60 protein-coding genes and 4 pseudogenes (1 of these 64 only partly in view) are annotated in these 57,671 nt (G+C 43.7%); 53 read left to right on the plus strand and 11 right to left on the minus strand.

All coding sequences use genetic code 11. From position 1 onward, the window contains the following. From H6629_15520 to H6629_15565, 10 genes are all read left to right on the plus strand, one after another. On the plus strand, positions 1-254 hold the final stretch of the coding sequence (locus tag H6629_15520) for a tetratricopeptide repeat protein (protein MCB9069205.1). Its footprint begins 1,960 nt before the window's first position; only the last 254 of its 2,214 coding nucleotides appear in the window; the start codon falls outside the window, past its left edge; its stop codon occupies positions 252-254. 113 nt (positions 255-367) lie between these two features. Continuing rightward, positions 368-691 carry a thioredoxin gene (trxA, locus tag H6629_15525; GenBank protein MCB9069206.1) on the plus strand — a complete coding sequence of 108 codons (324 nt, stop codon included), beginning with the start codon at positions 368-370 and terminating at the stop codon, positions 689-691. 67 nt (positions 692-758) lie between these two features. Next, positions 759-1,352 (plus strand): YihA family ribosome biogenesis GTP-binding protein, encoded by a 594-nt coding sequence (locus H6629_15530; protein ID MCB9069207.1) that lies wholly within the window; start codon positions 759-761, stop codon positions 1,350-1,352. Between the two features lie 172 nt (positions 1,353-1,524). Then, the gene (locus H6629_15535; GenBank protein MCB9069208.1) at positions 1,525-2,247 is read left to right on the plus strand and encodes an SH3-like domain-containing protein; all 723 of its coding nucleotides are present in this window, start codon (positions 1,525-1,527) and stop codon (positions 2,245-2,247) included. A gap of 271 nt (positions 2,248-2,518) precedes the next feature. After that, positions 2,519-3,325 (plus strand): transporter, encoded by an 807-nt coding sequence (locus H6629_15540; protein MCB9069209.1) that lies wholly within the window; start codon positions 2,519-2,521, stop codon positions 3,323-3,325. Between the two features lie 29 nt (positions 3,326-3,354). Next, positions 3,355-4,584, plus strand: coding sequence for a molybdopterin-dependent oxidoreductase (locus H6629_15545; protein MCB9069210.1), 1,230 nt, complete (start codon positions 3,355-3,357; stop codon positions 4,582-4,584). After that, positions 4,584-5,573, plus strand: coding sequence for an NAD(P)-dependent oxidoreductase (locus tag H6629_15550; GenBank protein ID MCB9069211.1), 990 nt, complete (start codon positions 4,584-4,586; stop codon positions 5,571-5,573). The genes H6629_15545 and H6629_15550 overlap by 1 nt, the downstream gene beginning before the upstream one ends. Next, positions 5,570-6,724: a DegT/DnrJ/EryC1/StrS aminotransferase family protein gene (locus tag H6629_15555; protein MCB9069212.1), complete on the plus strand. Its 1,155-nt coding sequence runs from the start codon at positions 5,570-5,572 to the stop codon at positions 6,722-6,724. Before H6629_15550 ends, H6629_15555 begins: the two co-directional genes overlap by 4 nt. Then, the gene (locus H6629_15560) at positions 6,721-7,464 is read left to right on the plus strand and encodes a WbqC family protein (GenBank protein MCB9069213.1); all 744 of its coding nucleotides are present in this window, start codon (positions 6,721-6,723) and stop codon (positions 7,462-7,464) included. The genes H6629_15555 and H6629_15560 overlap by 4 nt, the downstream gene beginning before the upstream one ends. Continuing rightward, a complete protein-coding gene (locus tag H6629_15565) occupies positions 7,442-8,596 on the plus strand; it encodes a glycosyltransferase family 4 protein (protein ID MCB9069214.1) in 1,155 nt (384 codons plus the stop codon). The genes H6629_15560 and H6629_15565 overlap by 23 nt, the downstream gene beginning before the upstream one ends. Here H6629_15565 and H6629_15570 read toward each other — a convergent pair. From H6629_15570 to radA, 6 genes are all read right to left on the minus strand, one after another. Further along, the gene (locus H6629_15570) at positions 8,593-9,735 is read right to left on the minus strand and encodes a glycosyltransferase family 4 protein (protein MCB9069215.1); all 1,143 of its coding nucleotides are present in this window, start codon (positions 9,733-9,735) and stop codon (positions 8,593-8,595) included. The genes H6629_15565 and H6629_15570 overlap by 4 nt on opposite strands. A gap of 21 nt (positions 9,736-9,756) precedes the next feature. Beyond that, complete coding sequence (locus H6629_15575) at positions 9,757-10,530, minus strand: hypothetical protein (protein ID MCB9069216.1); 774 nt, start codon at positions 10,528-10,530, stop codon at positions 9,757-9,759. A 195-nt stretch (positions 10,531-10,725) separates the two neighbouring features. Next, positions 10,726-11,466 (minus strand): polyphosphate kinase 2, encoded by a 741-nt coding sequence (gene ppk2 / locus H6629_15580; GenBank protein MCB9069217.1) that lies wholly within the window; start codon positions 11,464-11,466, stop codon positions 10,726-10,728. A 5-nt stretch (positions 11,467-11,471) separates the two neighbouring features. Next, positions 11,472-14,387, minus strand: a complete 2,916-nt coding sequence (locus H6629_15585; protein MCB9069218.1) for a phosphoenolpyruvate synthase — start codon at positions 14,385-14,387, stop codon at positions 11,472-11,474. 178 nt (positions 14,388-14,565) lie between these two features. Further along, entirely contained in the window at positions 14,566-15,531 is a 966-nt protein-coding gene (locus tag H6629_15590; protein MCB9069219.1) for a S8 family peptidase, read from the minus strand. Positions 15,532-15,795: 264 nt separating this feature from the next. Further along, the gene (radA, locus tag H6629_15595; protein MCB9069220.1) at positions 15,796-17,163 is read right to left on the minus strand and encodes a DNA repair protein RadA; all 1,368 of its coding nucleotides are present in this window, start codon (positions 17,161-17,163) and stop codon (positions 15,796-15,798) included. A gap of 259 nt (positions 17,164-17,422) precedes the next feature. On the opposite strand from radA, the gene H6629_15600 reads away from it, so the two are divergent. From H6629_15600 to H6629_15610, 3 genes are all read left to right on the plus strand, one after another. Continuing rightward, positions 17,423-18,187, plus strand: coding sequence for an SDR family oxidoreductase (locus H6629_15600; GenBank protein ID MCB9069221.1), 765 nt, complete (start codon positions 17,423-17,425; stop codon positions 18,185-18,187). A 124-nt stretch (positions 18,188-18,311) separates the two neighbouring features. After that, a complete protein-coding gene (hxpB, locus tag H6629_15605; GenBank protein MCB9069222.1) occupies positions 18,312-18,980 on the plus strand; it encodes a hexitol phosphatase HxpB in 669 nt (222 codons plus the stop codon). Positions 18,981-19,055: 75 nt separating this feature from the next. Continuing rightward, a complete protein-coding gene (locus tag H6629_15610; protein ID MCB9069223.1) occupies positions 19,056-20,804 on the plus strand; it encodes a M61 family metallopeptidase in 1,749 nt (582 codons plus the stop codon). Between the two features lie 141 nt (positions 20,805-20,945). On the opposite strand, the gene corA is transcribed toward H6629_15610, so the two are convergent. Continuing rightward, positions 20,946-22,022 (minus strand): magnesium/cobalt transporter CorA, encoded by a 1,077-nt coding sequence (corA, locus tag H6629_15615; GenBank protein MCB9069224.1) that lies wholly within the window; start codon positions 22,020-22,022, stop codon positions 20,946-20,948. 103 nt (positions 22,023-22,125) lie between these two features. On the opposite strand from corA, the gene H6629_15620 reads away from it, so the two are divergent. Next, positions 22,126-22,899, plus strand: coding sequence for a hypothetical protein (locus H6629_15620; GenBank protein MCB9069225.1), 774 nt, complete (start codon positions 22,126-22,128; stop codon positions 22,897-22,899). A gap of 42 nt (positions 22,900-22,941) precedes the next feature. Further along, positions 22,942-23,769, plus strand: a complete 828-nt coding sequence (locus tag H6629_15625) for a mechanosensitive ion channel family protein (GenBank protein MCB9069226.1) — start codon at positions 22,942-22,944, stop codon at positions 23,767-23,769. 74 nt (positions 23,770-23,843) lie between these two features. Here H6629_15625 and H6629_15630 read toward each other — a convergent pair whose 3' ends face one another. Continuing rightward, the gene (locus H6629_15630) at positions 23,844-24,131 is read right to left on the minus strand and encodes a hypothetical protein (protein ID MCB9069227.1); all 288 of its coding nucleotides are present in this window, start codon (positions 24,129-24,131) and stop codon (positions 23,844-23,846) included. Positions 24,132-24,171: 40 nt separating this feature from the next. On the opposite strand from H6629_15630, the gene H6629_15635 reads away from it, so the two are divergent. Next, positions 24,172-24,714 carry a YaiI/YqxD family protein gene (locus H6629_15635; protein MCB9069228.1) on the plus strand — a complete coding sequence of 181 codons (543 nt, stop codon included), beginning with the start codon at positions 24,172-24,174 and terminating at the stop codon, positions 24,712-24,714. 10 nt (positions 24,715-24,724) lie between these two features. Here the strand turns inward: H6629_15635 and H6629_15640 are convergent, their stop codons facing one another. Continuing rightward, positions 24,725-25,726 (minus strand): hypothetical protein, encoded by a 1,002-nt coding sequence (locus H6629_15640; protein MCB9069229.1) that lies wholly within the window; start codon positions 25,724-25,726, stop codon positions 24,725-24,727. Positions 25,727-26,308: 582 nt separating this feature from the next. Between H6629_15640 and H6629_15645 the strand changes: the two genes are divergently transcribed. Then, on the plus strand, positions 26,309-27,130 hold the full coding sequence (locus tag H6629_15645) for a response regulator (protein MCB9069230.1): 822 nt from the start codon (positions 26,309-26,311) through the stop codon (positions 27,128-27,130). Positions 27,131-27,200: 70 nt separating this feature from the next. Beyond that, positions 27,201-27,626: a hypothetical protein gene (locus tag H6629_15650; GenBank protein MCB9069231.1), complete on the plus strand. Its 426-nt coding sequence runs from the start codon at positions 27,201-27,203 to the stop codon at positions 27,624-27,626. A gap of 35 nt (positions 27,627-27,661) precedes the next feature. Here the strand turns inward: H6629_15650 and H6629_15655 are convergent. Further along, a pseudogene (locus H6629_15655) lies at positions 27,662-28,047 on the minus strand (hypothetical protein). A gap of 411 nt (positions 28,048-28,458) precedes the next feature. Between H6629_15655 and H6629_15660 the strand changes: the two are divergent. From H6629_15660 to H6629_15735, 16 genes and pseudogenes are all read left to right on the plus strand, one after another. Further along, positions 28,459-29,517, plus strand: coding sequence for a cytochrome-c peroxidase (locus tag H6629_15660; protein MCB9069232.1), 1,059 nt, complete (start codon positions 28,459-28,461; stop codon positions 29,515-29,517). Between the two features lie 2,178 nt (positions 29,518-31,695). Next, a complete protein-coding gene (locus tag H6629_15665) occupies positions 31,696-32,589 on the plus strand; it encodes an aldo/keto reductase (protein MCB9069233.1) in 894 nt (297 codons plus the stop codon). A 938-nt stretch (positions 32,590-33,527) separates the two neighbouring features. Next, complete coding sequence (locus H6629_15670) at positions 33,528-34,043, plus strand: hypothetical protein (protein MCB9069234.1); 516 nt, start codon at positions 33,528-33,530, stop codon at positions 34,041-34,043. Between the two features lie 1,428 nt (positions 34,044-35,471). Then, on the plus strand, positions 35,472-36,512 hold the full coding sequence (locus tag H6629_15675) for a beta-lactamase family protein (GenBank protein MCB9069235.1): 1,041 nt from the start codon (positions 35,472-35,474) through the stop codon (positions 36,510-36,512). Between the two features lie 62 nt (positions 36,513-36,574). After that, positions 36,575-36,942: pseudogene (locus tag H6629_15680) on the plus strand (DUF2200 domain-containing protein). A gap of 745 nt (positions 36,943-37,687) precedes the next feature. Further along, on the plus strand, positions 37,688-37,921 hold the full coding sequence (locus tag H6629_15685) for a hypothetical protein (GenBank protein ID MCB9069236.1): 234 nt from the start codon (positions 37,688-37,690) through the stop codon (positions 37,919-37,921). A 519-nt stretch (positions 37,922-38,440) separates the two neighbouring features. Beyond that, the gene (locus H6629_15690) at positions 38,441-38,611 is read left to right on the plus strand and encodes a hypothetical protein (GenBank protein MCB9069237.1); all 171 of its coding nucleotides are present in this window, start codon (positions 38,441-38,443) and stop codon (positions 38,609-38,611) included. Beyond that, complete coding sequence (locus tag H6629_15695) at positions 38,589-38,963, plus strand: hypothetical protein (GenBank protein ID MCB9069238.1); 375 nt, start codon at positions 38,589-38,591, stop codon at positions 38,961-38,963. Before H6629_15690 ends, H6629_15695 begins: the two co-directional genes overlap by 23 nt. Continuing rightward, the gene (locus tag H6629_15700; protein ID MCB9069239.1) at positions 38,953-39,234 is read left to right on the plus strand and encodes a hypothetical protein; all 282 of its coding nucleotides are present in this window, start codon (positions 38,953-38,955) and stop codon (positions 39,232-39,234) included. The genes H6629_15695 and H6629_15700 overlap by 11 nt, the downstream gene beginning before the upstream one ends. Position 39,235: 1 nt before the next feature. Continuing rightward, entirely contained in the window at positions 39,236-39,598 is a 363-nt protein-coding gene (locus H6629_15705; GenBank protein ID MCB9069240.1) for an FRG domain-containing protein, read from the plus strand. 368 nt (positions 39,599-39,966) lie between these two features. Next, on the plus strand, positions 39,967-40,257 hold the full coding sequence (locus H6629_15710) for a hypothetical protein (GenBank protein MCB9069241.1): 291 nt from the start codon (positions 39,967-39,969) through the stop codon (positions 40,255-40,257). Positions 40,258-42,027: 1,770 nt separating this feature from the next. Then, positions 42,028-42,399, plus strand: a complete 372-nt coding sequence (locus H6629_15715) for a leucine-rich repeat domain-containing protein (protein MCB9069242.1) — start codon at positions 42,028-42,030, stop codon at positions 42,397-42,399. A gap of 11 nt (positions 42,400-42,410) precedes the next feature. Further along, positions 42,411-42,635 (plus strand): annotated as a pseudogene (locus H6629_15720) (hypothetical protein). Further along, positions 42,633-43,571, plus strand: a complete 939-nt coding sequence (locus H6629_15725; protein ID MCB9069243.1) for a GTP-binding protein — start codon at positions 42,633-42,635, stop codon at positions 43,569-43,571. Before H6629_15720 ends, H6629_15725 begins: the two are co-directional and overlap by 3 nt. Positions 43,572-43,578: 7 nt before the next feature. Next, positions 43,579-43,989, plus strand: coding sequence for a hypothetical protein (locus tag H6629_15730; protein ID MCB9069244.1), 411 nt, complete (start codon positions 43,579-43,581; stop codon positions 43,987-43,989). Between the two features lie 218 nt (positions 43,990-44,207). After that, a complete protein-coding gene (locus tag H6629_15735) occupies positions 44,208-44,474 on the plus strand; it encodes a hypothetical protein (protein ID MCB9069245.1) in 267 nt (88 codons plus the stop codon). Between the two features lie 471 nt (positions 44,475-44,945). On the opposite strand, the gene H6629_15740 is transcribed toward H6629_15735, so the two are convergent. Further along, positions 44,946-45,620, minus strand: coding sequence for a hypothetical protein (locus H6629_15740; GenBank protein MCB9069246.1), 675 nt, complete (start codon positions 45,618-45,620; stop codon positions 44,946-44,948). A gap of 385 nt (positions 45,621-46,005) precedes the next feature. On the opposite strand from H6629_15740, the gene H6629_15745 reads away from it, so the two are divergent. From H6629_15745 to H6629_15835, 19 genes and pseudogenes are all read left to right on the plus strand, one after another. Beyond that, the gene (locus H6629_15745) at positions 46,006-46,638 is read left to right on the plus strand and encodes a response regulator transcription factor (protein ID MCB9069247.1); all 633 of its coding nucleotides are present in this window, start codon (positions 46,006-46,008) and stop codon (positions 46,636-46,638) included. Between the two features lie 401 nt (positions 46,639-47,039). Then, positions 47,040-47,240 (plus strand): hypothetical protein, encoded by a 201-nt coding sequence (locus H6629_15750; GenBank protein ID MCB9069248.1) that lies wholly within the window; start codon positions 47,040-47,042, stop codon positions 47,238-47,240. A gap of 126 nt (positions 47,241-47,366) precedes the next feature. Further along, positions 47,367-48,056, plus strand: a complete 690-nt coding sequence (locus H6629_15755) for an OmpA family protein (GenBank protein MCB9069249.1) — start codon at positions 47,367-47,369, stop codon at positions 48,054-48,056. Positions 48,057-48,118: 62 nt separating this feature from the next. After that, positions 48,119-48,304: a hypothetical protein gene (locus tag H6629_15760; protein ID MCB9069250.1), complete on the plus strand. Its 186-nt coding sequence runs from the start codon at positions 48,119-48,121 to the stop codon at positions 48,302-48,304. Between the two features lie 742 nt (positions 48,305-49,046). Continuing rightward, positions 49,047-49,178, plus strand: a pseudogene (locus H6629_15765) (OmpA family protein). A gap of 62 nt (positions 49,179-49,240) precedes the next feature. After that, the gene (locus H6629_15770; GenBank protein MCB9069251.1) at positions 49,241-49,990 is read left to right on the plus strand and encodes an OmpA family protein; all 750 of its coding nucleotides are present in this window, start codon (positions 49,241-49,243) and stop codon (positions 49,988-49,990) included. Between the two features lie 129 nt (positions 49,991-50,119). Beyond that, on the plus strand, positions 50,120-50,317 hold the full coding sequence (locus tag H6629_15775; GenBank protein ID MCB9069252.1) for a hypothetical protein: 198 nt from the start codon (positions 50,120-50,122) through the stop codon (positions 50,315-50,317). A gap of 258 nt (positions 50,318-50,575) precedes the next feature. Further along, positions 50,576-50,836 carry a hypothetical protein gene (locus H6629_15780; GenBank protein MCB9069253.1) on the plus strand — a complete coding sequence of 87 codons (261 nt, stop codon included), beginning with the start codon at positions 50,576-50,578 and terminating at the stop codon, positions 50,834-50,836. Further along, positions 50,833-51,966: a hypothetical protein gene (locus H6629_15785; GenBank protein ID MCB9069254.1), complete on the plus strand. Its 1,134-nt coding sequence runs from the start codon at positions 50,833-50,835 to the stop codon at positions 51,964-51,966. The genes H6629_15780 and H6629_15785 overlap by 4 nt, the downstream gene beginning before the upstream one ends. A 93-nt stretch (positions 51,967-52,059) precedes the next feature. Beyond that, complete coding sequence (locus H6629_15790) at positions 52,060-52,425, plus strand: hypothetical protein (protein ID MCB9069255.1); 366 nt, start codon at positions 52,060-52,062, stop codon at positions 52,423-52,425. A gap of 60 nt (positions 52,426-52,485) precedes the next feature. Continuing rightward, complete coding sequence (locus H6629_15795) at positions 52,486-52,767, plus strand: GlsB/YeaQ/YmgE family stress response membrane protein (GenBank protein MCB9069256.1); 282 nt, start codon at positions 52,486-52,488, stop codon at positions 52,765-52,767. A 56-nt stretch (positions 52,768-52,823) separates the two neighbouring features. Next, entirely contained in the window at positions 52,824-52,973 is a 150-nt protein-coding gene (locus H6629_15800; protein ID MCB9069257.1) for a lmo0937 family membrane protein, read from the plus strand. Between the two features lie 48 nt (positions 52,974-53,021). Further along, entirely contained in the window at positions 53,022-53,243 is a 222-nt protein-coding gene (locus tag H6629_15805; protein MCB9069258.1) for a DUF3185 domain-containing protein, read from the plus strand. A 419-nt stretch (positions 53,244-53,662) separates the two neighbouring features. Beyond that, the gene (locus tag H6629_15810; GenBank protein ID MCB9069259.1) at positions 53,663-54,052 is read left to right on the plus strand and encodes a hypothetical protein; all 390 of its coding nucleotides are present in this window, start codon (positions 53,663-53,665) and stop codon (positions 54,050-54,052) included. Positions 54,053-54,101: 49 nt separating this feature from the next. Further along, positions 54,102-54,362 (plus strand): GlsB/YeaQ/YmgE family stress response membrane protein, encoded by a 261-nt coding sequence (locus H6629_15815; protein ID MCB9069260.1) that lies wholly within the window; start codon positions 54,102-54,104, stop codon positions 54,360-54,362. A 54-nt stretch (positions 54,363-54,416) separates the two neighbouring features. Beyond that, positions 54,417-54,701, plus strand: a complete 285-nt coding sequence (locus H6629_15820) for a hypothetical protein (protein ID MCB9069261.1) — start codon at positions 54,417-54,419, stop codon at positions 54,699-54,701. A gap of 118 nt (positions 54,702-54,819) precedes the next feature. After that, positions 54,820-55,368: an outer membrane beta-barrel protein gene (locus tag H6629_15825; GenBank protein MCB9069262.1), complete on the plus strand. Its 549-nt coding sequence runs from the start codon at positions 54,820-54,822 to the stop codon at positions 55,366-55,368. A gap of 76 nt (positions 55,369-55,444) precedes the next feature. Further along, complete coding sequence (locus H6629_15830; protein MCB9069263.1) at positions 55,445-55,597, plus strand: lmo0937 family membrane protein; 153 nt, start codon at positions 55,445-55,447, stop codon at positions 55,595-55,597. A 148-nt stretch (positions 55,598-55,745) separates the two neighbouring features. Further along, positions 55,746-57,284, plus strand: a complete 1,539-nt coding sequence (locus tag H6629_15835) for an OmpA family protein (protein ID MCB9069264.1) — start codon at positions 55,746-55,748, stop codon at positions 57,282-57,284. The last annotated feature ends 387 nt before the right edge of the window (positions 57,285-57,671 follow it).

Here is a 57,671-nt window from a genome sequence, read left to right on the forward strand (position 1 = left end):
AACGTATTATTCAACGCTTCCCGCAAGCTACTGATTTTGTTCGAGTTGCCCGAAAAAAAATATCCCCGCCGGTGGAAAAAGTTGAATTGACCGATTCCACAGCAATCGCCGGTGAAACCGCTATCGGCGACACCGGGGAAGAAGTTCTCGCTGAAAATACCGGCTCGGAAAATAATGCAGGTGATACAGCTCTGCGCAGTGAAGATATTCTCCGCGAAAAAATTCGCTGGCGAAACCAGCGGGAATCGCGATAATAATTTTTGTGTAACCAATGGCAAAGCTGAATTATCTAAATGATGTAATTAACAAAGCCAAGTTGGCAAAAAATTTTTTAGACGATATTTTCGAAATCGCGCAGGAGGACATAATGAGCGTTCCAGTTGAAATTACGGACAAAAACTTTAAAGAAGAAGTATTGGAATCCGAAACACCAGTACTAGTTGATTTTTGGGCTGCATGGTGTGGACCTTGTAAAATGATTGCACCTGTTGTAGAAGAAATTGCAAATGACTATGATGGAAAAATTAAAGTCGGAAAAGTGGATGTGGATCGCAATCAATATGCCGCAGCACAGTTCGGCATTCGCAGCATTCCCACATTGCTGGTGTTTAAAAATGGCGAAGTTGTGGATCAAATTGTCGGTGCAGTTCCCAAACCGATGATTACCCAAAAATTGGATAAAGTGTTATAAACCACTGAAAAATTTGGAATTAAGCGCCTCTGAGATTGTATGATTTCGGGGGCGCATTTTTTATGTTATGGAAATTATCAAGAATATCAAATTCATCAAAAGCTGCATGGACTGGCGGGATGCGCCAAAGCCCGGATTGCCGGAAGTCGCGTTTGTCGGGCGCTCCAACGTTGGGAAATCTTCATTAATCAACACATTGATTAATATGAAAAACCTGGCGCGCACCAGTAAACAGCCGGGAAAAACCCGTTCACTGAATTTCTTTTCGATGGACGAACGTTTTTTTCTGGTCGATTTGCCCGGTTACGGATTCGCCAAAATTTCCCAATCGGAACAGAAGAAATGGCAACAGGCTATCGAAGGGTATTTGCTGAACAGCGAGCAGCTAAAAATGCTGTTTGTGCTGATTGACAGCAAGGTTGGCGCGAAATCCAACGACGTGCAATTGGTTGAGTGGCTGCGTTTTAACAATGTGCCGTTTCAGGTGATTTGCACAAAAGTTGACCGGGTATCCAATAATGAAAAATCCAAACAGGAAAAATTGATCAAAGCGGCTTTGGGATTTGAAGAATCAGCCAAATTCCTGTTTTTTTCATCAAAAGACCGCACCGGACGCGGCGCGCTGTGGGGTGAAATATCCGGCATTATTTCCCGCGCGTAATTTTTTATTCGCCGTCAAAATTGCGATATTTGGTGTCAGACGATTATCCGTTCCACCCCAAAACAAATATACCTGCCATATTCCAACGAAAATTTCTTCCGCTTTTAATTCTGTTTTCGATTAGCTAACTTATCCTGTTAACTAAATTTAATAATTATTCAGGGGCTAAAAAATGAAGCTTAAACCGTTGTTTATATTGTTGTTTATTGGTGTCTGGTTTTCCGCATGTGAGGAAAAGCCTGAAACGCAGGCGCAGGCGCAAGCGGAAACCAAAACCACGTCGGATATGAAAAAGGCAAATACACTTGAGGTTGTCCAGGGCGGCACGTACACATATTTGCGCGTAGAAGATAACGACCGCGAATACTGGATTGCCACTTCCAAAACCGCTGTGGATGCCGGATCTTCTGTGTATTTCAAGCCGGGATTGGAAATGGTCAATTTCCAAAGCAAAGAGCTGAATAAAACATTCGATGTCATATATTTTGTACAACAGGTTAGCACCACACCGAATATGCCCTCAAGCGGCGGATATCCGGGAATGGGTGAAAATGAAAGAACCACATCGGAAACGGATGCCTCAATTCAGGTTACTCCCGCAGCCGGTGGTGTCACAATCGCAGAATTGTATAATAATCGCCAAAATTATGCGAATAAAACTGTCAAGGTTCGCGGTAAAGTAACCAAATTTAATGCGGAAATTATGGATCGTAATTGGGTTCATATTCAGGATGGCACAAAAAGCGGTAACGCACATGACCTGACTATTACCACAAATGAACGTGTCAACAAAGGTGATGTTGTTACTTTCAGTGGTAAAATTGTATTGGGCAAAGATTTTGGTGCCGGTTATGCATACGAAGTTTTGATGGAAGAAGCATCACAAACCGAATAAATTTCAAACATAATTGTTTTCTTTTGAGGCGACCTGCGGGTCGCCTTTTTTTTTGAATTGATAATTTTTCGATCAAAAATTATCAATTTTCACTGTTATTTGACTTTGTTTTAACCTGCCAAATTCCGCCAATGTTAAATCTTATCTTAACTGTTTGTGAGGACTTTGTGAACAATTCACGATACCTTGCATCATGCCGCTTTTAATTTTTCGAATTAATAATTTCCATAATTCAAAATGGTTGTTTGTTTGATTATCACAAGGCGAATAAATGAAAAAAATGCTGTTTCCTGCGATTCTGTTTGTGATTGTAAGCTGCTGTTTTTGCAACGTTTATGCTGGTGCATGGGCACAACCCAAAGGTAAGTTTTACACAAAAGCGACCTTTATTTTCTCAGATGCAAACGGTGTTTTGGGCACCGCTTCTCCGGCAACGTTCCGGGATTATGCCATTTATTTTTACGGCGAATACGGATTTTTGCCCCGATTAACCGGAATCATCAGCGCGCCATTTTTTAAAAAATCCATGAATGAGGCAAATTTTGTCCGGGGAAAAACCACCGGATATTTTGCCGGAGATATCGAATTGCAGGCAAAATATCAATTTCTCGATAAACCGGTTGTCGCATCAGCGCTGGTTGGCATCAAACAACCCGCATTTTACGATATTGCAGACATTCCGCCGCTCGGCAACAACGAAACCGATTTCGATGTGAAATTATTGCTCGGCGCATCGTTATATCCGGTTCCCGCGTATCTCACCGGCGATGTCGGCTACCGCATCCGCGGCGGTGATTTCGTGGATGAATTCCATTTCAATTTCGAAGCCGGATATACGTTGAAAAATCTGCTGCTATTGCGATTTGTCGGTAGCGTTATTCGCAATAATGGCGAATCCGATTCGGTGAGCAATCTGTTCGGTTTTCCGTTAACCCAACAGCGGACGCGGCTGGGTGGCGGCGTTATTGTGTTGCTCAATCAGCACATCGATGTGGATGTAACTTATCTGAAAACGACAGCCGGGTTGAACATTCCGGATTCGAAGGAAGTGTTTGTCGGAATTGCATTTAAGCGCTGAAAAAAAATCAATATTCGGAGAAAAATTCGATGAAACGTCGTGACTTTATCAAAACCGGACTTGCCGGAATTGCGTTGGTTTTTGTTCCCGGAATCGGGATTGTGAGCTGCACAAAAAACAGCGTTGGCCCACTGATCGATCCGATCGACCTGAATTTTTGTTCTCCGGTGGATATTCCCGAAGAGGAAGGTGGTTTTTACATCCAGTTTATCGAAGGACGCGATTATCGCCCGAGCGATCTCGAACTTGATACGTGGCGGTTGAAATTTACCCAAACGGTAAATGGTTCGGTTATCAAAGAAACATCGCTCAGTTTTGATGAAATTGCCACCCGTTATCCGGCTGCGGAGGAATCGTTTTTTCAGGCGTTCCAGTGTGTGGGAAATGCACCGGGCGGATTTCAGTTGAGCAACGGCTATTTTTCCGGTGTTCCGCTGCGCTTATTTCTGGAAAACGATTTGGGCGTAGATTGGGCGCAGGCAAAGCGGGTTTATTTTCGCTGCTACGATGATTATTTCACCAACCACACGAAAGCGCGGATAATGAACGATGATCCGCGTCCGGCGTATCTGGCTTACAAATTTAACGGCGTGCCGTTTAGCGCGCGGCGCGATGGATCGTATGCTCACGGTTATCCGGTGCGCATGGTTGTGCCGGAAATGTTGGGGATGAAAAGCCCGAAAGCAATCATGGAAATTGAGGTAAGCGACCGCGACGAGCCGGACGGCTATTGGGAAACGCGACCGGTGGAATCGACATCGCCGGATGTGCTGTGGGCGGATGTTCCGCCGATGCGCATCAACTCGCGAATTTACAATCCCGTCAATTATCAAACGGTGCGTAAAGGCAGTATTTACAATGTGAAAGGGGTTGCGGTCAGTGGGGTAAATCCGGTTGAAAAAGTGGAAATCGGGATTACAAAAGTGCGCAATCGAAACCAGATTGACGGCGAAATCAGTTGGCAGGATGCCGTCATCCGCGATCGTCCCGATGCAATGGCGCAGCCCGATTTTGATGATTCCAACGGCGCTGCGTTCGGCGAAGCGCTGTCCCGAATCAACAGCGGGGATTGGCCGGCACCGTATGTCTGGTGCCTCTGGGATGCCAACGTTCAACTGCCGACTACTGCGGGAAAATATGGATTGTTTGTCCGAGCAACCGACAAATCAGGCACAGTTCAGCCTTTCGAAGAACAGACCGCACAACAAAAAGCCGATGGCAATAACGCCTGGCACGGACTCATCATTCAGGTTGACTAATGGAAAAATTGCAAATTTTGGTGACCGGTGCAAACGGGCTGATCGGGCACAAATTATGTGAGAAATTGCTGGCAATCGGGCATGAAATTGTTGCGCTGTCCCGATCGAAACATCCGGATTTGTTGAAATCGATGCTCGGCAACACCAATTTCCGGTTGGTTACCGGCGATATCCGTGATGCTGTTTTCACCAAAAAATTATTCCGAAACAACCGTTTCGAAGCTGTTTTTCACATGGCTGTGGAACGCTATTTCCCCGATCCGGAAACAGCCAAAATACCGGATTTGCGATCACTACCGGCGTATCAAACCAACTTTGAGGGAACGGTAAATCTGTTGCAAAACGCAGCGGAATCGGGCGTTCGCGCATGGATACAAAGTTCGGCGATGATAGTCTTTGATATCGAACATTTATCTGATTTGCCGGTAAGTGAAAAGCACGCGCCCCAACCGGTTGAACCGAATGGATTGAGCGTTTTTCTGGCAGAGGAAGCATGCACCTATTTTGGTCGATCAAAAAATCTAAACTACACAATTTTGCGATATTCGGGTATTTTTGGAATCGGAAAGCCGCGTGGTATCATCACAAATTTACGCGAATATTTCACCACAGAAAGCGGTCAGATGCCGTCTGTTGCAACCAATCGCACCGGCGATTTTTTGTCTGCGGATGACGTTGTAACGGCAAATATTTTAGCGCTGAACCGGTTGCTGGCATCAGCAAATCCCGATCCGAAAAGCGGATGGCAGCGGCTGTTTCACATCGGTAGCGGCAGGGAAATTTCACCGGCAGAAGTTGCCCGAATGATGCGCAAAATCACCGGTTCTGAAAAGCCGGTAATTGAATGTGAATCGCCAAACCCGCGCCGGTTTTGGTTTGATATATCAGCCGCACGTCAGCTCCTCAATTTCGAGCCGACGGAATTAGAAACGAGTTTGAAACTTTTTATAAACCACAGCACAATTTCAGCGACGGAGGAGCGACAGTGAACCGTATTTCCGCCAACAAACCGTATTTCCCGGAACCAATTCGACGAATAATTGCTGATGAAATCGCCGAAATTTTAGCCGGTGGGCGGTTGACGCAGGGTCCGTGGGTATCGCGTTTTGAACAGGCTTTCGCCGAATACACCGGCGCAAAATTTGCCATCGCCACCAACTCCGGCACCAGCGCGTTGGAAATATTGCTGCGTTTTTTTGATGTTCGCGATTGCGAAGTGATTGTCCCAACCAACACATTTTTGGCTTCCGGCAACGCCGTGATTTTCGCGGGGGGAAAACCGGTTTTGGCCGATATTTCCGCCGACACGCTTTGCCTCGATCCTGAAGATTTGAAACGCAAAATATCGCCCAAAACCAAAGGTGTGATTCTGGTGCATATCGCCGGGTTGATTACGCCGCAAGTTTCAGAAATACGTGATTTGTGTCGAACTCGCGGATTGTTTTTGCTGGAAGATGCCGCACATGCGCCGGGTGCTGCAATCGATCAGAAATTCGCGGGAAATCTGGCGGACGGTGCTGCGTTTTCATTTTATCCGACCAAACCGATGACCACCGGCGAAGGCGGGATGATCACCACAAACGATCCGGCTTGTGTCGAATTTGCGCAATCGGTACGCTGTCACGGCATCGCGATCGGTGCGGAAAATACCAGCGAAAATAAAAATTTATTGTTGCGATTGGGGCACAACTGGCGAATGAGCGAACTGCAAGCGGTTGTTGGTTGGCATCAATTGCAAACGCTGGATGATGCCATTGCCAAACGCCAGATGATTGCCAATTGGTATGAGAATGCGCTGGCAAATTCACCGGGATTGCGTCTGTTTGTAATGCCTGAAAATGTGCGCCACAGCTTTTACAAATATCCGGTTTTGCTGGAAAAACCCGCGTCACTCAGCGAGGTCAATCGGCGATTGTTCGAAGAATTTGGTGTACAAAGTGGCAGCATTTATTGGCCGCCCTGCCATTTGCAACCCTTTTATCAGCAAAAATTTGGCTACCGACACGGTGATTTTCCAATCGCGGAGGACATTCTCGAACGCACGATCGCGCTCCCGATTTATCCCGAATTATCGCGGGATTCCGTCAATCGGGTGGCTGCAGCGCTTCATTCAATTTTGACCGAGCCGGTGCCCGCATGATTTTGGGCGCACACCAACCGAACTATCTCCCATGGATTGGATTTTTTCACAAAATCGCCCAATCGGACAAGTTTGTGCTCGCGGAAAACGTCCAGTTTTCAACCCAAAGTTATATCAACAGAACCCGGATCAAATCCGCAGATGGCGCGGCGCACTGGCTGACTGTGCCGGTGCATTCCGGCGACGGAAATTTGCTGATCAAAGACATTCGCATCGACAACAGTAAAAACTGGCGAAAAAAACACTGGAAGACCATTCAGCTAAATTACGGAAAATCCCCCTATTTTGATCGATATGCGCCGTTTTTTGAATCATTATTTTCAAAAGAATGGCAGTTTTTGGCTGATTTGAATATTGAAACAATAACGTATGTTTGCGAAAACTACAGTATTCGCACGCCGCTGGTTTCTGATTCATCGCTGAAAATCGACGCCGAAAACCCCAGTGACCGGATCATTCAAATGACCAAAATTACAGACTGCGATGCGTATCTATCCGGCAGCGGCGCCAGCAAGAATTATCTCGATCGGGAGCAGTTCTCGACTACAGGAATTGCGCTGAAATTCACAGCCTTTGACCACCCGGCGTATGCCCAACGCCACGGCAAATTTTTGCAGGGGTTATCGGTGATTGATTTTTTATTCAACGCCGCAGACACCGCACGGAAATTTTTTGAAATCGCCCAATCCTCCAAAACAAATTCCCGGAGATTTGATGATGTCTATCGAACAAGCCCATGAGAAACGCCCCAAAATTGCGCTGCTCACCGATACCTTTGTTGTCGGTGGCGGCTTGCAGCATATTTCCCAAATTGCCCGTTCGATGCCGGAAATCGTGTTCGGTATTTTCGCAAATGGCGGCAGCGAATTTGGTAAATTGGCTGCGTTGTCGAATGTCTGGATTTTCCCCGACGGCTACCATTTGGAAAATTTGCGCCGGTTTCAACCGGATCTGGTTCATATTCATCACCTCAAACCGCTGCTCACGGTTTTAAACAACCCGTTACGGAAAACTCCATTTCCAGTTTTGTTCACCGTTCACGGGTTGCACATTCATAAATATGAATTTTTAAAAGGGTTTAGTAGCCAAATTAAGTATCAACTGCGTTTTTATTTGGAAAAATATTTGCTGAAAAAAGTAAAAAAAGTGATCACCGTTTCTGAGGAAGATGCTGAATTTGTGCGCCAAAATTATGGGATTGCGAATCCGGTTTGTATCCCAAACGGCATTGATTACGACGAAATTAGTACTGCTGATTATACAAAATCCGAATTACGGCAAAACTTAAATTTACCGGAAAATGCCCGGATTTTTCTCACTGTCGCCCGTTTTCCGTTTCAAAAAGCACACGATATTTTACTCGCAGCAATTGCCAAAAATCAGACAAAATTGCGTCAAAGTAGCGCAATATTTGTGCTCATTGGCGATGGCGAGTTTTTTTCGGAAATGCAACAATTGGCAACATCAACCGGCATTTCCGATCTGCTAATGTTTTTGGGCAGGCGCCACAATGTGCCCGATTTTATGCATGCCAGTGATTATTTTCTCCTCCCTTCGCGGTGGGAAGGTTTCCCGATTACGCTGCTCGAGGCAGCCGGATGTAACTTGCCGATTGTTGCGTCGGACACCTTTGGCAATCGCGAAATTGTGTTTCACCGGCGCAGCGGGCTTCTGTTTGAAAATGAAAACTCAGATGAATTATCAAAAATTTTATGTGATGTTTTGGCAGGAAAATATGATATGCAGGCGTTTGCAGATGCAGCGTATCTGTATGTAAATGCTAATTTTACAGCCGAAATTATGGTTGAAAAAATAAGGGATGTTTACGAATCGGTGCTGCAAACCGAGGTTGTTTTCAGCGAAATGGTTTAGCCCTTTTTTGCGCAGATTTCCATAATTTTTTCAGTGGTTTGCGTCCAGGTAAATTGCTGTTCTGCGATGGCTCGCGCCCGCGTTGCGATTGTCCGCAACTCATCCGGATTGCGTAATAAATCGATGGTTGCAGACGCCAACGCAGCAACATCGCCGGGGGGCACCACTCGTCCCAATTGGTGCGTTCGCACCATATCCAAACCGGGAATATCGGAAACGATCACCGGTTTTCCGCACGCCAAATATTCATATAATTTCAGCGATGAACCGCCGATTTTGCTATTCCGTCCGGCAATTGCCGGCACATAACAAATATCGCACTGATTGATAAAATCCGGCACTTCCTGCGGAGCAACTTTTCCGGCGAAAGTGACCTGCGATTGAACATTCTGTGATTGCACCAAATTCTCCAGATCTCGCCGCTCCTGCCCGTCACCAACGATCAGGAGTTCTACATTTTGGAAGTGTTGACGAATCAGCGGAAGGCTGCGAACCAGAATTTCCACGCCTGCCCAATTGACTAAATTTCCCACAAATCCCAACCGGATACCGGTTCCGGTTAGTCTGCCGTTTGGGTGAAATCGATGGATGTTCACACCGTTAGATATTACAATAATACGAGATTTATCGACCGAAAAGCGTTCCGAAATCATCGATTTCAGTCCGTCGGTTACCGCAATTATTTTGTCGGAAATCCGGCAGTTCCAGCGTTCAATTTTCTCAAATATCGCCACCGCAACATCGGGCAAACCGAATGCGCTTTTTACTTCGTCTGCAACAATGCCGTTGACTTCGAGAACGGTTTTTATCCGCAATATTTTTCCGATAATTCCCGGTGCAATTGTCAAAAAGCCTTTTCGGGTGAACAACACATCCGGACGATTGCGCAAACAGCGCCACAGTAACACAAAAAACAGCCGGATTTCGTATTCGACAAATTTCAGTTTGCTGGATTTGAGCAACACATTTATCGGGCAAATGTTGAACGGGAAATTTTCGATGGTGGATTGAAAGCGGGGGAGGAGCAACATTACATCGTTGCCGAGCGTTTGCATTTCGGAAATGACTTCCAAAATGTGGGTGCGCTGGGCGTCGAAATTTGATAAATCGACCGCACAAATGTAATATATTTTCAGCATATCAATTGTGAGAGAATCGTTTTAGGAACCGCTTTTTTCGAGCCGGGCAAAAAGTTTTGGCAAAAATTTCCGGTGTTCGGGATTCACCAGAATAGATTTTTTGCGCAACAGATTCTGAATTTTGTCTTTCGGTTGTTCGCCAGTTAGTGTCCACCAAATCGGATGTGTCAGCAGTTGAATATTCTTTTTCTGCAGAAATGCGGCAGAATGCAGCAGTCCGCCATTTCGCCAGCGTCCACCGGAATCGCTGATGTATTTTACAGCGCCGTCGGCGATGGGTGCATAGACTTTTGCGATGCCGGGTATGTGCAACATATCCATTACACATTCAAAATTGGCCGGGCTATGAACGCTCACAAGTTCTTTATTTACAAATGGATAGTGCGCGGACAATGTAATGATGTCGCTGTTCAGCGTTTCGAAAAAACAGACGTCGGCATCGAACACAACATGCGGTGCGATGCAGTGACCCAGTTCGTGTATGTTGTGGATGAATTGACGATTTGTGGCGGAAAACGGGTTGTAAAATGGCGAGCGGACGCAAATAAAATAGGTTGAGCGGATGCCCAATTCAAATTCGATGCAGGCAATTTGAAATGCGCTTTCGAGATTGATGTCGATATCGTGGCGGAGAAAAATGTGGTGAGATGCGGCTAAATGTCCGTTTTCGGCGGTTTGCAGATCGCAAAATTGATAGCCCTGCTGCCGGATTTTTTGCATTAGCCGACGATATCCGTCCGGTGAAAAATCGCTGTCAACGTCAATTGCCGGATCAAGTGTTTGTGAATTTATCATTTGCAGCATCGCATTTCATTAAAATTAACGGGGTCAAAACGACAAAAAACAACCGGTTGAATCATGCTGCAAACTTACACGAATCTGTTCACAAAATCTTCACAGGGAGTTAAAGGAATCTTGACTTATTGGCGTGAGCAAAAAAAACTCCGGATAAAACTCCGGAGTTTGCAAAAAATGAAATGGTCGGCTGTGCTATTTTTCCGGGGAATACACCTGCAGCACTTTTGCATTTGGCGTAAAATTGATGTCGGCTTTCGCTTTATCTTTGTAATTGATTTGCGATAAAACATAGCGCATCGATTCCAGTCGTGCGAGCTGTTTGTTGTTACCTTTGATAATTGCCCACGGGCTGTGTTCGCGGTGGGTGTGTTCGAACATTGCCTCTTTGTAACGGGTGAATTCGTGCCATTTTTTTTGCGCCAGCAAGTCGGTGGTGCTCAGTTTCCATTGTTTCAATAAATTGGTGCGACGTTCCTGCAGTCGTCGTTTTTGTTCTTCGATATCGATTGAAAACCAGAGTTTGAACATCAGAATGCCGTCTTCGTGAAGCATGTTTTCGAATTCGGGTACCTGTTTCAAAAAATGGTGATATTCGGATTCGCTGCAAAATCCCATCACCGGCTCAACAACCGCGCGATTGTACCAACTCCGATCGAAAAAAACGATTTCCCCGGCGGCGGGCAATTGGGCAACATAGCGTTGAAAATACCATTGTCCGCGCTCGCGATCGGTGGGTTTGGGCAGCGCCACAACCCGCATTGCCCGCGGATTCAGGTATCGGGTGAATCTGCGGATAGCGCCGCCTTTGCCCGCGGTATCGCGCCCTTCAAAAATAATCAGCACCCGTTGCTGGGTTTCCTGCACCCATTTTTGCAATTTCACCAATTCCGTTTGCAATTGGCGCAACTCCGATTTGTAATTTTTTCTGCTCATTCCGTTCAATTTTCCAGTGAAATTGTTTTTTGCAGATCCAATTGCGGATCCATTTTTTGCAGGTAATCCGATGATCGTGCCCGTTTATTTTCGACAAAGGGACGAACCTGGAACAGCCATATTTTTCCGTTATAAAACCCGAGTTCGACATCCAGCGCGCCGCTGTACGGTTGTCCGGCGCTGTCGCGTGCGCGATTGCGAATTTCGGTTGCAACGCCCCGAAGTTGTTGTAAATCAGCAGCTTGCAGCAAAGATAGATTCAGCGAAGTGATACCTTTTTTGGTACCGCCGGATTCAGGCAACAGCGTGTATCGCAATTCGCGGGCAGGGGAGAGGAGCTGGTTTTCGCCGGTGTGGCGCAGCAAATACGACTCCGCTGCCTGACCTTCCACAGCGCCGCCGGCTCCGCGACTAAACGCAATGGTCACATCGCGACTATCGTTGCTGGAAATTCCGGTGGTGATCAGCACGCCGGATGTGCGCACATTTACGGTCGGGATCACCAGAATGGATGGGTAAACATTTTCCGGATTGAGCAAATATTTTTGCCGCCAGCCGTAGCTGCGCTCTGTGTATGGCGATGCCCACACATCGCGGATCGCCTGAAAAATCCGGTTTTCATCGAGAACGTTGAAAACCGTCAGGTTCAATCCGGCACCGGTAAATTCTTTCAAATCTTCCATATTGGTGTCGCTGCGCAGAAAAACCGGCGTTTCGCCGATGGGTTTGCCAAAATTATCCTGAAATGCCTGCCGGATTTGCGCCTCAAATCCCGGTAAAAACGCAATGGTTTTGACAGCCTCGCGCAATTCTGCCAATCGTTCGAGAATGTTTTTTTCAACGATGTCATTGGATTTGCCGCTCCGGCGATCCAATGCAGCGCGTTCGAAAGTGAGTTGCAAAAATTGCCAGTACGTGATTGGTTTTCCCGGCATTTGCTGATCGAAATGTGCCCGGAATGCCCCGAACGGAATCACAAAACCTTCCACCACCCTATCGGGAAACAGATACTTTAACTCACCGAGATTAGCAGCTTTTGGTCCGCAGAGTTTGCCGGAATCGCTGGCGCGAAGGTTGCGCAATTTAACGAGCGTGTTCCGCAAATCCAGCCGGTCTGTGGGTACGGCAACGCGTTCGTCCGGGCGTTTGCTGACATCAAACAATGCCTTCTCTTCCGCAGACATTTGGGCAGCCAGTTTTATCGTGATTGCGCCGCGCGGCGAGACCGCGTAAAACACGATTTGCCCGCTAAACGGCAATAAATCCTGCAAATTTTGGGCTGAAAGCACCGCGTTCGGCACACCCAGATTTCGCGCCAGCAATTGCACATGCGATACCAGATTCCCCTCAGAAACGGTGGCGATACCGGCAACCGGCGTCAGATCTGCCGGCGGTCGTTCGATGACGTATATTTTTTTCGGCGAAAACTCGATGCCATCCGGCGAGCCCTGCACAACCACCAGTTCGCCCATCGCATATCCCGGATTTAATCCCTGCATTTGTCCGGCATTGGAAATGCCCAGCACCGCATTGGAAACACCAGCTGCTTTTGCCGCAGATTCCCGCAATTTTGCGACGCTGTTGCCCAACGGCAGCAAAATGGAGCCGCGCACACGGTCGTCGATAAATCCGTGGCTGAGCGGCTCAAATCCGGCAAAAGTGTTGACATCCGAAAGATAATGTGTTCGGATCATGCCGACGCTCCATTCCAGCACTCGCCGCGCATCTTCGCTGAGCGACTGAAATTCGCCGAGCGTCATAAATTTGATTTCCGGCGAAGCTGCCAACCGGTTGCGAATGGCGTCCCATTCCCACATTTCCAGATAACCGCATCCGGCGGCGGCTTTTGCCAGTGCGTGCATCAGCGCGATTTCCTGCGCCAAATGTTTCGTCTGAAAATTGATGGCAGATTGGAACAGCATCCGTTCCATCGTAATGGACAAATTCAACATTTGGAAACGGGTTGTCGTCCGGGGAATTGCCGGCAGGGTTTGCCGGATACGCAGCAGCAATTCGGAAACATCGTTGATAAACGGCAGCGTGTTCCGCAAAGAATCACTCAAATTACTGTATTGCATGATTTTCTGTATCTGCAAAGCTACCGGAGAATCCGGTGCCAATCGGGGAAGGTATGAATTGAGCAGCTTCAAATCCGCCGGTCGAAATGCGATTTCGAGATCGGCAATTAAATCGTTGAGAAATGTCAACAGGTTGGGTTTGAGCTTGTCGCGATGCTGATTCCGGAAATCTTTGACGCGTTGCACATCGCCGGATTCCGGCTGCCCGTGCAGTTTGATTCGCAAATCCATGAATGCCGGAATGGAATCGCCGAGCACCAACGACAGCGCGCGGATATTGTCCCATCGGTTGCCGCGGCTTTCTTGCGGTAAATCTTTTGCCCATTGCCGGAGCAGAAAAAATTGTTCGGCGATCATTTGGGTATCGGCAAGCTGTTTGGACAAAAATTGTGCGGACCACGCGGCTTCGTCCTCCGCCTGAATTGCACCGCGATAATAGCGGGCGCGACGCAAAATCCAGCCATCATCGATGCGCGTTAAATATTGCTCAATCTGATATTGTTTGGCGCGGGAGAACAAATGTTCAGCATCCAAAAACGCTTCGGCAGGCGTTCCGGCGAGAATTTGCCCCAGCCAAATCCCCCGTTCTTCGGCAATTTTTTGAACAATGTTTTTTGGCAGCGCATGCTGAATCGCACCGGGTTGATTGCAGCGTTCCTGCGGTGGCAGCACCCGCCCGTCCGGGCAAAACCAGCGAATCGCCTGATAGGGTCCGCGAACATCCTTTTTGAATTCGGTAATTAATCGGGTGATTGCCGCGTCATCGACAGGTTGAGCAAAAACAACCAGTTGCATCAACACTAAATGAAAAATCAATCCCAACATCGCTATAAATTTCATCATACTCCTTCTTATTCAATATTTGAAAAAATCACTCAAAGTTACAAAAAACAACGCTTTTGAGCAAGAAACACCGTCGATAAAGCAGATCGGTTTGCATAAAAAAAGCGCCAGCCATAATTGGCTGACGCAAAATAGTTAGCACTGGATTTTCCAATGCCGAATATATGTCGGTTCAAGTTCAGGCGGGTTGCTGGACTTCCGGGTCCATCAGTTCAACCGGGTTGATCAGCCCGAAACCGTATGCTTCGTCAAAACCTTCCGGACCGAGATCGATCGCTGTGCGTCGCAGATGATCCACCAAATCTTTTTGATTGTTGATCGGCGTGCTGCCGCCGAATTTTTTGTGTTTGGCCAGCATCAGCGCAACAACGCCGGCAACAAAGGGTGTTGCCATGGAGGTGCCACTCAGTCGTGCATAAGTTCTTGTGGGATATGTAGATAGGATCTGATCTCCGGGTGCGACGATATCCACTTCCGGACCACGCGAGGAGAAACTGGAAATTTTGCGGCGGCGATCAATCGAGCCAACGGCGATAACTTCATCGTGTGCTGCCGGAAAATCAACCTTGTTGAATCCGTCGTTTCCGGCGGCGGCAATCACAAAAATCCCGGCATCGATGGCTTGTTTGATGGCGCTGTGAATAAATTCATCCGGATATTGGCTGCCGAGGCTCATCGAAATAATGTCGGCTTCCTGCTCGATCGCCCATTCGATACCTGATGTTACCGAACGGGACGAGCCGGAGCCATTATCGCCCAGCACTTTGCCGATCAGCAATCCAGCTTCCGGCGCAACGCCAACCACACCCTGAGTGTTTTTCCGCGCTGCGATAATTCCGGAAACGTGAGTGCCGTGTCCCTGCATGTCTGCCGGACCGGAAACGCTGCCGGAAAAATCTTTGCTATCGATAACGGCACCTTCCAAATCGGGGTGTGTGAAATCGATACCGGTATCCAGAACGGCTACTTTCATATTTTTTCCGGCGGTTACCCGCCACAGCGACGGAATATTGAGCATGGTGATGCCCCAATCCTGTATTTCCGATGTCGCTACAAAAACTTGTTCAATTTTACAGGGTGGCAACCGGTAAATCAGTTCATCGCGGTCAATTTGGCGTAGCTTGCTGCCGTATTCACGTGTCATTTTGGAATTGCTCATCGGTTCTCCCGGTAGTTTCGAGATTTGTAAATTTTATTTTTGATCCGGTTAAATAAACTGAATTGGTGCAGAAAACTGTGACAGAATACACATTTGCAGCCGGAATTGGCTGTAATCAAGGATAAAAGATAAAGGACAAAGGATAAAATTGCGGATGATTTATCCAATTGTTTTCTGATTCCGGCAATTTACCTTTCGACTTTGCTCAGGGTTTGGATACAAAAGCATCCGGCGAACGTAGCCGAAGCATCAAGATTCTTCTCCCGGAAGCAGCAGTTCGTTCACTCGTCGCACCGGTGAAAGCATCAGCGAAAATTTTTTTCGAATGCCTGTATCCGGCAGGCTGGCAACCGGCAGATAGCTTTGCCGGAAACCGAGTTTCTGGGCTTCGCCGAGTCGCTGCTCCATAAACGAAACCGGACGAACTTCTCCGCCCAAGCCAAGCTCGCCGATGTAAACCGCGTCATTTTCCAACGGACGTTCCAGCCGGCTGGAATAGAGCGCCGCAGCGACGCCGAGATCAATTCCCGGATCTTCGATGCGCAATCCGCCGGCAACTTTTACAAATACATCGTGAATGCCGAAGCTCAACCGGCAATATTTTTCGAGAATCGCCAAAATCAACGAGAGGCGCCGATGATCGAATCCGCTGACGGTTCGCTGCGGCGTGCCGTAATTTGAGCGACTTACCAACGCCTGAACTTCCACCATCAACGGGCGGCTGCCTTCGTAGCTGCAAACGATGCTGCTGCCGGCCATCGGCTGTTCGTGCACGTTCAAAAATAATCCGGAAACGTTGCTAACTTCCCGTAATCCGTCGTTTCGCATTTCGAAAACGCCCAGTTCGTTGGCGGCGCCAAAGCGGTTTTTGACCGCCCGGATAATGCGATGCTGTTGGGTGTTCCCTTCAAAATAAATGACCACATCCACCAAATGTTCCAGAATTTTTGGTCCGGCGACCGATCCGTCTTTGGTGACGTGCCCGATCAAAAACAATGTAAACGGTTGCTCTTTGGCGAGCTTGAACAATCGCGCGGCGCAATCGCGAACCTGCCCGACATTGCCGGGAGCGCCACTCAAATCGCTGTTATACAACGCCTGGATGGAATCCGCAACCACCACATCCGGCTGCTCTTTTTCGATATGGTGCAAAATTGCTTCGATATTTGTTTCGGAAACCGCCAGCAAATCGTCGGACGGAACGGGCAACCGATTGGCGCGATTTTTCAACTGTTGCAGCGATTCTTCACCGCTGACGTACACCGTTTTGTGCCCGCTTTGCTGCAATTTGAGCAGTGTTTGCAACATCAATGTGGATTTGCCGATGCCCGGTTCACCGGCCAGCAAAATTACCGATGCCGGAAAAATTCCCCCGCCGAGCACGCGATCAAACTCTGCGCTGCCGGTTGGCAAGCGTTTTTGCGAATCCGCTTCGGAAACCTCAGATAATTTCACCAGTTTCGATTTCGGGGCAACAGTACTGCGGACTGCGGACTGCGGCTCGATCACTTCCTCGACAAACGTGTTCCAGCCACCGCAATCACCGCATTTTCCCATCCACTTGCTGGTTTGGTAACCGCATTCCATGCACACATATGTGGTTTTTGCTTTCGCCATCAGTGAACCTTTGTTCATTTGTTTTCACAAAATATAGGTGAGAATTGTGATTTGTGCAAAGCGCTTTTGATTTTTTGGGGGATATTTTTACGGAATTGATTATATTTGGCGTAAGTCAATGGATTTTGAATAGTTATCCGCAATTCGAGGTGCGAAGAGCGAGAAAAATTGTGCAATTGATAAAAAAAAAATCGGTTTTCTCATTGTGCACTTTGCGACTTTGCGGCAATTGTTTCAACAACAAAAGTAATGTAACATCATGAAAAACTGGCACTTGGAAAACAGGAAAGCGATCGTCACCGGCGGCACAAAAGGCATCGGGCGGGCGATTGCAGAAGAACTGGCGCGACTCGGTGCGGAGGTGCTCATCGTCGCCCGCGATGAGGAAACACTCGGTGAAACCATCGATAACTGGCAAAATAACGGGTTGGATGTCGATGGCGTTGTTGCCGATGTCAGCGATGCAGAAGATCGCGAAACGATCATCAACGTTGCGCGGGAATCGTGGGGAAAACTGGATATTCTGGTGAACAACGTTGGCACGAACATTCGCAAATCCGCGCTAAATTACAGCGAACAGGAAATTCAGCATATTTTCCAAACCAACCTGTTTTCGGCGTTGAGCATCAGCCAACTGGCGCATCCGCTGCTCAAATCCGGCGAAAACAGCAGCATCGTGAATGTGGGTTCTGTGGCGGGTTTGTTGCACATCCGTTCCGGCGTTATCTACGGAATGACCAAAGCAGCGATGACCCAGATGACCAAAAATCTGGCGGTGGAATGGGCGAAAGATAACATCCGGGTGAACTGCATTGCGCCGTGGTATATTCGCACACCGTTGGCGGAGCAGGTGCTGCAAAACGAGCTGTATCACAACGCGGTGGTGCGCCGTACGCCAATGGGAAGGATCGGCGAGCCGGAAGAAATCGCGGGACTTGCGGCATTTCTGTGCATGCCGCTGTCGTCTTATATCACCGGTCAGTGCATTGCGGTGGACGGCGGATTTACGATAAATGGTTTCTGAAATGGAAAAGGATAAAGGATAAGGGATAAAGGATAAATAAGGAAAAAGTTTAAAGGAAAAAGGTAAAAGTTTGTGTCTGAATTTATCCTTTATCCTTAACCCTTTATCATTGAGCAAAAAAAATATGATCGAAGCAGTTATTTTTGACATGGATGGATTGATGATCGATTCCGAGCCGTTCTGGCGGGAATCGGAACCGGTGGTGCTCAACAAAGTTGGCGTGCCGATGACCGCAAACGATGCGTTCGAAACCACTGGTTTACGCATTGACGAAGTGGTTAAATATTGGCATCGCAAACACCCTTGGGATTTGCAGAAACATTCCATCGCAGCGTTGAGCGATGCGATTGTTGACGAAGTAATCGCCAGGGTCAGCCGATTCGGCAAACCCTTGCCGGGGCTTCAGCAAATCATTGATTTTTTTAGAGATAAACACCTGCCGCTGGCGCTGGCGTCGTCGTCACCGGAGCGATTGATTGTCGCCATTCTGGAAAAATTGGAGCTGCGAAACGATTTCCCGGTGATTCATTCCGCCGAGCACGAAGCCTATGGTAAACCGCATCCCGCCGTGTTTTTGTACACCGCAAATTTGCTGAACGTGACGCCGGAACACTGCCTCGTTTTGGAGGATTCGCTCAACGGGGTCATCGCTGCAAAAGCAGCGAAAATGCGCTGCATCGCTGTGCCGGAAGCACATTTTCAAAAAGATATTCGCTTTTCAATTGCGGACATGCAATTGCCGTCGCTGGAAGCATTCAACGAAACCATTTGGCAACGATTAAACAAGGGTTAATGAGGAACTGTTTTGGGTAGATTCAACGGGTCTTTTTTTCGATGGGTTGTTCAGTCTAATATTCTGTTTTTATTGATGATAAACATTGCTTCACCGGCGCAGGAATCGCCGCGAATCCGCTATCATATCGGCTGGGATCAACCGAATTTGCGGTTTTACGACGTCACAGTGACGATCGAAAAACCGGATAATCCGGTTACGCAATTGCGCATTCCCAACTGGCGACCGGGGCGATACATGATCCAGAATTTTGCGCAAAACGTTGTGGAATTCCGGGCGGAAAATGAAAGTGGCAAACCGCTGCCATTCGCCAAAATCGACAAAGACACCTGGGAAATTGCCACCGGGAATACGCAACAACTGGTCGCAAAATACCGATTTTACGCCAACGAACTGGACGCCGGAAATACTTATCTGGATGACACCGAAGCGTATATTAATCCAGCCACAATTTTGATGTATCTGCCGGGAAAAGAGTTGCTGCCCGTGGCGCTATCTGTCCAGATACCACAAGATTGGGCGATTGCCACCGCGCTGGATTTTGATGAAACCCTGCGCGCATATCCCGCTGAAAACTATCACGAACTGGCGGACAATCCGCTGATCATCAGCGCAACAATGGACAAACTGGTATTTTCGCATCAGAATGTCCGATATGATGTGGCGATCGTCGGCAACGCCAATTACAACGCCGAAAAAATGCTCGCTGATCTCAAAAAAATGGTTGCGGAACAGGTGAAAATTTTTGGCGAAGCGCCGTTTAAACGCTATGTGTTTCTTTATCATTTTGTGGATTATCGTATGGGACATGGCGTTGAGCACAAAAACAGCACGTCAATTGTCGTGGGTCCAACCGATTTTTCCGATGAATCGACATACAGCCGTTGGCTGTCATACACGGCGCACGAATTTTTTCATGCATGGAATGTCGAACGCATCCGTCCGGAGGGCATTTTTTACCCCGATTATTCGCAGCCGAATTACACACAATTAATGTGGTGGTTTGAGGGCGTGACCAGTTATTACGAAGGCATCACGCTGACGCGGATGGGCTATTATCCGTTATTTCGTTATTTGGGGAAAATGGCGAATTCAATTACGTCGTTGGAAAATAATGCCGGCAACCGGATTACCAGCGCCGCGCAAGCCAGTTTTGATGACTGGGCAAAAGCATTCGGTGCACCGCCGGGAACCAGTATTTCATTTTACCAAAAGGGCGAAATTTTGGGATTTTTGCTCGATCTGGAAATCCGCAAACGCACCGATAACCAACAATCGCTGGATGATGTGATGCGTCTGTTGTGGAAAAAATACGGCAGCCAACAGCTCGGCGTGCCGGAAAACGGCATCCAAACAGCGATAGAGGCAGTTGCCGGCAGCAGTTTTGCAGATTTTTTTGAGCGATATGTTTCGGGTACCGAAACACCGGATTACGGCAAATATTTGTCCGTCGCCGGATTGGAAATTGTGGAAATTGACGGGGATTCCAGCCAGCCGGATTTGGGCGTTCGCCTTTCCGGCGATGAGCGCGAAACGCGGATTCGCTCCGTTCGACCGGATTCTCCGGCTGCCAATGGCGGATTGGCAATCGACGATATTTTACTGGCAGTGAACGGGCAGCGCATTCATTCGGAAAATTATCAGCGGATTATGAACCGGTTTCAGCCGGATGAAACGATTCGTGTGGCGGTTTTCCGGCGCAATCAGCTGCGGGAGTTTGAGGTGCAGCTATCGCCAAATCCTGCAAAACGGTGGGTTATACGCGAAAACCCGAATGCGACTCCTGCCCAAAAATCGGTACTCAACAGCTGGTTGAATCAGTAGCTAAGCGTTCCGGCAATGTTCAGCACAGCCCGAGCTAAACCACTAAATTTCGGCACAAATCCAGCATCCAGAACTTGTGCTAAGAGTAGCCGAAGCATCCAGAATCCAGAATTTGTGCTCAGAGTAGCCGAAGCATCCAGATTACAGCCAGCGTTTGTTGCGAAAATAAAACAGCAGCCCAATCACAAGAACAACGCAAACGCCCCAAAACGTCAAATAGCCGTATTGATAGCCGAGTTCCGGCAAATTCATCGGTTGGGATGTATCGAAATTCATGCCATACACGCCGGCGAGAAAAGACAGCGGTATAAAAATCGTGGAAATAATGGTCAACACTTTCATCACTTCGTTCATTCGGTTGCTGACAATCGAAAAATGGGTGTCCAACACGCTGCCGGTTGATTCGCGATAATTTTCCACAGTTTCGATAATTTGCACGATGTGGTCGTATAAATCTGCGATGTATCGTTCGGTTGATTTCCGGACATGGGGCACCTCTTGCCGATGGATCACGGTAACCGTTTCGCGCAGCGGCCACACAGATTTGCGAATCTCGATGATTTGCCGTTTCAGGTAAAACAATTTTTGGATCACCTCTGCATCATGCCCGTTGAGCACTTGTTCTTCAACCGATTCGAGATCGTTTCCCAGCTCTTCGAGCGCGAGGAAATAATTATCCACGATAACATCCAACAGGGCATACATGAGGTAATCTGTGCCGCTTTTGCGGATGCGAACACGCGCCAGCCGGATGCGTTCGCGAACGGGATCGAACACATCGCCGGGAATTTCCTGAAAAGTAATGACTACATCATTTCGCAAAATAATGCTTACCTGCTCGGATAAAATTTGTTTGCGATCATCCGACATGCGCAGCATGTTTACCACAATAAATACAAAATCGTCAAAAATTTCAATTTTGGGGCGTTGACCCGGGCTGAGAATATCTTCTACAACCAATGGGTGAATGTTGTAGTGTTCAGCGATTTTTTCCATCAAATTGATATCGTGCAAACCGATGATGTTGATCCAGCTTACCGTTTGCGTATCTTTAAACAACAACACCTGCTCAACCGTTGCGTGATCTATTTTTTCGTAAAAGTCTTCTTTATAGTTGATTATTTGAATGTCAATTTTATCAGTTCTTTTGCTGCCGGTATAAACCATGCTGCCGGGGGGTAAACCAACTTTCGATTTTCTGCGGGATTTACGGCTCATTGGTATGCTCCTTTATTCTACATTGCATAAACTATTCATTTTTTTGACATTCGCCAAACAATTTTGCTAAATTTAAATCTGCGAAATAAACAAAAGGACGGGCATGACAACAGCGATCAGTTTTTGGGGAAAGCAAGAATTACCGCAAATTGAAACAAAATTGTGGCGGTTCGGGCCGTTGCATGTGTGGCTCAAAACCCGGTACGATGAGCTGTGGATCGCGCATCATCACAGCGAAACCGAAATTGCCGAGCAGCCCGATGATTTAAAATGGGAGCGCTGGACGCTCAAAAAATTACCGCCGGAGCTGCATTTTAAACCGATGCTACCCAACTTACCGGTGGTGGTCAAAACGGAACATCCGTTCCGTGTGGTGCAAAATGTGCAAACCAAAATTTATGTTCGTGTGCCGCTATGGGTCGGGATTGTTTTGGATGGCAATCAGGTGATCGAACTGCCGACGATGCAACTCTCCAAAACCTGGTTCGGTGGTTTTGTTGATGGGGAAATTTGCTATTCGCTGACAACATCTGCCCGGAAAGAAGCGCTATTTGAAAATGAGCGTGCATTTTTGGCAGTATCACCGATACAGATTCTCAACAAATCCGAAGATGAATTGCTGGTGGATAAACTGTGCCACCGCGTTGACCGGCTGAATTTGTATCAGCAGAACGAACGGTTTTGGACAAACGAAACCAAAATTTATTTCCAGGGAAACAACAACATCAGCGATATTGATTATTCCCGAAAAGTACCACAGGAAAGCAGCGGTGCAAAACTGGTTACGCCGGCGCGACTCGGCTCGCACCGAAGTGTTACCGCAAAAACGTTTGATTCAATAAAAGATTTCGCCAAACTGGAATTTCTACACCGATAGGAGCGCAGCATGAACATTTTGGGATTTGATTTATCCGGATTTATGTCCCCGGAGCGAATGACGTTAACGATACGCGTAACACTGCTGTTGCTGTTGGGATTCCCGTTAGTATTTATGATTGGCCGATGGTTGCGCAGCTATGTTACCCATCAGTTTAATCCGCAGCAGGGGATGATTGTCGGGAAAGTATTTCGCTATTCGGGTATCGTCATTTTAACAGTGATGATTTTACGGGAGCTCGGTTTCGAGCTGACGCCGCTGTTGGGCGCTGCCGGTATTGCCGGTATCGCGTTGGGTTTCGCTTCGCAAACGAGCGTTTCGAACGTGATCAGCGGGATATTTTTGATTGCCGAACAACCCTTTGTGGTTAACGATGTGATTCGAATCGGTGAAACGGTCGGGCAGGTGCTTTCCATCGATACACTGTCGGTAAAGCTGCGGACATTTGAAAACCAGTTTGTGCGCATCCCCAACGAAACCATTCTCAAAAGCCAGGTGACGACCATTACCCGTTTCCCGATCCGGCGGGCGGATTTAATGCTGTCTGTTGCTTACAAAGAAGACCTCGATCGTGTAAAAATTGTTTTAAAAGAGATTGCCGACAAAAACACCCGCTGCCTGCAGGAGCCGGAACCGTTGATCATTTTTGAAGGATTTGGCGAATCGTCCATCAACATCCGGTTTGCGGTGTGGGCGGAAAGCGCACAATGGCTCACGTTACGTAACGAAATGTATGAAACCATCAAAAAACGATTTGAGGAAGAAGGCATCGAAATTCCCTTCCCGCACCGGTCTATTTATGTTGGTTCGGCCACCAAACCGTTTCCGGTGGAAATGCATTCGCCGAATGGCGCTGAGGAAAAGAGCTGAGCATTGCAGTTGGCACGCTGTTTTTTATTTGCCACGGCGTTACGGAGAACACCGAGAAAAAAACACATTTCGAGTTAATAATTGCCGGAAGCAGATGGTTGTTTGCGCACAACCGATGTGGTTGTGCGCTGTTGTGCGCCATCATTGCGCACATCTGATGTGACGCTGCGCTGTTGAGAAACATCATTACACGAATCGGAACTGACGCTGCGCAGTTGTAAAAAATCGACCCGCACATCTGAAATGACGTTGCGCGGTAGTGAAACATTACTTCGCACATTGGAAGTGACACTGCGCGATTGAGAAACATGATTGCGCACATAACTGAAGACAAATACCAAATACCAAATACCAAAAGTCAAAAGTCAAAAGCCGGAAACCGGAAAAAAGCAGGAAACCGCAATGTCTGAAAATGCAGCCAGAAAAATTTGGGTTGATGCCGATGCCTGCCCGAAAGTGATCAAGGATATTCTGTTTCGTGCGGCGGAAAGGGTGAAAATACCGATCGTTTTGGTGTCGAATTTATATCTGCGGGTGCCGCCCTCCGATTTTATTTCTGCGATACAGGTGCCCGGCGGCTTTGATGTGGCGGATGATTACATCGTTGCGCAGGTCCAGTCCGGTGAACTGGTGATTACGGCGGATATCCCGTTGGTGAAACAAATCATCGAGAAAAACGCGCTGGCGCTGAGCCCGCACGGCAAGCTGTTTACGCAGGGAAACGTAAACGATGCCCTGTTGATGCGGAATATGAAAGAAGAATTGCGGATGAGTGGGGTGGATACCGGCGGTCCGCAGCCGTTCAGCATGAGCGACCGGGAAGCATTTGCCAATCGGCTGGATAGTATTTTGAGAGGATGGCAGGGTAAACAACCGTTAGTTCCGGCTGTTTGGAAATGGCAATGTTCGGCTGTGAACCCGGAAGCGGGGCTTCGCAATTTGTGACTGCATATTCTCACCGCATGCTGATTTCAACGCCGATGGCGTGGCTGGTGAATTTATAAGGATAATTGCTTAAATCCCTGCCATAGCCGTTATCGAATTGATAAAAAACCGGCAGCGATCCCAATAGTTTGAGATACACCTTTGCCCAAAAGCTCGGGTGAAAATCGGATGTTAAATACCCGTGCCTGAAACCGATGCTGAATGATGGATCATAGACCAGAAAATGTTCCCGCCAGACATTAAAATGGCGGCTGTTGCCCTGCCAATGGATGCTATAGCGAAAACCGTCATAATCCCGGATAGTGGTTTTGCCATCCAGCTCCGGATCGTAGAAAATATTATCTTCCAGATTCTGGTTTCCCGGATCGAGCGTGCCGTGTTTAAAAAACCACCGCAAATGGATATTGACCGATAATAGGGCGTTGGTGCCCAAAATCGCCGGCTTTTTGAGCACCCATTCCGTGTATAAATAATTCCAGCCCATACTTGCCCAGTCTTCCACATTGTATTGATAATATTTCAGGTTGTCCCCGGAAACATCGGGTCCGTGAATGCTGTCCGCAAATGCCTGTTTGAAGTATTCGTATGATCGTTTATTGGAAATAAACTGTCCGTTGGACTCGTGCCCGAGCCCGATAATGGCTTTCACTTTGTAGGGATTTACGGCGTGTTCTGTGAACAGGTAGATCAGGGGATTTTGTTTTCGGGAAATGACCGGACCGGAATCTTTTGTGCCGAAATAGAAATCATAAACGCCGATATACCCGACGGAAATACCGGTTTCGCCCCATACCTTGTCTTCCTTGAATGGCCAGATGGTGTAATTCGGGGTCAGCGTAAACCGATAGGCGGCATCGCTCAAATAGGGCTGGTTGCGGTGAATATCCGGTATGTTAAACTCAATTTTAGTCCCGCCTTCCAGACCCAGTTTGCTATAGTCCGGTTTTACTTTTTCCTCGCCAAATAACGGGATACTCAAGATCAGGCAGATAAGCAGCAGTGGATGTTTCATTGGTTCTTCCGGAGTATGGTTTAAATATATGTGGAAACATAAATAACGAATGTAAGGGCTAAAGTATAAATGTACTGATGTTACTCAAAACATCCGATTATCGATAAATCAGCATCCTGAGATATGCCGAAGTAACAGCGGAACGCATGTATGCGTTCCCTACGAATAAAACCGCTGCTATTGTAGGGTTCGCACATGTGCGAACCGAATTTTTGTCACCGCGTAACATCAGTTAATAACTTAGAATTTTCGCCGTTTTAGTCTAACACGGTAACTTTTTGACGTCAAAAATTGCGTCTTTCAGGAAAATAAATAGGCAAATATTCAACCGCTGCCGCTTTCTGAAGCGTATTAATGATGAACAAAATTGCTTTCACAAAAACTCAAGTTGCTTTATTGTAAAACATAAAGTATACTTATTACGTGGTTAAAAACAAACAACCGATCCGTTTAAACGATACGTTTTAAAATTTTTTTAAAATCACCTACATTTTTTGTCTTCAAATTTTAATACATCTGACAGTAATTAATGGTTCTCGTATTCTAATAGAACTTATTTGCTGCACAAATATTTAGGAGATTATGGAGCAAATGGAAAATCTCAGAATTTTAATTATTGAAGACAATGAGGATGATGCCACATTATTATCATTACTATTAGGCAAATTAACTTTTTACAACCTGAATATAAAATGGGCAAATACTTCAGAAGATGGCATTGTGAATGCCGTACAGTGGAATCCACAGATTGTTTTTGTTGATTATAGATTAGACACTTTGAACGGTCTGGAAGTTATACGAAAGATACAACAACACAATCCCGAACCGGATTTAATTTTAGTCACCGATTATGCAACTGAGTCTATCTTGGCTGAGACCATTCAATACGGCATAGATGATTTTGTGGTAAAAAATAAACTATCGATCAATTTACTGGATGAAGTTGTCAAGCGTTCGCTTCTTCGAACAAAAAAGCGAATCAAGCAATTAAATGTTCTGCTGGTTGATGATAATTTAGATGATCTGGAATTGATGTCAACCCTGTTTCAACGGTTAAAAAGTTGGAATTTTAACATCGAGGTTGCCCAAAGCGGTCAGGAAAGCTTGCAAAAGGTTGAAAAAAGTCAACCGGATATTGTATTTATTGATTATCAGCTTGATGGTTATATTCGAACAGATTTGATAAAGTCTATGAATAAAATTGCTCATAGCGCTTCGTATGTCTTAATCTCAAATCATGATAGTCTTGATATGTTATTAGATGCGTTGAAATCCGGCGCAACCGATTTCGTTCCAAAAGAAAAATTGAGCATGGAATCACTTGAAAATACGTTAAAACTACTGATCAATAAAAAAATGAATTTTATAAATGAGGAAATCAAAAAAGAAAAGCGAACTGCTTAAGCATTAAATAAAACGGAATAAAGTTAGTGAACTGCACCTGATGGTTTGGGAAGTCGCGCCGGAACGATACATGAATAATGAAACCATACTGAAATACGCCTTACTTGCCGGAGCTGTCTATTTTTGTTGTGTGTCCATTGCTCATTTTACCGGCACCAAAATCCCCGGTTTATTTGTGTATTACAACATTCCGTCCTACCAATACCAGGATACCATCATTGCTTTTCTGGCGTTTGGCTGGTCTGCATTTTTATATGCAGGTTCTCAACAGCCGGAGATCATTCGACCCATCTTGTTATCCGCTTTGGTAGCGTTGGTCGGCTTGATTTACAATACCGTATCAACCGATTTTGATGCTATAACAGGTGCTGCAACCGATTCAACCCCATTCTGGATACAGATTTTCTTACTCAGTTGTTATGCCGGATGGCTTTGGGTGTTTGCAGCCAGAACAGGTTTAAAACGCTCAGCCTACCCAAAGGATTCCCGCACCTGAGAAATATGACGGACGAATTTTTTCTAAAAAGATTTCTATACGGTTGACCATCTAATCAGGTCATCTTTCCATTGCCATTCCAGATATGCCAATCCGCCCACATACAATCCTTCTCCCATTAAATGCATGATGCCGAATATGGATATCGTTTCCATAAAATGCGTCAAAAATATAAAGCAGAGACAACCCCAAACCGCGTTTGCCGATACCAAAATGATGATGAGTCGTTTACTGCGCTTTTTAACATGGCTAACGGTGTTGAATATGACCCGTAAGCGAGATTTACCGCACCCATGAAGATGATAAATTCCTGCGGCAAGTTATACCATTTGCTCAACCATGCGCTGAGGAACAACACAATAATTCCGGCGGCGATTGCGCCCAAACCGTCTATCCAGAGGATGTTCTTTTCAATTTTGATGCTCCATTATGTATTTGTGTGATGGTGACACATCGTTCGACACGCCGAATTTAAGCCGGAAAATGAATTATCGCTATGAAGCCTGAATATATTGTCTGTAAATTATTTCACAAAAGTTGAAAGTTGAAAGAAAGTTAAAAGCTAACAGCTAACAAAACAGCTAACAGCTAACAGCTAACAGCTAACAGCTAACAGCTAACAGCTAACAGCTAACAGCTAACAGCTAACAGCTAACAGCTAACAGCTAACAGCTAACAGCTAACAGCTAACAGCTAACAGCTAACAGCTAACAGCTAACAGCTAACAGCTAACAGCTAACAGCTAACAGCTAACAGCTAACAGCTAACAGCTAACAGCTAACAGCTAACAGCTCAACAACCAAATGCATCAACTAAGAAACGGAGTAATACCATGACTCAAAAACCTTTGTTGGCATTAACACTTATGCTGGCTGTGTTTTTCGTGATGGGCTGCGGAAATCAGCAGCAGCCGGCGGTATCCAAAGTGAACATCCCGGCGGAAAAACTCAATCCCTACCAGCCGTTACCGGATATCGTCATTTCGGAGAACAATCCGCTGACACCGGAGAAGATCGAGCTGGGGCGCATGCTCTATTTCGATAAACGCCTCTCCAAAAGCCATGAATTCTCCTGTAATTCCTGTCACGATTTAAAAACTTATGGCGTGGACAATTCCCCGGTTTCTACCGGTCACAAAAACCAGACCGGCACCCGAAATTCGCCGACGGTGTATAATGCTGCCGGACATATCGCGCAGTTCTGGGACGGTCGCGCGATGGATGTGGAAGAACAAGCCAAAGGACCGGTGCTGAATCCGGTGGAAATGGGAATGCCCAGCGAAGCCCGGGTAGTGAAAACCCTGCAATCCATGCCCGGGTATGTGGACGCTTTCCGGAAAGCTTTCCCGGATGAGCCAAACCCCATCACTTTTGACAATATGGCTAAAGCGATCGGCGCGTTTGAGCGGAAGCTGATTACCCCCTCGCGCTGGGATGAATTCCTGAACGGCAAGGAAACCGCCATTACCGATGAGGAAAAAAACGGGTTTATCAAATTTGTGGAAGTTGGTTGTGTGGCTTGCCACAACGGACCGTATCTCGGCGGCAACGCTTTCCAGAAGCTTGGGCTGATCAACAACTGGCCCGGCAACGAAGATCCGGGACGCCTGCTGGCAACCCATAACGAGCTGGACGAAGACAAATTCAAGGTTGCCAGTTTGCGCAATGTTGAAAAAACAGCGCCGTATCTGCACGATGGCAGCATTGCAGATCTGGAAACGGCGGTTAAAATGATGGCGGAATACCAGCTCGATCAAACCCTCTCCGATGAAGACAGCAAAGCGATTGTGAGTTTCCTGAAATCGTTGACCGGCAAACTGCCCGAAGCCTATATTCAGGAACCGGAATTGCCGGAAAGCACGCCGGATACACCGCTGCCCGAAATGGATTAATCCCGGCGCAGATTCGCGCAGGGGTCGCGCATATGTGCGATGCGGTGTTTGCTGCGGATTTTCGCGGATGGATGATTTACGGCGTTCCAGGCAGGAGCCTGGCAGTATAAAAAGTCCCCTTCTTTTTCAAGAGAAGGGGTTGGGGGGGATGAGTATCTGTTTGTCTTTGTTGCCGCGGATTTTTGCAGATGTTCGCGGATGATATAACGGATTTCCAGGCAGGAGCCTGGCGCGAGGTGGGAGATGGGACGGCGTTTCAGGCAGGAGCCTGGAACGAGGAGGGAGCACCAGCATTCCAGGCAGGAGCCTGGAACGAGGAGGGGAGGACGTTTTTGCGGATAGTGGGTTACCGCTGAGGGTGATGTTTGTTTACTTGTTTAATAATTTGGCACAGGTTATATTGTATCTGTGGGTGACGATACTGATTTACCTTGTGTAAAATTATAAGTGACGTATCTACAGTTGTGAACGCAAATTCAGGTTTTTTAACTTCCTCATTCCGACACGTTTTTGTTTTGTTTCCAGATTGCTGCTATACACCCACATACGTGGCGATAACACGTCATCTCTTCTGTTATCATTTTGCACCGCTCAACAACAACAATTGCATCGCGCAATTGATTTATATACAAGCTTTTACCGGTTTTACCGGAAACAAATGTTTGTATTGAGAACCTGCCTAGGAAAGAGGTGCATTATGGTATCTTTTATCATTTTGATTGCATTTATCGCTTTTGTGTGGAATCACTTCGATTTTAAAACATCAATAATTACAGTCGGTTTTGTTCTCTATGGTTCTGCGGGGATTTTGCGTAGGGATCGAACATCTGCGTTCCGGTGTTTGCCGCGGATTTTCGCGGAGGGGCGCGGATGAAACAAATGGCATTCGAGGCAGGAGCCTGGAACGAGGCATAAAAAGCCCCTTCTTTTTCAAGAGAAAGGGGTTGGGAGATGGGTATCTGTTTGTTTTAATTGCCGCGGATTTTCGCGGAGGAGCGCGGATGATTTAACAGCGTTCCAGGCAGGAGCCTGGAACGAGGAGGGACAAACTGCATTCCAGGCAGGAGCCTGGAACGAGGTGGGGAGGTGGGAGGTTGAGAGCAAACTGCATTCCAGGCAGGAGCCTGGAGCGAGGTGGGAGCAAATGACATTCCTGGAAGGAGCCTGGAATGAGGTGGGGAAGACGTTTTTGTGGTTACGGGGTTACGGTGGAGATGAAGTTTGCTCTTTACTTGTTTAATAATTTGGCACAGGGTTATATTGTGTTTGTGGGTGACGATGCTGATTTTCCTTGTATAAAATCATAAGCGACTTATCTATTGTTGTGTAATCAAATTCAGGTTTTTAACCGTCTCATTCCGACTTGTTTTTTGTCCTGTTTCCAGATTTCTGCTATACGCCCACATACGTGGCTATAACACGTCATCTCTTCTTTCTTTATTTGCACCTTTTAACAACTCCAATTGCTTCACGCAATTGATTTATATACAAGCTTTTACCGGTTTTACCGGAAACAAATGTTTGTATTGAGAACCTGCCAAGGAAAGAGGTGCATTATGGTATCTTTTATCATTTTGATTGCATTTATCGCTTTTGTGGTTTGGGGAATCACTTCGATTTTAAAACATCAATAATTACAGTCGGTTTTGTTCTCTATGGTTCTGCGGGGATTTTGCGTAGGGATCGAACATCTGCGTTCCGGTATTTGCCGCGGATTTTCGCGGAGGAGCGCGGATGATTAGACTGCGTTCAGGCAGGAGCCTGGAACGAGGTGGGGGCGTTCCAGGCAGGAGCCTGGAAACAAAGCGTTCCAGGCAGGAGCCTGGAACGAGGTGGAACGAGGTGGGAGATGGGACGGCATTCCAGGCAGGAGCCTGGAACGAGATGGTTACAGGCAGGAGCCTGGAACGAGGTGGGATGTTGCCTGGAACTGGAAGGAGGGAATTTAGCAGAATTATGTCTTGAAAATATAAAGGGGGCTAAATATATTAAGGGCAGCTTTGTTAACTGTTCGGAAATATGTCGAAGCCCCATCGCTGACAAGTGATTTTATTCTGCACCTGCCACTACCAAAAAAAAATCAGTTTTATATAAATATCTTAACCGGGGAATATTTTGAAACAAACAACAACATTAGGACGCAGCACGCTGGAAGTAAACCGTATCGGGCTCGGATGCATGGGCATGTCTGAATTTTATGGCTCGTTTGATGAGAAAGAATCTATCAAAACCCTGCATAAAGCGCTTGACATGGGGGTCAATTTTTTCGACACGGCAGATATGTATGGTTCCGGGGCGAATGAACGATTGCTGGGAAAAGCATTTAAAGGGCGTTGGAATGACCTGATTTTAGCCACCAAATTTGCCGTGATGCGTGGGCCGAATGGTGAGTTTCTTGGACTGAACGGCAAGCCGGAATATATCCGGCAAGCATGTGACAACAGTCTCCGGCATCTGGGCGTCGAGGTGATTGATTTGTATTACATGCATCGAAAAGACCCATCAGTGGAAATCGAAGAAATTGTAGGAACAATGGCGGAGCTGGTCAAACAGGGAAAGGTGAAAACCATTGGACTTTCCGAGGTTGATCCGGAAACCCTCAGAAGAGCGCATGCCGTTCACCCCATAACTGCCCTGCAAACCGAATATTCCCTGTGGAGTCGCGAACCGGAAAATGAACTTTTTGATGTTTGCAAAGAACTGGGCATCACTTTTGTGGCATACAGCCCTCTGGGACGAGGATTTTTGACCGGCGCTATAAAAAGCCGTGCTGATCTTGAACCCGGCGATTTTCGGTTAAACAATCCGCGTTTTACGGATGAAGCCATCAAGAAAAATGTAAAGTTTGTTGAGGTTATTGACCAAATGGCGCAACGCAAAGGTGTTAGCAAAGCGCAAATTGCTTTAGCCTGGATATTGAGTCAGAACGATGATATCACGACCATTCCGGGTACCCGGAAAATTCATCGGCTGGAAGAAAATCTGGGCGCATTTCAAGTGGCGTTAACCCCTGCGGAGCTTGCGGAAATTGAAGAAAATACCCCTCAAACAACCGTTGGTGAACGGTATTAACCGTTTTATGGGTGTTGGATTGATTTGAGCTGAAAAACCGGCTTAACCGCAGAGAACGCTGAGCGCGCAGAGAGCCCTGAGGTGTTTGTTTTTTGTTAGTTTTATTCTCAGCGGTCTTTGCGCGCTCTTGCCGAAGGCACCACTTTGTGGGCGGTTAACAAAAATGAAACTAACCTTTATTGAGAATTGCTATAGACAGTACGCCCCTAATGGGGCTAATTGCACAAAGCAACGGACCTCACCCCCGACCCCTCTCCTTAAAGGAGAGGGGCGCAAGAATTGAAATGGCTATATGTATGTCACCCTTCCGGGAATTTTTTTAGCGCCAGATAAGGTTGCGGAACATCGTAGATGAAAGAGCAGAAAACATGTCACCCCTCCGGGGATTTTGGGGTGTTTTGGGTATTGTCGAGCTATAAACATGTTACCCCTACGGGGTTTGTCTGGTTTTATTATCTGCTTAGCTACAGACAGTACGCCACTGACGGGGCTAATTTACAAAGCAACGGACCTCATTTCAAACCCCTCTCCTTAAAGGAGAGGGGCGCAAGAATCGAAATTGTATTGTTTGAAAAAACGCCGTAGGTGTGACCTGTTTGTGGATGAAAGAGTTATAAACATGTCAGCCCCTCCGGGGTTTTGGGTTGGGCGCAAGAGGTATTGTCTAGCTATAAACATGTCACCCCTCCGGGGTTTTGGGTTTGGTTTTTTTATATTACTTTACAGAAAGTATGCCCTAATGGGGCTAACAGCTATAAAGCAACGTGACCTCACCCCCGACCCCTCTCCTTAAAGGAGAGGGGGCAAGAATCAAAATTGCATTTGTTGAGTAAACGCCGTAGGCGTGACCTGTTTGTAGAAATGTTAATTCCCAAGACAATTGAGCGCCGTGGGTGCGGACAATTGTTGTTGGGTGCAAAACCGTAAATTAATTTGCTATGGATAAACAACACCTCGAAAACCTGCTGTTTAAATGGGACAAAAAACATACGGACTATTTAAAAAGCATTTATCGCGCTAATATCCACAATCCTTCCTTTATCCAATTATTGATTGATCTGTATTTGACCAATACGCCATCAGAACTTCCGGCAAGTTGGCTGATCAAGCATTATTGTGACGCCGGCGAAACATTGACGCAGGTTCAGGTTGAACAGATTTTAAACAACCTTGACGCATTAACGGATTGGGGCAGCCGGCTTCACATCCTTCAAATCATCCCAAAAATTCAATTAACAGAACACCTCGCAAGGCAGATAGAACCGGAAATACGGAAGCTGCTTACATCTGATAACAAGTTTGTAAAAGCGGCTGCATACGAAGCCTGTTTCGAGGTTGTGCAGGTAATTCCGGCGTTTAGGGATGAATTTAAACGGATTTGCGAGGGTGTTTTTTGTGCAAGCGAAAGTGCTTCCGTAAGAGTTAAAATAAAAAGAATATTGAATAATTTATAGGCGATTGTTAAGATCGGCTGTGGTAAATACGGGCTAAGGTCTGGCAATAAACAGGTCACTCCTCCGGGGTTTGTTTGTAGAAATGTTTATTCCGATGGGTTTGCCGTTTTGGACAATTGCCCCTGAAATATAATAATATAAACATGTCACCCCTCCGGGGTTTTAAAGGTTTTGGGGATTGTCGAGCTATAAACATTGGTATCGTAAAAAAAGTGGACACAAAGTTGAGCTGCTAAGTTAAAATGTTTATTAACAGAACCGGGGTTAGATAGCCAATAGCTTGGTCTTTTGTTATAGAAAAATGTAATAAAAATACTCTGTTTTTCACTTTTAAATGCCGGAAATTGTCGAGTTTAAAGAACTAAAGAAACTTTCTGCCGGGGTTTGTCTGCCCTTTTTATTATGCTGCTTAGCTGCCGGCAATAATTCGCTGGTGATGGGCTAATTGCCCAAAGCAACGGACTGAAAGATCAACCCCTCTCCTTAAAGGAGAGTCCCAGGCGCTTTTCAACGCGTTTAATTGCATTGGTCATTGCCGTAGGTTGTCTGGTGTTGAGAAATTATAAAGGCTATAAACATGTCTGATACCTCCGGGGTTTTGTGCGCAGCAGCGGTATTTCTGGACCAGATTTAAATATGTTACCCTCCGGGGGGTTTATTGTTGAATTTGCTTTGTTTGCAGCGAGCTTCTCTAAATCAATGTACGCGATTTTCACTGGGTTTATCTGGTAATTCACGAGTTATCTGCATAGGTGCTATAAAGGTTTTAACTATAAAGTGCATCATTGGGCTTTTTCCGGTCGCTTCCGGTGCAGTGCGAAAGCGCATAGGACCGGGATACATCCAGAACCCCCTTTTAAAGAAAAGAGCGGTGATTGCAAGAATCGAAATTGTTTTGTGTTGTAAAACGCGGTAGATGTGACCTGTTTGTAGATGCCAGTTCTTTTTTACCGATGGGTTGTAGCGCCGTAGGTGCGGACTTTGTGTTGAGGAATTATAAAGGCTATAAACATGTCACCGGCACCCTCCGGGGCCCTTTTACCCTTCGTGTTAATTTCTTCTTTTGACACAACCTCAGCGGGTATTGTCGAGCTATAAATCATGTCACCCCTCCGGGGTTTGTCTGATTTTTATTATCTGCATTAGCTATAGATGTTAACAGGCGCCACTGATGGGGCTAATTGCACTAAGCAACGGACCTCACCCCAACCCCTCTCCTTGAAGGAGAGGGGCGCAAGAATCGAATTGGCTATATGTATGTCACCCTTCCGGGGATTTTTTAGCGCCAGATAAGGTTGCGGAACATCGTAGATGTTCCATTATTGTAGTCACGGTATTACAAAACAGGTGTCCGACCCTCGTAGAGGGTCAATGGCTTAAATTCAGCGCGGCGCATCATTTACCAAAAAAATAAGGTATTGATAAAACATGACAAAAAAACAAACCATCCTTATTATCAGAATCGTATTATTTGTTGGCACCATCATTTCCCTGTTTTATGTGCCCTGGCCGTTGGTAAAGGCGTGGATAAAGCCGCTGCCGGATACGGTTCAGGAACAAGTCAATGAAGCCATCGGGCTTGGGTTTGACGGCATTATTGTTTATGTCGATCAGGGCGGAAAAGCGCCTGCTTTTTACGCTGCCGGCTGGAAAAACCGGGAAAGCAAAATACCCGCCGATCCGCATGCCTTGTTCAAGATTGCCAGCATCGGCAAACTATATGATGCGGTTGCGATCACCAAACTGGTCGGTGCCAAACGGTTGTCTTTGGATAAAACGCTTGCCGATTACTTTCCGGAACTGGCGGGACGAATTGAAAATGCCGAAACAATAACCCTGTCCATGATGGTGCAGCATCGCAGCGGTATTCCCAACATGACAGAAATCCCAAGTTTTTGGACAAATCCACCCAAAAACAGGCAGGAAGCGCTTGAGCGGGTGCTGGATTTACCGGCTAACTTTAAGCCCGGGGAAAGTTATGAATATTCAAACACGAATTATATGTTGATTTCCATGCTTATTGAAAAGGTAACCGGGCAAAGCCATTTCCAGTATATAAAAGCGGCAATATTGGACCGTCTCGGGCTAAGCAACACGTTCGGATCGATACATGAGATCAACATGGACGACCTGATGAGCGGGTACTACGTTGGCGTTGCGGAGGATATCAAGACGACTGACTATAGCTCATTGATCGCAACGGCAGAAGATGTGGGCATATTCCTGCGGGCATTAAACGATGGCTCATTGTTTGATGAAGGGGAACAGGAGATTTATTCCTCAATATACAAATATAAGCATACGGGGTTGATTCCCGGTTACCAGAGTATCGCAGAATACCATAAAGACATTGATGCGGTGGTCATTCAATTTACGAACACTACTAATTTTGACGGATACAACTGGAATTTATCGGAAATTGTGTATAACCGTATTGTGAAAATAGTGAGACATCAAACAAAGGGGTAGCGGCTGGATCTGTATACGCTCCATAGGATATGACAGAAAACAAGACAGGAGTCATTTGATATATGAGCAATACAAGCCATCACGATGAACGGATTGCCAACATGACATTTGCCTCGGTATATCCGCACTATGTTACCAAAGTCGAGAAGAAAGGCAGAACGACAGCAGAATTACACCAGGTCATTGAGTGGCTGACCGGTTATGATGAACAACAGCTGCAAAATCGCTTATTGAAGCAAAAGCGACCTTTGAGAAATTCTTTCAGGAAGCGGTATTAAATCCCAACGCCCACCTGATCACAGGCGTCATCTGCGGCTATCGGGTGGAGGATATCGAAAATCCCATTACCCGACAGGTGCGGTATCTGGACAAGCTGGTGGATGAATTGGCGAAAGGGCGCAAGATGGAGAAGATTTTGCGGAGTGCCTAACCGTTTTGCCACGGAGCCACAGAGGGCACAGAGATGTTGAGTGGTGCCTTCGGCATGAGCTAGGGAGGGCACAGAGATGTTGAACGGAAAGTTATAAAAACATTTTTGGGCAACGTGAGGGAAAACCTGACGTCACGCATTTTTGCCACTGTTTTTGCCACCCACGAAGTGGTGCCTTCGGCAAGAGCCGCAGAGGGGCACAGAGAATTTATTGGTTCGTGAGTAATTTTGAGAAATAACAAAGCTTAAAATATTGAATTATTCGTTCATTTCGGACCTCACCCTCTGCCCCCTCTCCTGAGCTCAGGTTTACCCACAAGTCAGGGTAAAGGGATTGGGAACAAATCATGTCATCATCCCTACGGGGTTTGGGGAGCATCGCGTGGCTATCAAAAAGTCTACAAACATTACACCGCTACGCGGTTTTGAAGATAAAATTCAGTTGTGTTAGCAGGCGAAACTCCGGAGGAGTGTAATGTTTATAGAAAAGCATCTTCTCTGTGATTCTCCGTGCCTCGGTGGGAAAAAACTGTTGATGCATAACCTCAGTTACTAAGTATAAACGTTTCAAACGCATGAGCTGCAGCCATGAACAGTAAATACCTGAATATCGCGCTGATCCTGACCTCATTTATGGGATACCTCGAATGGGGCGGCGGCAACAGCATGTTCCTGTGGCAGGGGTGAGATTGACATCATCGAAAAGCTGTTCACTCAACCCGGATCTGCCATTCACCCGTTTACCGTGCTCCCGTTATGCGGGCAATTGCTGCTGCTGGTTACCCTGTTTCAGCGAGCGCCTAACAAATGGCTGACCTTTGCCGGAATGGGCGGGGTCGGGGTGTTGCTGGTGTTTATGTTTATCATCGGATTGATCAGCCTGAATGCCCGGGTTACCCTGTCAACCCTGCCGTTTATTGTGACCGCCGTTCTGGTGCTGCGGCATCACCGGGCTTCACCGGTGGTTGGAAGTGAATGAGTTGGGTGTGGATTGGGAGCCTGGCTTCGAGGGGGATTAACCTATGGAGGAGGCAACAGTATTATATTAATGGTTGTTTACGCAATATTATGATCTATAATTGCTGGAATCCAGATTTTTTGTAGTATTTTGTTTAAACATCGTTAGATTTTTGTTTGTCTAAACTGTTATTTCTGCTATATTTCACTGTCATTATTGAGTTTTTGATTCACAAAATGATGTGTTCTTACCTTACTGGTGTAAGGTGGTTCACTCTAGTCGCATTCAAACAGAAATTTCTCTCAATCAGTAAACACAAAAATTTTCGCACCTTTCAACAATAACAATTGCGTGCTGCAATTGATTGACATACAAAATGAAGCCGGCGAAATTGGCTGTTTTGTAACCAAGTATCCGTGAGGATCAAAAAAGAGAGTTGTAGCATGTTAAGTAAAATTCTACTTGTCGCATTATTCGCTTTAATTGTTTTGGGAATTACAACGATTTTGAGACATCAAAATATATAATGAAGGTGAAATAATGAAAAAAGATAAAGATGACAATGCTTATATGAATGAAAGCATGAAGTTGTTTTACTTCTTTTTGTTTATTGCATTTATCCTATGGGCAGTTTGGTATTTTATTTTAAAATGGTTGATTCCTAATATCGAACATCAAGGATTAACAGGTGATCTTTTTTGGGGGTATTAACGCATTATTTACTGCATTTGCATTTGCTGGGGTAATATTTACTATTTTACTTCAAAGAAAAGAATTGAAATATCAGCGATATGAACTTGAATTAACGAGAGGGGAGCTGAAGCGATCTGCTGATGCTCAAACAAAAACTGAAATGAGTTTAGCTAAACAAACTGAAGCAATCGATAAAACTCTTAAAATCAACGTATTAAATGATCTCGTCAAAATTGTTGATGCCAAATTGAGAGTTGGACAGTTTACAGCCTCTGAACTTGCTGATCTAAAAAATAAAAAAGAAGTATATTTATCAAAACTTGAAGAAATGTTGTCCGATGAAATCGGAAAGGATAGTTATGTCATATGAAAATGAATTAATAAAAAAAAATAAAGCGAAGGCAAATCTCGAAGCAATGAAACAGATGACGGAATCTGAGAGAAGAATGTTCCCACCGTTAAGCTTTTTTATTGAAGATTATAATAAAATCCGCAAACTAGCTTTGCAAACAAATCCTTCGCTTGAGGGTATCTTCCCTCCAGAAATTAAAATAGCTGCTGATTATGCTGATACAGATATTTCTTACAGTGTTTTACAAGCTTACACAGATCAAATAGCAAGTCTTATTCAAAAAGGATAATATGCGACTTATTGACGACATTGAAAGCTTATTTATATTGCTAAATGAATGGTCAGATAACACCCAAAATTTGATTTACAGAGGTGTTAGAAAATCATCATATCAGTTGATCCCATCAATAGGAAGATGTAAAATATATAAAAACAATAACTTTACTCTAAAAGATGAATTACTGTTTTTAAAATTATTTAAACAAAAAGCATTTTCATTTATTAAAGATCATATTAACAATGACATAGAACTATTATCCATAGCCCAACATCATGGTATTCCAACTCGACTACTTGACTGGACAAGGAATCCTCTAGTAGCTATATATTTTGCAGTTAAAGATGAGTTTGATGTTAATGAAGAAAAAAAATAACTCATTAATCTATGTTTTCAATCCAAAGCAAAAATCTGATCTCGATGGTAATTTTGACCCTTTTAAAATTAGAAAAAATTCATAGATATATTCCAAAGTATTGGAGTGCAAGAATTAATTCTCAATCAGGTCTGTTCACAGTTCATCCAAATCCTTATAAACCATTTGAATCAGATGAAATTTCAAAAGTATATATTTCTTATGATCTAAGAAAAGATATAAAAAGAGGCTAAACAGATTTGGAATTCATGAAGCCTTTTTGTTTCCAGACCTTGATGGGATTTCAAGGCATATTAAATGGTTAAGAACAAATAACTTTTAGCAAGTTTCTTCGCTAAAACAAAATTATTCTAAGCTAAGATTATAAAATGAATAAATTTAGATTTAAAAGATACGCATTTTCAGAAGCTGAGTTAGTGTATTTAAAAGCTGTTGAACAAAAGAAATATAGTAAATATGATACAAACGTATTACATGTTGAATTGTGGAATAAACTTGGAGATGATTTTAGTGTTGATAATCTCGAAAAATTTGCTATTTGGTATGATCACCCAACACTTCTTGGATTATGGTATGTAAATCCGAAGCATTTTCTACTGCAGGTTTGTGAAAAAATTGCTCGTGAATTAAAAATATTATTACAACTCATTATGGAATAAAGAAAATACACTCTAGCCAAATAGCATCTGCTTTAGATATTGAGGAGAATGATGTTAAAATAGGGCTTAGGTTGTTGTTAATGGTGGAATGTTTCAAGGAGGAAATTTTAATAGTAACGAATTTGGTTGCTATGAAGTTAGTTTTAATAAACCCAAAAATATGTATTCAAAAATAATGAGATACAAAGGTATCGAAATAGAAATGGAAGAATTTTTCAATAGTTATTCACCATCTCCTAAAAAAATTATCTAAGAATGTAGGTGCCATAATTAGAAATAAACAAGATTTTCAATATGATGCCAAAAAATATTTGGCTTGATATAAAAAATGAATATGAAGTTAGCAAACCTGTTTTTGCAAGAAAAATTCGATTTATTTCAGATCCGTATATAAGAAAAAATTGTTTTACGTGATGTTGCGGATGCATTTGTTTTATCACAACTTGGATTTACTAAATCTTCAATTATCCTCTCAGGTAGTGTAATTGAGGAAATTTTAAGACAATATTTGCTCTATAAAGGCATTGAATTAAAGTCAATCAGATTTATTGATTATATAAAAGAATGCCAAAATAACAATTTGTTAAAACCCGCAAATACAGATCTTTCAAATGCTGTAAGAAATTTCAGAAACTTAGTTCATATCAAAGAAGAAGATTCGAGATCAAGAATTATAAAGTCAATGGCAACTGGAGCTGTAAGCTCAATATTTTCTCTTGTAGATCAACTTTCTAAAAAATGAATCTAATTAAAACAATGGATATAACCGCTCTTAAGCTTGCTGCCTTTCCTGCAAACTAGACATCACTTCAAAAATCGAGCTATACGATTTTATTATACACCCTAACAAAGTGTATTACATACCAACAGGAGGTGTTGCGCCCAGGCTCAACCGGCTCAGCCATAAGGAATTTTACAAAATCATTATTGCCAGCCACCGCAGGCTAACACCCAAACAACTGGACACCATAGAATGATATTATATCAAAAATTTAGCCAAATGCTACCATGCCGGGTATCGGCATCTTGAGGAAAGTTTGTAAAAGTGAGGTTTTTGTGAATAAGAAACTTGCTGAAGGTTCCAGATACGATTTGGTGAAAAAATAGTAATTGTGTAGATTTAATTTAATTTGTTTGAAAAGTTTGTCTCAAATCATATCAATTATTAAAAATACATATTTCTTTTTGATTATACAGAAGGTGTGGTCATACTACTGTTAACCAAAGCATTATGCAGAATTGCGCTTATTTCTGCTTGTGCATTTTCAGACTATATCTTTCAAAAAAAAAAAAATGGCGATGTTATTCTGAATTTTCAAAAGACTTTTGAGAATGTATATCAGATAATTTTTAACAACTCCAAGGATGTTATAGTGATGAAAATAAGATTGTCATGAACTTGAAAAATTTCCTTTATATCATGATAGATTTAAATATTTTCTTTACAGAGGTTGCGGACATTTAATATATATAAAAAAACTGATCCTGAGGAATTCTACAACAAAAACTTTTTGACATAAATTTTTTCGGAAAATTTAAAATAATATCATTTAATTTGACTATAAAGATATCTTGTCAAGTAATAAAGTCGGTTTAGAATGTCTGAGAGAAGTATCTAATATATATAGTTATAACCACATGGTGATTCATTTATTGAGTTATAAAAGTAAGAGCTAATATATTCTTATTGGTTGTTGCAAAATGTTGTCATTCGAATATTAATTGACATTATGTAGGATAGACTAATGAATGCTGATTTAAAGGTTATTTCTGTATTGGAAAAAAAAATTAAAGTATAAACTAATACCACTTGAAGATCCTGAATGGCCTGCAAGAGGTTATGAAATCAACTCAGAAAAACGAGTCGTAAAGTTATTCTTAGTTAATGTAGGGTTACAAAACATACCGCTTGAGATTTTGGATTTGGAACACTTAGAATATTTAGATATAAGTGGTAATAAGTTAAAATACATTCCAAATGATTTGACAAAACTTAAAGAAGTAAGATATTTGAATCTTTCTGACAACAGTATTCATCACCTACCAGTGAGTTTAAAAAACTTTAGTAAAATTGAATATTTAGGTTTAAGTGGTAATAATTTTAGTAAATTGCCCAACCAATTATTTGAACTTAAAATTTAAAATACCTTGATATAAGTAACAATGCTATTCAAGTAATACCTGACAATATTTCAAAACTTAAGAACTTAGAACAATTAGAAGTATGGGATAATCATTTAGAATCAATATCAAGCCATATTGGATTACTTAAAAATCTTAAACACCTTGATTTAGAAAACAACTTTCTCGAAAAATTACCTTTTGAAATAAGGAATCTAAATGAACTAGAATTTCTAGAATTAGGTAGAAATCCATTGAGCACTTTTGCTCCAGAAATTTACAACTCAGTAAACAATATTGATATGCTATTCAATTTTCTAGCAGAAATTGTAGATGAAGAAGATTTTCTTTATGAAATAAAGCTTCTTTTAATCGGAGAAGGAAGAGTAGGAAAAACATCAATAGCAAAATCATTAAGTAATGAAGAGTATATTTTGGAGGATGAACATACAACTGAAGGTATAGATATTCAGCCATGGTTGATTCAACCTGAAGAGTTTGAGGAACTAGGTATTGAAATTGATAAAGAATTTCGAGTAAACATTTGGGATTTTGGAGGTCAAGAAATTTATCACGCCACTCATCAATTTTTTCTTACAAAAAGATCAGTTTATATTTTAGTAACAGAATCACGCAAAGAGGATAAACATGAAGATTTTTATTATTGGCTGAATATTGTTAAACTTCTTGGCGATAAAAGTCCAGTAATAATTACACTTAATAAATGTGATCAACCGACTAAAGATTTACCGATTAATGAATATCAAAAAGCGTTTAAAAATATTATCGAATTTAGAAAAATTAGTTGTATTCCTAATTATAGAGATACTATAGAGTCATTAAAATGTGAGATTAAAAGGATTATAACAAATCCTGTGCATGTTCCACATATCAGTACAGCTTTACCTGCAGTATGGGTTCGGATACGTGAAGAACTACAATATATTCAACAAGAAATGGAATATATCTCTTACCAAGAATATCTGGATATCTGCCTTTCTTATAGTCTAAATGAAAAACGGGCTTTGCATCTTAGTAGTTTTTTTCACGACTTAGGTGTCTTTCTTCATTTTCAAGATGATATTGAGCTATTTGATACTGTTTTTCTAGATCATGAATGGGTCACAGATGGGGTGTATAAAGTGTTAGATAATACACTTGTTAAAACAAAATTATGGCAAATTTACAGATAGTGACTTGATGGACATATGGAAAGAAGACAAATATAGGTTTAAAAGAAAAGAACTGCTTTCTTTAATGAAAGACAAAAAATTTGAGATATGCTTTAAGTTTGATGATAAAACCTATTTGGCACCTCAACTATTACCTGTAGATGAAATCGAATACGAATGTACCTGGTTTACAAGACAATTTGTTTTTGAATATAGATATAGGTTTATGCCTAAAGGTATTCTTACTAGATTTATTGTCAAAAGGAATAAAGATATTTTTGAAAATAAAAATTGGCGTTATGGGGTTCTTCTTAACTTCGACAAAACTTTTGCTTTAGTAAAAGAACTATACTTTGATCGTAAAATAGTTATTCAATTAACTGGAGAGAATAAAAGGGTTTTTAGATATTATTCGGAAATCAATTCAAGAAATACATGAAGATTTCAATAATTTGGAAGTTAATGAAATGGTGCCGTGCAATTGTAGATTTTGTAGAAACAATCCAACTCCCCATTTTTTTGATTATGAAGAGCTTAAGCAATACTTAGTAGAAGGTGAAGAATTCATAAAATGTAAAATGGGTAAAATTAAGAATGTAAGTGTCAATTTATTAATTGCTGATGTGTTTAATTTAACCTCTAAGGAGAAAAAAAGGTATGAAACCCAATAAAAAAGGACAAAAAGTTAATAAAACGATTAATAAATTTGAATTTAATGGCCCTATACAGAACAGCAATTTATCTTTACAATCAAATAAAGCTTCTCAGCAGAACATTTCCAACATGAATAACACTGAAATTATGGAGAAGATTTTAGAGTTAATTAATCAAGATAAATCTATTAGTAAAGCCAATAAAGAAGAATTAAAATTTGATATTGATATAATAAACCGTGAAATGAAAAAAAAGATAATCCACGTATAGAATTGGTTAAATCATATTTATCAAATTTTGCTAATATTGCGTCTATAGCTAGTTTTGTTCAACAATTACTTTTAAACATTGGTCAATGAGAAGATTAAATAGAATAAAATATTTGATTCTCATTACTATTAACTTATTTTGATTACTATAAAAATTCTTAAGAACCATAATTCTGAAAATTAAGCCTGGGGATGTTTCCCCAGGTTTTTGAGTTTACGGATGCTATTGGAAATCAATACATATGAATCGAAAAAGTAACCTTCCTCAGACCTCAAAATCCCGGCCGTTTTTTTACCATAATCGGATCATAATCCCCAACCAATGCCAACGCAGGATGTGGTTATTGCGTTAGAGCATTCGCTTAACCACAAAACCGCCATCCGTATGGCAATAACCCTATTAGCAAAATTTTATGTGGTTTCTTTGAAAAAAAATCAGCCGAACAAACGCCCGGCTGATGTGAGGATGATACTATGCCTGCAGTATCAAATATGTGTTTGGCGGGTTAGCGCGCCAGCGGCTTTTGAACAAGGCCTGCTTGTCCGGGTCGTTCTTGAACACCAGTCGCCCGATTTCATTCACGCGGTTGGTGGTTTCGTAAATTTCGTCCAGTTGTTTGTAGCGTTTGCGGTTGCCGGCGTTTTTGGCCGCTTTTTTCAGTTCCTGCTGTGCTTCTGCTTCGCGCATTTGGGTGAGCAGGGTGCGCCCGGCGGCAATCACTTCCGGGGTTTGTCCGGCGGCAGCCAGCGCGTCCTGGTATTGTTCCGCCAGGCTGAGCAGCACTTCCATCACCGCTGCCATGCGGGTTTCGCTGGTCCTTGCGGCCAAAAATGCCTTGTTCGGAAATGTGTCGCTTTGGGGGGATTTACGGCCAAACACAAACTTCAGCCGGGTCTGCAATGCTTTGCCCCAGTCGTAGCACGCGTCAATCGCGGAATTTTTGTTTCCGGTCAGGTTTTTTTGCCCGAGCAACAGCACCGGGCCGGATGGCAGCGCTGCAGCGGTTTCAATACTCGTTTCAAACGCGGTCAGCACTTCGGCTGTAATACCAAAACTGTTCAGGTCCGCGACATTTTCCCGGGCATTGGCAAGCGTCACCCGTGCAATTGAGTAAATAACTTCGTCCGGATACTTCGGTCGTATCATCGAACTCTCCTTTCCCTGAATGGGTTAATCTTGATTGAAGAATAAAGGAACTCCCTATCCTAAATTTCTATGTCATTTATATTCGTTTTTGGGAAAAGATACTTTAGATACTAAAAAGCTATTTTCCAACTTTTTTTTGCAGGTCCATAAAAAACAGGGTGTTTTTCTTACCGGGGAAAAACGACAAAGGTTTATTTTTAAGACCATCAGCAGCGTATTCCTAACCGGTTAATATTATTAAAAATTGGAATTGGGTGAAGATGTGGTTATACTGATGTAACAGTCAGTACTTCTAGTTGAGCAACAAAGGCAAATTCGAAATAGATTTCCAATATCAACTTGATACAAGGTATGGTTAGAGATGCAATCGATACGGGTATTCATTGTGGATGACAATCGCCTGTTCCGTGAGGGGCTGGTTTCCATGCTTAATGATCATGATGATTTTTTGGTTACAGGATCTGCGGCAAACGGTAATGTTGCATTAGCCGAAATTGAAAAAACAAAACCGGATATCGCGCTAATTGATATCGGCATGCCTGAAAAAGACGGTATTGAAGTTACCCAGGCATTGCACAATGATTTACCTGATGTGAAGGTCATCATTCTTGGCATGCCGGATTTATCCGATGAAATCATGACCTGTATTGAAGCGGGAGCATCCGGTTATGTACTGAAAGAATCCTCTTTTGATCACCTTGTTGAAACCATCCGCCTGGCTTATCGTGGCGAAACCTTTTGTTCACCAAAAATGGCCGCATCCCTGTTTTCTCGTGTTGCCGAGTTAGTGGCTAATAAATCACCCAAAGAATCAGTAAAACTGACACCACGCGAAATAGAAGTCATCAGCAAGATTGCAGAGGGACTTTCCAATAAGGAAATTGCCCAAAATCTATCTATAGAAACACAAACCGTTAAAAATCACATCCACAACATTCTTGATAAACTACAGTTGCATAACCGCCTGGAAGCTGTTGTTTATGCCCGCGAAAGAGATTTGTTAAAAAAGAAACAATAGGTCCAGTACTTTCCATACCCGAGTACCGTATATCCCCCCTTTTTTTAGCCTGTATAAGGCCTACCAACGCATTAGTCCTTCCATAGTCATCAATTGAACCTTTCGGTCTATTGTATCCCACCTCTGCAGTGATCATATTGAAACTGACCGATGGTGCCCAAAATGTAGCGACCGAAATAGCCATCCGGAAGAAAGTTATTGCCAGGATATTTGCACAGTGATCGGAATTCATAATGGCGGGAACTACCGATCTGTATGCAAACGGTTGTTTAGTTAAGAAGGAATGGTTTATGGAAACAATCAAAACAATGTTATCGAGCAGGTACCACAGTTGCATTCAGGCTTAGCCGAAATCCGATTATTCGCCAGCCGGGTTTGGAGGACAAAAACCTGATATCCAAATGCTGGGCGATGAGTTCCGGATGTGGGGTGCCGAAATCGACAATTTGAAAGTCCAAGAAGATAAAGCCAAAGGCGGATTCCGGGGAGAACATCCGCATCAGATCGATGAAATACAGGTGAGGATTCAATCTGCAAGAGATAATTTAATCCGGGTATTTTATTCGATAAGGTCTGAGGGCCAGGCCAATACTATGAAATAACGCCAAGAAGCAGGATTCGAAAAAAAAGACAGCAGAAACACAACTATGAATTTAGAGCGGCCGGTTACGGGCCCAGATAACAAAAAATCACGAAGCGTTCTCACTGCTTCACTAAAAAAAAGCAACATGGATAAAGGAGATTACACAGTGAAAAAAGCAATCATTTTTTTTATAGCAGCAGTCACTCTCGGTACGATCGTCATGGGTTGTGGCTTGAGCAATAAGGCCAAAGGCGGGGCGATAGGTGCAGGCGCAGGAGGAGCCGCCGGTGCAGTGATCGGACATGCGGCTGGAAATACGGCACTTGGCGCTATCATCGGCGCAGCTGTCGGAGGAACAACCGGAATTTTAATTGGAAATACGATGGACAAGCGCGCCGAAGAGATGCGGCGGGATATGCAGGGTGCAAAAATTGAACGCGTCGGCGAAGGCATCAAAATTACTTTTGATTCGGGTCTGCTTTTCGACGTGGATCAATCGGAATTGCAACCGGCTGCGAAAACGAATATCGAAAGCCTCGCTAAAACCCTTAACAAATACCCCGATACGAATATTCTGGTTGAAGGGGATACCGACAATAGCGGCAGTGATGCCTACAATTTGCAGCTATCTGAGCGACGTGCCCAGGCTGTTGCCAACTACCTGAAGGGACTTGGCGTAGCCGGGCAAAGGATTTCCACTGTCGGGCTGGGGGAAACGAACCAGATCGCATCGAACGATACCGAATATGGCCGCCAGCAAAACCGGCGGGTTGAAGTTGCCATTTTCGCGAACGAAAAGTTAAAAAAAGCCGCAGAGAACGGCAAGTTTAATTAACTCAATAACAAGTTGTTTATGTTAAATCTGAAAATATCATCAATAACTAAATGGAGTCAATAATGCCTTTAATAAATGTCGTAATGGGTTTAATCGTGGTCGGCGTTCTTTTATGGTTGGTTAATCAGTATTTACCGATGGATCGCAAGATTAAGTCTATCCTGAATGGAGTTGTGGTCATTGCGGTGGTCCTGTGGCTGTTGGGCGCTTTTGGCGTGTTAGATTCTTTATCAAGTATTCGTATTTAAAACTACGGATAAACTCTACTCCAAGGTTCTATACCGGAAATATATTGCTATAAAAGCAGATGAATCATTTAAGAAGTAGATTTCAAAATCGAAACAAAGGAAAAACTTTATGAAACGTTTTATACTATTCTCAATGCTAAGCCTGATGCTTTTTGCATCTAAACAGATTTATGCACAATTCGAAAATCCCAATGTAGGATTCGGTGCTGCCGTAGGTGGCGCCTATGGAGATAATAGCAGTGCTGACAAATGGGTGATACAGGGTCGTGGATTTTTTCAATACAAACTCATTTCGCCGATATTATTAGGTCAACTGGGCGTGGGATACACAAAACTCAATGCACCCGGGGTATATTCCGCAGCAACCATCATGGCAGATAACAGATTGCTTTTCATTCCATTTTCTTTGGAAAAATTGAATCCGTTTATATACGGCGGTTTTGGTGTGTCTAAGAATGTTGATGAAAGCGGCTCGGATTTTTTACCAATGGTTCCGTTTGGCGTTGGTTTCCAGACCAGGCTCGGTAGCCAAATGTTATTGGAAGTGAGTGGCGGATATCATTTGTCTTTATCGGACAAACTTGATGGTCACATCCGCACGGATTCCAACCTTAACACTATTACAAATAAAAAACACGATGGATACAGCGGAATTCTTATCGGATTGATGTTTACCGGTGCATCGAACGAAAATGGCGATCCCGATAAAGACGGCTTGATCACAAAGCTTGAAAAAGAATTAGGCACAGATCCCAAAAATGCAGATACCGATAAAGACGGTTTGAACGACGGCGCAGAAGTGAACCAGTACAAAACCAGCCCGCTTAAGGCCGATACTGATGGCGATGGCCTGAACGACGGTGTTGAAGTGAACCAACACAATACCGATCCAAACAAAATGGATACTGATGGTGATGGCTGAACGACGGTGTTGAAGTGAATCAGCACAAAACTTATCCCCTGAATGCAGATACTGATGGTGATGGCCTGAACGACGGTGTTGAAGTGAATCAACACAAAACGAATCCGCTAAAGGATGATACAGACGGTGACGGTTTGAAGGACGGCGCTGAAGTGCAGTATAAATCTGATCCATTACAAACGGATACCGATGGCGACGGATTAGGCGATGGCATTGAGGTGAATCAGCACAAAACCGATCCGGCTAAAGCAGACACAGATAGTGATGGTCTTAGCGATGGCGAAGAAATAAACAAATATAAAACCAGTCCGCTGAAAATTGATTCGGATGGCGGTGGTATGGCTGATGGCGCTGAAGTGAAGAGCGGAACAAATCCCCTGGACCCTAAAGATGATATAACATCGACAATCGTTCTCGAAAAAGGGAAAAAGGTCATTCTTCGGGGAATCAATTTCGAATTAAATAAAGCCACCTTGACTGGGGACTCTAAATACATATTAGAGGAAGCTTATAAAGCGATGGTTGCCAATCCCGATGTGCAAATAGAAATCTCTGGTCATACGGATAGTTCGGGAAGCGACAAATATAATCAGTCGCTCTCATTGCAACGGGCGCAATCCGTTAAAAATTGGCTGATGCAAAAAGGCGTGGCAGGTAATCGCATGAAAACTGTCGGCAAAGGTGAAAAAGAACCGGTTGCTAACAATAACACAGCAGAGGGGCGGGCGGAAAATCGTCGTATTGAATTTTATGTTCAGCAATAGCTCTCGCTGAATATTTGAAAGTCAATAAAACACAGAATATTGATTCGCATTCAGAACATAACCAGAGAGAGCACCTTCGGAGAATTGCAGATATCGCCGAAGGTTGCTCCCTCATAAAAGGATTCAATAATGCCCTTAATAGATGTTGTAATTGGTTTATTGGTTGTCGGTGTTCTCTTGTGGGTGATTAATCAGTATTTACCGATGGATCACAAGATTAAATCTATCCTGAATGGTGTTGTGGTCATCGGTGTGGTTGCGTGGCTGCTGGAAGCTTTTGGGTTTTTCACTTTGATGCCCGGCATGCACATGGATATAGGCAGGTAACACTTAAGCAAGCAATCAGTTGCACATCGTTGTTGTTGTGCAGGTAACGTATTAATTTCAATTAACTTATATAGAGGACTCCATTATGTTTAATAAAGTAATTTTCGGATTAATGCTTATGACGTTTGCATTCGTTCAAACCGGTTTAGCTGGGGAGAAGAAAAAATTCAAAAGTATTTCAACCAAACCGCCAGTGAAGTAAAGGCTGCTACCGAACCGGCACAAAAACGTGAAATACTTAACAACTCATTACAAACCATGTCCAAAGCGTTGGATAAAGTCGAGCGTACCGGTTTGGTCTCGAAAGAAGATCGTGCAGAAATTGATCGCCTGAAAGCTACCCTTCAGGATAAACAAGATGAACTGATGGGTAATAATGGCTACGAGCGCGTATCCGATGCGCAACTGAATGCTTTTTCTGATTACGTTGTGCAGGATATGGAACAGGCGGACAAGACTATAAGCATAAGTTTGGTCTCTGCGCTTTTGATTGTAATAATCATAATCCTTTTGGTATGATCAGCCCTTTCATCAACAGTTTTAAGGCCACCATGCAGGCACATGTTACACAGGTAATGTTCGCGGTGAACATTACCTGTGTGATTTTACCGTTATTTCTGTTGTCCTGCAGTTCAGGCGCTCTCACCGGTCGAGGCGTCGCGTTTGGGGAAGAGAATATGGTTACTCCGCCGCGTTACTCAATGGTATTTATCATCCATGGCGACGGTAATTACCTTTATCACGATTCCAATGGCATCGCACGCAGGGCTGACGATGAGACTCTTTTTGAAGCAACAAAGGTAGCAATACTAAATCCGGAAGCCGAGGTGTTTATCTTTCATGAAAAACCCAGGAGACATGTCTTATTTTTCTTTCCACGTCGTGATGGGAATTTTTATTACTACCGGCAGGGAAAGCTGATTGCCAAGGAATCGTACTGGCGCGATCAGGGACCATCACGTTTTGATCCCATAGTGGAACGCTATCATCGGTTTAGTGCTGAAAAGCACGCTGAGATGGTGAGAATGTTTCTCTATTTCGGACATGAAATCCCCGAATTTGGCGGTACGGGTTATGATGCATCTTACAAGAACCGGATCTTCACAATAGAAGAACTTGCCGGCGGATTGAAACACATGACGCGTGATTCCACAAAACTCGATCTCGTCGTGCTATCCACCTGTTTCAACGGCACGCCTCACAGCATTGCCACGCTGGCGCCATATGCGCAAACAATCATTGCTTCACCGGACAATCTTCACCTTTCTTACTTCGATCTCGGTCCATTAGAGCGATTGGATACCGGTTTGCAAAATGGAAATGTGACGGCATTTGCGACAAACTTTGCCCGGCATGCATTCAACCGGCTGACAGAAGATATTCAGACGGCGGTTACGGTTGCGGTGTATGATGTAGATAGTGTACAGACATATTTGCAGGCAGTCGGAAAAAGCTATAATCACACTCTGGCAGCAATAAAAACGCAACAACCGGAGTCCCTTGAGCACTGCGATTGTGCAGATGAGGCGATATACGTAACACCTGAGATCGGAGAAGGGGTAACAATCTTCTATCGAGCGCCGGGTTTCGGCCGCACAAAGCACAAACTGAATCATTCCGGATGGGAATGCTGGCGCCTTCGCCAGTAAACCACTGTTGATGAAGATAACAATTGGTTTCGTTTACAAAATAGCGGTAGATCCGGCCGGAGCACCGGCGATATTCAAAACCAGGAGAAACGCATGTTCCTACAATGTCATCGTAATTACAGGAAGAAAATTTGGCTTGTGATTATACTGATTTTTATGGTCGGTTGTGCAGGCGCAGCACGTGTAAAAATCAGCGAGTTAACCGCCAATCCACAAAAATATCACGAGAAAGTCGTGACCGTTAAAGGGAAAGTGGTGCAAACACTCTCGATACCCATACTTTCGATTGGCATTGCAAAAATTGATGATGGTACCGGTGAAATTTGGGTGAAGCCCACTGGTCGCTCGTTATTCGAGGGGCAGAAAGCTACCGTAAAAGGGGTCCTCAAAATTGCCGCCACTCTTGGGAACGAAACTTTTGGGAATATTGTGGTCGAAGAAGACCCTAAAAATAATTGACAAAACGGGAAAGAAACGTCTTTCAACAAGTTGGAGGTAGTTATGACTTTAACAACAAACATAACGCTGATTCAATTTTTGTTGTTATTACTCGTCGCCGGTGTGTGCGGGAGTATTGGGCAGGCGCTATCCGGTTACTCACGCGGCGGTTGTCTTGCATCTATTGTGCTGGGTTTTATTGGTGCATTTATTGGTGTATGGCTTGAAGGCAAGTTTGCTTTACCGGAACTTTATACAATGCAAATCGGCACAACAACATTTCCAATTGTCTGGTCTATCATTGGCTCGATACTATTTGTTGCCCTGGTTGGCTTACTTACATCACCCCGCCGCCGGGGATAATTTAACATCACTAACTTTATTTACCGGGCGACAGAGTCGCCGGAGAGGAGCCAAACATGCTATGGACCATCTTTATGATTCTTTTGGTTTTGTGGCTGCTGGGATTAATCGGTGGCTATACGGCTGGCGGATTAATTCATGTGTTGCTGGTTATCGCTGTAGTCGTAGTGTTGATAAGAATCATTCAGGGACGAAAAGTGCTGTAAGAAATTCAGCTTAACAAACAATAAACAAAACTTAACGGAGGAAAATATATGAAACCGATTATGATTATCGGATTGTTACTCATCGTTTTTGGCATCGGGGCGCTTGCCTATCAGGGAATTACATATACTTCGCAAGAGACAATCATCGACCTTGGCCCTATTAAAGCAACCGCTGATACCCAAAAGACCATACCACTACCACCCATCATAGGTGGATTGGCAATTGTTTGCGGGGTTGGTTTGGTTGTCGTTGGGCGTAAAAAGTCATAGCTCAGCGAACTCAACTTCTCAAGTTGCATCATATGCACAGATAGTTGAAAGCTATTTTCAATATTCCACGGATACAATGCGATTGCGAAACCGTCTGTAGCCGTGGCATATTCACTCAATAATTTGTTTCAGTTCCAGTACTTTCCATACCTAAGTACCATATCATTCCTCTTTTTAACCTGTTTGAGGTCTATCAGTTCTGTAGTCCTTACATAGTCCAATTTTGAACCTTTCGGTCTATTGTATCCCGCTGCTGAATTCCTCATATTGAATCAGTTAATCAGGTAAAAAAATATAACTTTAATCAGACATCTATCTTTCTGTGGATACCTGATCGCTGTTTCAGGTTCACAATCTGGAACCATTGAGCCTGCGGTGTTGGGGTACAATTGATTTACTAAAAGAAATGAGAACGTGTTGTGAAAAAAATCAAATTATTAGTATCTAGCCGGCCAAAATTACTTTCGGAAGTAATCCGGAACCTGATCAACAGCCAGTTGGATATGGAAGTTGTTGGCGAAGTGTTAGATCCTCTTCAGTTGTATCTGTATATACAAAAAACGCATGTGCATGGGATTGTTATTACTCCGCTAAATGCAAATGGAGAACCAAAAATTTGCAGCATATTGTTAAATGAGCAACACCATCTCAAAATATTGACGCTATCGTCAAAAAGTGAAGCCGCTTATTTGTATCAATTTGGAATGAAAAGACTGCGTATTGACGATCCGTCGCCACAATCCATTATTGATACTCTACGAAGTGTCTGCGATAACTCAAACGGATATCAAACACTGTTGGTTGGGTGAATAAATTGAATGCTAAGAAAATAAGCACAGTTGAAAAAGGAGTATATCAATGGGTTTAGTATTTGGGTTTTTGTTGATATGTCTTGCTATATGGTGGTTTGATGGACAAATATCAATTGTCAGTAGAGCTGAAGATAGCGGAAACTTTTTTGTTGGGATGATAGGTGCCATGATCGGAGGTTTTTTGTTTCGAGGTGTTGATCTTACTGTAAGAGGGGTGATGTTCAGCATCTTAGCCATTGGCACTGCCATATCGTTCATAGAGTCTCATCAAATTAAGAACCTTTCACGAACAATCCGGGTGATCTAATAATAATTAATCATCATCAAAAAATTTGCTTTCAAAACAATAAAGGAGAAAAACATGACTGATAAAAACTACTTCCAAAAATTAACCGATCAGCTGAATCAATGGAATGATGAAATTGGCAAATTGAAAATCAAGGTCGGTAAAGCCGGGGCAGAATCCAAAATCGCACTTCTCAATCAAATCGACGAATTAAGCGCGATTACCAAGTCCGCTCAGGACATGCTCAAACAATATCCGGAAACCGGTGAGCAAGCATGGGATAAGATGAAGACCAGATTTGAAAATGGCTGGATGGAATTTAAGGATGCATTTTCAAAAGCATCTGAAAAGAACAAGTAATTCACAGTGATATACGTGTGGTTCAATATTCGTCAGTCGCAGTTGTTAGGACATCTCTTTTTTTACACCCGTTATCATACAGTTTTAGCCGCTACTTAAAAATAATCGAGGCAATGTTATGTTTAAAAGAACGCTGTTTAGCCTAAGTCTGGCAATGTTAATATTCGGTCAAATGTATGCCCAAGGTGCGAGTTTTGGACCACAAGTCGGGTATCAAAAAGCCCGCGATGCCGACAAAGGAAATGTTATCGGAGGGGCAGCCCTGCGGATAAAGCTAAACCCGGTAATCGGTTTCGAAGGTGCTATAAACTACCGTCAGGAAAAATACGCGAATGAAGCCCTGACCGTGCGCAGTTGGCCCATAATGTTGACCGGGCTGATTTATCCCACTTCCATCATATATGGTGCTATCGGTTTTGGCTGGTATAACACAAGTTTTGATTATAACCAAAACTTGTCCGGGTACCAGGATATTGAAGACAAAACCATACAAAAGGTCGGTTGGCATTTTGGTGCGGGCGTGGATTTACCGGTTGGTCCGGCATCTAATTTCACGGCAGACATTCGATATGTTTTTCTGAATTATAATTTTAGCGGAATTCCCGGAAGCGGTGAATTGAACAGTAACTTCTATGTTGTTACTGTTGGATATCTGGTTGCGCTATAGTGGCTTACAGCTCATGCTCGTAAGTTTATGATCAATGCTCACCGTTGATGGTTATATCATCTGAAAGGAACTAAATATGTTTTGGACATTCGTTTTGATTCTTATCTGTCTATGGCTGATCGGTTTTTTAGGCGGCTTTATGACAAGTGGATTTATTCATTTGCTGTTGGTTAGCTCCGTCGTAATGATACTGGCAAAAGTGATGTACCGAAGAAACAAGCTATTATAACCGACAGATTTTTAACAAATCTATGAACATAAACAGTTCAACGCCGGCAACGCCGGTTCGACATGTTCTGATTTGTATGAAGGAGAAATACATGTATATCATGTTAAAGAACTAAATACATGTTATATAACAATTTAAGGAGATAAATATGGTTCAGCTACAAAGATATATCAATACCACTTTCATAGTCGCAATATTTTGCTTCTCGGTGCTTTTTATAGCAATCGCATATGGGCAAGACCCAATTAAAATTCGTCCGCAACAACAGGCACCACTAGCTTTTGTTGGGGAAAACGAGGTGAAAACAGCGCTTTTTCAGGATGCTAAATCAGCAATGGAGGCTGCCAAAAAAGTGCAGGCAAATCATTTGGCGCCAAAAAATTTTGGCGATGGAATGAAGCACTTTAATGCGGCTGAAGTTGATTTTAACAATGGTAAAGATTTGGAAGACATTCGCAACAATCTTGTAAAATCGAATACTTATTTTCAAAAAGCGATAGATGCGACAAAACTCGCTGAAGTTACTTTCCCAAACTCGATGAAAGCAAGGCAAGATGCGCAAATCACTGAATCAGCAAACTACTCACCTGAATTATGGAAAGATGCCGAGAAAAAATTTAAAGAAGCTGCTATTAATCTTGAAGACGGCGACCTGAATAATGCCAAAAAGAAAGCCGATGAAGCCGAAACGTTATACCGTCAGGCCGAACTTGCTGCAATCAAATCAAATTATCTGGAAGGAACAAAAGCGCTTCTCAAGCAGGCAGATGATCTTGATGTGAAAAATCATGCGCCCAAAACATTGCTCATGTCCCAACAATTGGTTAAGCAAGCTGAAAAAGAACTTAATGACAACCGATACGATACCGATGTCGCACGTAGTTTAGCCCGGCAAGCGAATTATCAGGTGAAACATGCCATTTATTTGTCGAATGCCATTCAACAAATGAAGGACAAAGATCAAACCTGGGAAGACCTGATGTTAGCGGCTGAGAAACCGTTGGAACAGATTGCTGAAAGAATAAATCTGGTTGCTGAATTCGATGCCGGTTTGGGAAACACCACCAACGAAATCGTCTCAACTGTTATGCTTTATCAGAACAATTTGGAAACGTTAGATCAAAATGCTGTTTGGTATCAACAGGAAAACGATTTGAAAGAGGCGCGGATTGTTGAATTGGAGTCGCAACTTGGGAATCAGGTGAAGGAAAAATCTGATTTGGCGCTGCAAATTGCCAATCAGGCAAAAACGAGGGAATTATTTACCGGTATGGAAAATTCATTCAATCGGGATGAAGCCAAAGTACTCAGGCAAGGTGATGATATCATTATCCGCTTGTTAGGATTGGATTTTCCTATTGCAAAAGCAACAATTGAACAAAAATCTTTTGCTCTATTAACCAAAGTACGTAATGCCATCAATGCATTCCCGGATAGCAGGATAACTGTTCTGGGCTTCACCGATTCGTACGGTGGTGATGCACAAAATCTGCAATTGTCAAGAGAGCGCGCCGAAGCTGTAAAACAATATCTATTGGCGAATACCAATCCCAATACAGTTCTAATTGATGTAATTGGTTACGGCGAAAGTAAGCCGATCTCCAGTAACGAGACTGCAGTTGGGCGTTCTGAAAATCGTCGTGTTGAAGTGGTTATACATCCTGTGAAGGCAATCGAAGTTTTTTGAGATATTCTTTAATCTGAAATGAATATTCTGCCCCCACAGATAAATGGGCTTCGTTTTAGTTAATATTTAACTGATCGAAGCCCATTGTCACAAAAAACGACAAAAATGAAATTGTACATGCAAAGCCACTTTTTATATCAAATCAACGAAGAGGAGAATTAAAATGGGTGACAAAGGTCAGAAAGATAAAGATAAAAAGCAACGGCAAGAATCCAAAAAAAAGAAAGATTCTGCTAAAAAAGCAAAAGAGAAACAGGAAGATAACCAGAAAGATGCTTCCTGAACCATTGAACAATATCACTTATTATAATGGTTCAGGACATTGCTTCCACTACTCTGTATTAAATATTGTGAAGACCACCGAACCTCGAACCTAACTAAACTTCT

This window comes from Calditrichia bacterium (genome assembly GCA_020634975.1).
Taxonomy (GTDB): domain Bacteria; phylum Calditrichota; class Calditrichia; order RBG-13-44-9; family J075; genus JACKAQ01.

Excerpts from the sequence above, each read along its gene's own strand:
- trxA (MCB9069206.1), top strand. The coding sequence starts at position 368 with ATGAGCGTTCCAGTTGAAATTACGGACAAAAACTTTAAAGAAGAAGTA.
- H6629_15530 (MCB9069207.1), top strand. The coding sequence starts at position 759 with ATGGAAATTATCAAGAATATCAAATTCATCAAAAGCTGCATGGACTGG.
- H6629_15535 (MCB9069208.1), top strand. The coding sequence starts at position 1,525 with ATGAAGCTTAAACCGTTGTTTATATTGTTGTTTATTGGTGTCTGGTTT.
- H6629_15540 (MCB9069209.1), top strand. The coding sequence starts at position 2,519 with ATGAAAAAAATGCTGTTTCCTGCGATTCTGTTTGTGATTGTAAGCTGC.
- H6629_15545 (MCB9069210.1), top strand. The coding sequence starts at position 3,355 with ATGAAACGTCGTGACTTTATCAAAACCGGACTTGCCGGAATTGCGTTG.
- H6629_15550 (MCB9069211.1), top strand. The coding sequence starts at position 4,584 with ATGGAAAAATTGCAAATTTTGGTGACCGGTGCAAACGGGCTGATCGGG.
- H6629_15560 (MCB9069213.1), top strand. The coding sequence starts at position 6,721 with ATGATTTTGGGCGCACACCAACCGAACTATCTCCCATGGATTGGATTT.
- H6629_15565 (MCB9069214.1), top strand. The coding sequence starts at position 7,442 with ATGTCTATCGAACAAGCCCATGAGAAACGCCCCAAAATTGCGCTGCTC.
- H6629_15570 (MCB9069215.1), bottom strand. The coding sequence starts at position 9,735 with ATGCTGAAAATATATTACATTTGTGCGGTCGATTTATCAAATTTCGAC.
- H6629_15575 (MCB9069216.1), bottom strand. The coding sequence starts at position 10,530 with ATGATAAATTCACAAACACTTGATCCGGCAATTGACGTTGACAGCGAT.
- ppk2 (MCB9069217.1), bottom strand. The coding sequence starts at position 11,466 with ATGAGCAGAAAAAATTACAAATCGGAGTTGCGCCAATTGCAAACGGAA.
- H6629_15585 (MCB9069218.1), bottom strand. The coding sequence starts at position 14,387 with ATGATGAAATTTATAGCGATGTTGGGATTGATTTTTCATTTAGTGTTG.
- H6629_15590 (MCB9069219.1), bottom strand. The coding sequence starts at position 15,531 with ATGACACGTGAATACGGCAGCAAGCTACGCCAAATTGACCGCGATGAA.
- radA (MCB9069220.1), bottom strand. The coding sequence starts at position 17,163 with ATGGCGAAAGCAAAAACCACATATGTGTGCATGGAATGCGGTTACCAA.
- H6629_15600 (MCB9069221.1), top strand. The coding sequence starts at position 17,423 with ATGAAAAACTGGCACTTGGAAAACAGGAAAGCGATCGTCACCGGCGGC.
- hxpB (MCB9069222.1), top strand. The coding sequence starts at position 18,312 with ATGATCGAAGCAGTTATTTTTGACATGGATGGATTGATGATCGATTCC.
- H6629_15610 (MCB9069223.1), top strand. The coding sequence starts at position 19,056 with ATGATAAACATTGCTTCACCGGCGCAGGAATCGCCGCGAATCCGCTAT.
- corA (MCB9069224.1), bottom strand. The coding sequence starts at position 22,022 with ATGAGCCGTAAATCCCGCAGAAAATCGAAAGTTGGTTTACCCCCCGGC.
- H6629_15620 (MCB9069225.1), top strand. The coding sequence starts at position 22,126 with ATGACAACAGCGATCAGTTTTTGGGGAAAGCAAGAATTACCGCAAATT.
- H6629_15625 (MCB9069226.1), top strand. The coding sequence starts at position 22,942 with ATGTCCCCGGAGCGAATGACGTTAACGATACGCGTAACACTGCTGTTG.
- H6629_15635 (MCB9069228.1), top strand. The coding sequence starts at position 24,172 with ATGTCTGAAAATGCAGCCAGAAAAATTTGGGTTGATGCCGATGCCTGC.
- H6629_15640 (MCB9069229.1), bottom strand. The coding sequence starts at position 25,726 with ATGAAACATCCACTGCTGCTTATCTGCCTGATCTTGAGTATCCCGTTA.
- H6629_15645 (MCB9069230.1), top strand. The coding sequence starts at position 26,309 with ATGGAGCAAATGGAAAATCTCAGAATTTTAATTATTGAAGACAATGAG.
- H6629_15650 (MCB9069231.1), top strand. The coding sequence starts at position 27,201 with ATGAATAATGAAACCATACTGAAATACGCCTTACTTGCCGGAGCTGTC.
- H6629_15660 (MCB9069232.1), top strand. The coding sequence starts at position 28,459 with ATGACTCAAAAACCTTTGTTGGCATTAACACTTATGCTGGCTGTGTTT.
- H6629_15665 (MCB9069233.1), top strand. The coding sequence starts at position 31,696 with ATGGGCATGTCTGAATTTTATGGCTCGTTTGATGAGAAAGAATCTATC.
- H6629_15670 (MCB9069234.1), top strand. The coding sequence starts at position 33,528 with ATGGATAAACAACACCTCGAAAACCTGCTGTTTAAATGGGACAAAAAA.
- H6629_15675 (MCB9069235.1), top strand. The coding sequence starts at position 35,472 with ATGACAAAAAAACAAACCATCCTTATTATCAGAATCGTATTATTTGTT.
- H6629_15690 (MCB9069237.1), top strand. The coding sequence starts at position 38,441 with ATGAAAAAAGATAAAGATGACAATGCTTATATGAATGAAAGCATGAAG.
- H6629_15700 (MCB9069239.1), top strand. The coding sequence starts at position 38,953 with ATGTCATATGAAAATGAATTAATAAAAAAAAATAAAGCGAAGGCAAAT.
- H6629_15705 (MCB9069240.1), top strand. The coding sequence starts at position 39,236 with ATGCGACTTATTGACGACATTGAAAGCTTATTTATATTGCTAAATGAA.
- H6629_15710 (MCB9069241.1), top strand. The coding sequence starts at position 39,967 with ATGAATAAATTTAGATTTAAAAGATACGCATTTTCAGAAGCTGAGTTA.
- H6629_15730 (MCB9069244.1), top strand. The coding sequence starts at position 43,579 with ATGGACATATGGAAAGAAGACAAATATAGGTTTAAAAGAAAAGAACTG.
- H6629_15735 (MCB9069245.1), top strand. The coding sequence starts at position 44,208 with ATGAAACCCAATAAAAAAGGACAAAAAGTTAATAAAACGATTAATAAA.
- H6629_15740 (MCB9069246.1), bottom strand. The coding sequence starts at position 45,620 with ATGATACGACCGAAGTATCCGGACGAAGTTATTTACTCAATTGCACGG.
- H6629_15750 (MCB9069248.1), top strand. The coding sequence starts at position 47,040 with ATGCTGGGCGATGAGTTCCGGATGTGGGGTGCCGAAATCGACAATTTG.
- H6629_15755 (MCB9069249.1), top strand. The coding sequence starts at position 47,367 with ATGGATAAAGGAGATTACACAGTGAAAAAAGCAATCATTTTTTTTATA.
- H6629_15760 (MCB9069250.1), top strand. The coding sequence starts at position 48,119 with ATGCCTTTAATAAATGTCGTAATGGGTTTAATCGTGGTCGGCGTTCTT.
- H6629_15775 (MCB9069252.1), top strand. The coding sequence starts at position 50,120 with ATGCCCTTAATAGATGTTGTAATTGGTTTATTGGTTGTCGGTGTTCTC.
- H6629_15780 (MCB9069253.1), top strand. The coding sequence starts at position 50,576 with ATGTCCAAAGCGTTGGATAAAGTCGAGCGTACCGGTTTGGTCTCGAAA.
- H6629_15785 (MCB9069254.1), top strand. The coding sequence starts at position 50,833 with ATGATCAGCCCTTTCATCAACAGTTTTAAGGCCACCATGCAGGCACAT.
- H6629_15790 (MCB9069255.1), top strand. The coding sequence starts at position 52,060 with ATGTTCCTACAATGTCATCGTAATTACAGGAAGAAAATTTGGCTTGTG.
- H6629_15800 (MCB9069257.1), top strand. The coding sequence starts at position 52,824 with ATGCTATGGACCATCTTTATGATTCTTTTGGTTTTGTGGCTGCTGGGA.
- H6629_15805 (MCB9069258.1), top strand. The coding sequence starts at position 53,022 with ATGAAACCGATTATGATTATCGGATTGTTACTCATCGTTTTTGGCATC.
- H6629_15815 (MCB9069260.1), top strand. The coding sequence starts at position 54,102 with ATGGGTTTAGTATTTGGGTTTTTGTTGATATGTCTTGCTATATGGTGG.
- H6629_15820 (MCB9069261.1), top strand. The coding sequence starts at position 54,417 with ATGACTGATAAAAACTACTTCCAAAAATTAACCGATCAGCTGAATCAA.
- H6629_15825 (MCB9069262.1), top strand. The coding sequence starts at position 54,820 with ATGTTTAAAAGAACGCTGTTTAGCCTAAGTCTGGCAATGTTAATATTC.
- H6629_15830 (MCB9069263.1), top strand. The coding sequence starts at position 55,445 with ATGTTTTGGACATTCGTTTTGATTCTTATCTGTCTATGGCTGATCGGT.
- H6629_15835 (MCB9069264.1), top strand. The coding sequence starts at position 55,746 with ATGGTTCAGCTACAAAGATATATCAATACCACTTTCATAGTCGCAATA.